Raw genomic sequence first — 55,857 nt, forward strand, 5'->3', positions numbered from 1 at the left:
CGCAAGCTGGTGCTGGAGATGGGCGTCGCGGTGAATGCCGGCGCCTGGTATATGGGCTCGGCCATCGACGACACGCGATTTGCCGTCTACGCCGTGCCGGCCGAGGGCGTGACCCTGGAGGCCCTGGAGGAGCACGTCGATCGCGTGCTGCGCCGCGCCCCCGAGGCACTCGACCCGGAGGCGATCGAGCGGGCCAAGACCCGCCTCGTGGCCGAGACGGTCTACTCGTCCGACTCGCAATCCTCGCTCGCCCGCATCTACGGCTCGGCGCTCGCCATTGGCGAGACGGTCGAGGAGGTCACCCGCTGGCCGATCGAGATCGAGGCCGTGACCCGCGACCGGCTCGTGGCGGTCGCCGCCCGCTACCTCGTGCCGGCCCGCTCCGTCACCGGCTACCTGACCAAGCCCCGGGACGCCGACGTCGCCGCCTGACGCTCGATTCTTCGCGCCGCCCGAGGCGGCGCCGTTTGCGAAAAGTCGCTTTGAGGAACTTCCGATGAATCTCGCCGAGACCGGCACCACGAGCTCGCCGACCCAGGCGCTGCCGCTCGCGGCCGCCCCCGGCATCGAGGCTTGGCACGTCGCCTCGCCGGTGGTGCCGATGATCGCGCTCTCCTTCGCCTTCGAGGGCGGCGCGGCGCAGGACGCGGAGGGCAAGGCGGGCACCGCGCAGATGATGGCGCGCCTGCTCGACGAAGGCGCGGGCGCACTCGATTCCGATGCCTTCCAGGAGGCGCTCGCCGCCCGCGCGATCGAGCTGAGCTTCCACACCAGCCCCGATTCCATCGGCGGCTCGCTCAAGACCCTGACCAAGCACGCCGACGAGGCGATCCGCCTGCTCGGCCTCGCGCTGGCCGAGCCGCGCTTCGATCCGCCGGCCATCGAGCGCGTGCGCGCGCAGATGATCGCGAGCCTGCGCTACCAGCAGAACGATCCTGGGGTAATGGCTTCCCGCCGCTACTTCCGCGAAGCCTTCCCCGGCCACGCCTACGGGCGTCCCTCGGCGGGCACGATCGAGACGGTGTCGGCGATCACCCGCGAAGACCTCGTGGCGATGCATCGCGCCCTGATCGGCCGCGGCGGCCTGAAGGTGGCGGCTGTGGGCGCCTTCGAGGAGGAGGCGATCATCGGGATGATCGCGCGGGCCTTCGGCGGCCTGCCCGAGGCGGGGCCGCTGAAGACGGTGCCGCCGACCGCCATCAAGGAGCTCGGCCAGCGCATCGTCGTCGATCTCGACGTGCCGCAATCGGTGATCCGCTTCGGCATGCCGGGCGTAGCCTGGCGCGACCCGGACTTCATCCCGGCCTACGTCCTGAACCACATCCTCGGCGGCGGCGCCTTCACCTCGCGCCTGTTCCAGGAGGTGCGCGAGAAGCGCGGATTGGCGTATTCGGTCGGCACCTCGCTGACCTCGCACCGCGCAGTGGCGATGACCTGGGGCTATACCGCCACCAAGAACGAGCGCGTGGTCGAGGCCCTCGACGTGATCGGCGAGGAAATCCACCGCCTCATCACCGACGGCCCCTCCGACGAGGAGTTGCAGAAGGCCAAGGACTACCTCACCGGCTCCTACGCGCTCGGGTTCGACACCTCGACCAAGATCGCCAACCAGCTGGTGCAGATCGCCTTCGAGGGGCTCGGCATGGACTACATCGCCCGCCGCAACGACCTCGTGGCGAGCGTGTCCCAGGCCGATATCCGGCGGGCCGGAGCGCGGACGCTCGGTGACGGCCGGATGCTGGTGGTCGCCGCAGGGCGCCCGACGGGGCTCTGATCGGATTTTTCCCCGCCGCGCTCCGTACGGATTCGATGTCCGTTCGTTGACCCTGGCGCCCCTATCGTCATCGCGAGCACCAGCGAAGCGATCCAGAGCGCGACCTCTCTCTCCGATGCGGAGCGCTGGATCGCTTCGGCTTCGCCTCGCGACGACGGAGGTTGGTCGAATGTAATGCAGTCGAGCGGAGACGGTCCCAGCGAGCCGGCCTGCAGGAATGCAGTGCCGGCTTTTTCGTGCTTGGCTTCGGGCGTTGGAGCCGAATGCCATCCACGCACGAAAAAGCCCCGACCTTTCGGCCGGGGCTCTTCGGTTTCAGGCCCTTGCAGCTTGGATGCTTAGCGGCGGTCGCCCAGCAGCTGCATCAGGAACTGGAACATGTTGATGAAGTCCAGGTACAGCGTCAGGGCGCCGTTGATGGACATCTTGGCAGCACCCTCGGCGTCGAGGCCGCTGTAGAGGAACATCTCCTTGAGCTTCTGCGTGTCGTAGGCGGTCAGGCCGGCGAAGATCAGCACGCCGAGCACCGAGATCGCGAACTGCAGCGCGGAAGAAGCCAGGAAGAGGTTCACCAGCGACGCGATGATGATGCCGATCAGGCCCATGATCAGGAACGAGCCCATGCCGGACAGGCTACGCTTGGTGGTGTAGCCGTAGAGGCTCAGCGCTCCGAAGGTCGCCGCCGTGATGAAGAACACCCGCACCACGCTGGCGCCCGTGAACACGAGCATCAGCGAGGACATCGAGGCGCCCATCACCGCCGCGAAAGCCCAGAACATCGTGCGCGCGGACGACGCCGACATGCGGTCCATCCGGAACGAGAACACGAAGATGAAGGCCAGCGGCGCCAGCATCAGCACCCACTTGAACGGACTGGCGTACAGGAACTGCCCGGTCGGCGTCAGGAGCGGCCTGGAGCCCTGATAGCCGGCGACGGCGATCGCGTTGAGGCCGAGCGCGACGAGACCCGAGATCCCGAGGCCGACCACCATGTTGTTGTAGACGCCCAGCATGAAGCTGCGCAGGCCCTGGTCGACTTCGACCTGAGAGCCGGCGTACCCCTGCGGCTGGGCGCCGTAGCGGAACGGGCTATTGTCGAATGCCATGAAAGTTTCCCTTGGAACCTCTCGGCGTGGGCTTGTGTCGAGGTCCACGCATGCCCCTGGCGCGTCAAACGCGCCTCACGGCCGAATATGTTCGCTGGAACTGCCATAAACAAGTGGGCCTTGACCTGACGGCCACGTTTTCAAGCTTTCCAGATGCCAAAGATTTTGATGATTTTTTAGGGATGAAAATCCGTCCTGAAACGTCAGCAACGCCACCTCAGAACTGGCGAAGATAGGAAGCCGGCTTCTGTCCGAGAATGCGCCAGGTGCCGGCGAGGCCGACCACCACCGCGAACACGACCGCGAAGGCCGCAACCCCGAGCGCCCCGGCGGGATCGGGTGAGAAATCGAGGCGCATGACGCGAGAGACGATCACCCAGGCCGCGAGCGAACCGGCGACGATGCCGAACAGTGCGGTGGCGAATCCGAGCGCGCCGTATTCGAGGGCGTAGGCCGCCAGCAGCCGCGCCCGCGTGGCGCCGAGCACCTTCAGCACCACCGCGTCGTAGAGCCGGGCCCGGTGACCGGCGGCGAGCGCCCCGGCCAGCACCAGCAGGCTCGCGACCACCGCCACGACGCTGGCGCCGCGAATCGCCAGGACGAGCTTGTGGACGAGGTCGTTGACCGCCTCCAGCGCGTCCCTCACCCGCACGCTGGTGACCGAGGGGAAGGCCTTGGCCGCGTCGCGCACCACCTCCGCCTCGAGCTTCGGATCGGGTCCGTTGGGCAGCGTCAGCGTGGCCAGATCCGCGTGCGGCGCGCCGCGGAAGGTTCCCGGCGAGAACACCATGACGAAGTTGATGCCGAGCGAGCGCCACTCGATCTTGCGCAGGTTGGCGATGCGGGCCGAGATCGAGCGCCCGAGCACGTTGACGGTGACGGTGCTGCCGACCTTGAGGCCGAGGCCGCGGGCCAGCTCGACGTCGAACGAGACCAGCGGCTGGCGGCCCTCCTCCGCGCTCCACCACGCGCCCTCGACGATCTTCGATCCGTCCGGCGGCGTCTCGGCGTAGGTGATGCCCCGGTCGCCATCGAGCACCCAGGCGGCGTCCTCCGGCGGCTTGATCTGCCCGGCCGGCACGCCGTCCAGCGCCGTGATGCGGCCGCGCATCATCGGCACGCGCTCGATCTTGGCGTCGGGGGCGTGCGCCCCGAGGAAGGCCGAAAAGGCGTCGGCGTCCCGTGAGGGGACGTCGAGGAAGAACAGGCTCGGGGCGCGGTCGGGCAGGGAGCTTTCCAGGGCGCGGGTGATGTTGGCGTCGATCGCGCTCAGGGTCACCAGCAGCGTGGTCCCGAGGCCGAGCGAGAGCACCACCGCGGGCGTCAGAGCGCCGGGCCGGTGGAGGTTGGCCAGCGCCATGCGCGGCACCATGGCCTTCGGCCGCTTGAGGCGGGCGGCCAGCGCCATCAGCCCCGACGCGATGAGCCGCAGGCCGCCGAAGGCCAGGGCGGCGGCGGCCATGAAGATCAGCGCCACCTTCCGGTCGAAAGCTGTGAAGAGAGCGAGGCCCGCCAGCGCCAGCAGCGCTCCGGCCAGCACGGCGAGGTAGCGCCAGCGCGGCCGGCGGCCGGAGGGATCGACCGTGTCGCGGAACAGGCCGGCCACCGGCACGTCGTGGGCGCGGCCGAGCGGCAGGATCGCGAAGGCCAGCGCCGTCAGCAGGCCGTAGGCGGCGGCGAGCGCAAGCCGGGCCGGCGCGATCTCGGGATTGAGCGGCAGGGGAAGCTGGTCGCGCAGGACGGCATCGAGCAGGAAGGGCAGCCCCGCGCCGATGGCGAGGCCGAGCACGGTGCTGACGGCCGCGATCAGCATGACCTGGATCAGGTAGAGCACGACCACCTGCGAGCCCGGGGCTCCGACGCTCTTGAGGGTGGCGATGGAATCATGCTTGCCGTCCACGAAGGCGCGCACGGCGTTGGCGACGCCCACGCCGCCGACGATGAGCGCGGTGAGCCCCACCAGCGTCAGGAACTGGGTGAAGCGCTCGATGCCCTTGGCAAAGCGTGGGTCGGCGTTGTCGCGCGAGCGCATCTCGAAGCCCGCCTCGGGCAAGGCCTTCTGGACCGCCGCGCTGACGGCGGCGAGGCGCGCGTCCTCGGCGCCGGGCAGTTGCAAGCGGTAGGTGAAGCGGTTCAGGCTTCCCGGCTGGATCAGCCCGGTGGCGCGCAGGGCGTCGAGCGAGACGAGCAGGCGCGGCCCGAAGCCGATGCCCGAGCCGATCCGGTCGGGCTCGGAGACGAGAGCCGCGCGGATCTCGACGGGAAAGCCGCCCAGCGTCACCCGGTCGCCGGGCTTGAGCCCGAGCCGGGTCAGCAGGGCCGGGTCCGCCACCGCACCGAAGATCCCGCCCCGCTCGGCGATCAGGTCCTGCACCGGGGCTTGCGGCTCGGTCTCCGCCGCGCCGACCGCGGGGTAGGAGCCATCGACGGCCTTCAACTCGACCAGGGCCGCCCCACCATCGCCCGCCACTGCCATGGCGCGCAGGCTCGCGACCTCGGAGACCGCCGCCTGTCCGTCGAGCACGGCCCGCTCGGCCGGTGTCGCCTCGCGGTTGATCAAGCTGCAGGTGATGTCGCCGCCGAGAATCCGCCGCCCCTCGCGCCCGAGCCCGCCGGAGAGCGAGGCGGCGATGGAGGTGACGCCGCTGATCGCCGCCACCCCGAGCGCGATGCAGGCGATGAACACCCGGAAGCCGGAGAGCCCGCCGCGCAATTCGCGCAAGGCAAGCCGGAGCGTGAGCGGCAGACGGGAGGCCGGGACCGGCCGGGAGGGCGGAGTATCCGCCCCGGGGAGCGTGCCGTGCATGTGCGCTCGTTCTTCTCGTCGCCGACCGGGTCGGCCCGGCTCAATCTGGGCATTGGCGCCCCCTGCGCAACGGTCCGCACCGCCGCACGAGGCTTCAGCCGTCGCATCGCCGGGCGTTCGGCGCGAAGTCGCCGCCGGAATCCATGCGAGACCGGCGGCCGCCGCGGCACGGCTCAGGTCTTGGAGCGGCGGGCGCGGGCGGCGCTCTCGCGCCGGAGTGGACGGCCGATGGGGCAGGCTTCCTGCACGAAGCCGTTGAGGGTGTTCACGAGGCTCTCCGGCACCTGCCGGTAGAACACGAACTGGCCGCGCTTCTCACTGGTGACGAGCCCGGCGGCCTCCAGCACCGAGAGATGCTGCGAGATGGAGGCGCGGGTCATGTCGAAGCGCGCGGCGATGTCCCCCGCGCTCATCTCGCCGTGGGCGAGGATGGCGAGGATGCGCCGCCGGGCGGCGGAGGCGAGAGCTTCGAAGATGCGCTGCATGTTGGGCCGAACGAGACGTAGCGAAGGCACGGGCGCTTGACCATCCGGTGCGTCGGTATTTAGGTTATTGCCTAAATACCGAAACGGAGGCGTCCCGTGACCAACCCAGTGAGCTGCCTTTCGACGGAACGGGTGATCGTGGTGCCGGGCGTCTCGGCGACCGCGGGGCGCGTGAGGTGGGCGCCGGCCCGCTCTCTCTGGATCGGCGGGATGACGCTGGCGGCCCTCGGCCTGGGGCCGGTCTTCGTGACGCCGGGCGCTGTGCTTCTGTTCCTCGCCATCAGCGCGGTGACGCTCTGCCTCGGCCACTCGATCGGCCTGCACCGGCTCCTGATCCACCGCAGCTTCGAAGCGCCGCTCTGGCTCGAACGGCTGCTGGTCTGGCTCGGTACCCTGGTCGGGATGGCGGGGCCGCTCGGCATGGTCCGCCTGCACGACATGCGCGACTGGGCACAGCGGCAGGCGGCCTGCCACGATCTGCATGCGCACCGGGCCCAGCCCCTGAAGGATGCGTGGTGGCAGATGCATTGCCGGCTGGAGCTGGATCGCCCGCCGCTCTTCGCCCCCGAGGCGCGGCTGCGGGACGATCCCTTCCTGCGTTGGCTGGAGGCGACCTGGATGCTGCAGCAGGTGCCGCTCGGCGTCGCGTTTGTCCTCGTCGGCGGGATGCCGTGGCTGGTCTGGGGCGTTGCGGTGCGGGTCGCGGTCTCGGTGACGGGGCACTGGCTGGTCGGGCACGTCACGCATCGCAGCGGTCCCCAGGGCTGGGCGATCGACGGGGTCGCGGTGCAGGGGCACGATCTGCCGGCGGCGGCGCTCATCACCTTCGGCGAGGCGTGGCACGGCAATCACCACGCTTGGCCGGGCTCGGCGCGGCTCGGCATCGAGCCGGGACAGGCCGATCCGGGTTGGTGGGTGCTGACAGGCCTGCGGCGGCTGGGATGGGTCTGGAATCTACGCGAGCCGCAGGATCTGGCCCCGCGTGCGGGACTGCGGCGGGTGTGAGCCCGCGCAGCGCCTGAGCGAAGCCCGAATCCACCATTCCGAAGCGACCGATCGGATTCGACATAAAACGGCGGTCGCCGGCGGGAGCCCGTCGGTCAGGTGCCCGGCACGAGCACGCCGTTCCCGTGCGGCGCGGGTGCCGGCAGGGTCAGGGGAAGCTCGATCGTCACCCGCGTGCCGACGTTCTCCTCGCTCTCGAGGGCGATCTGTCCGCCCAAGGTCGAGACCACGAGGTTGTAGACGATGTGCAGGCCGAGCCCGGTGCTGCCCTTGTCCCGTCCCGTGGTGAAGAACGGATCGAAGATGCGCTGGAGGTTCTCCCGCGGCACGCCCTTTCCGTCGTCCTGAAAGACGATCCTGACCCGCGCCTCCTCGACTTGCGTCACGTCGATGGCGAGACGCCCCGCGCGTCCCTCGGGAAAGGCATGGATCATGGCGTTGAGCGCGAGGTTGCTGACGACCTGCGCCAGAGCCCCCGGATACGAATCGAGGATGATGCCGTCGGCGCAATCGAGCCGGACCTCGTGTCCCTTGCGCCGCATGACCGGATCGAGCGTGCTCAGCAATTCGGCGAACCACGGCCGGAGTTCGAAGCGGCGGCGGTCCTCCGTCGCCTGATCGACCGCGACCTGTTTGAAGTTGTGAACGAGGTCGGCGGCGCGCTGCAAGTTCGCGACGATCAGGGTCGCGCCCTCGCCGAGCCGGTCGACGCTCTGCGTCAGTTGCGAGCGGCGGATCTGTCCCGAGGCGGCGCTGCGGCGCAGCTGCGCGAGGGTGTGGTCGAAGGCGGTCGAGGTCGTCAGCGCCAGTCCGATGGGCGTGTTAATCTCGTGCGCGACGCCCGCCACGAGCTGGCCCAAGGCGGCGAGCTTCTCGGCCTGGACCAGATGCGTCTGGGCGGAGCGCAGGTCCGACAAGGCCTTCTCCGAGCGCTCCTTCTCAGCCTGCAGCGCCCGGGCCGTCCGGAATTGCCGCCGCGCGCGGTATTCGCGGGCCCCCACCCCGTAGAGCGAGAGAGCGTAGGCCGCGCCGATCTCGGCATTGTTCACGAGGGCCAAGCCGGGATTCTCGTGCGTCGCGATCGTCTCGAACAGGGCAAAGCAGGTCCAGGTCAGGACGGCGAACACGGCGAACGAGGTCACCCGCAGGGGCAGGAGCGTGGAGACGAACAGGATCACGATGATCAGGCCCGCAGCGCCGTGATCGAAGCTCGGCCGCAGGAAGACGTAGATCAGGCTGAGCACGCAGCCCGGAACGACGCAGTAGACGAGATAGATCTGCTCCGCGAAAGGCCGGGCGCCCGGCCGCGTGAGCAGGAGGGTCGCCGGCAACAGGACCAGGAGGGCGACGGCGAGCCGGAGCGCGGTGGCCACGGCCCAGGCGTCCGGGCTGAGAATCCAGTCCATGCCCGAGAAGGAGCAGTAGACGAAGGCGCCCAGCACCATCGCGGCCTGCGTGCGGCCGAGATCGTGAAGCGTGAAGCTCCGGACGAAGGAGCGTTCCTCGTCCGGGTCGTCGAAGCGAAGGCCGAGCTGAATCAGCAGCTTGTGCATCGCGCGAACGCTACACGCCGAGTGGGATTCGGGCGATGTGAAACGCGCGCTTCCATCCCGCTCTCCACGCCTCTCGCGCTCGGGCCGGCCCGGACCCTTCTCCGGACCCTTCCAAGCTACCGCGACAGCCGCTAAACCGTCGGCCCTCCACTCGGCGAAGGATCGGAAGCAAGCCGTGTCGTCCATGCGCCTGGGCGTGAACATCGATCACGTCGCCACCGTCCGCAACGCCCGCGGCGGGCTCTCGCCCGATCCCGTGCGCGCTGCCCGCGAAGCCGTGGCCGCGGGCGCCGACGGCATCACCGCGCACCTGCGCGAGGACCGCCGCCACATCCGCGACGCCGACATCGCGGCGCTCCGGGAGTTGCCGGTGCCGCTCAATCTGGAGATGGCGGCGACCGACGAGATGGTCGCCATCGCGCTCGCCACCCGGCCCCACGCCGCCTGCCTCGTGCCGGAGAAGCGCGAGGAGCGCACCACCGAGGGCGGCCTCGACATCGTCACGGGCCGCGCGCATCTGGCGCCGCGCATCGCCACCCTGGCGGAGGCCGGCATCCGCGTCTCGCTGTTCGTCGAGCCCGACGAGGCGGTGATGGAGGCAGCACGGGCCCTGGGCGCGCCCGTGGTGGAGTTGCACACCGGCTCCTATTGCGAGGCGGTGATCGAGGGCGATCCGGCCCGGGTCGCGCACGAGCTCGGCCGGATCGTGCGGGCGGCCGCCCACGGGGCCGGGCTCGGCCTGGAGATCCATGCCGGCCACGGCCTCACCGTCGAGAGCGTCGGGCCGGTGGCGGCGCTGCCGCAGATCCGCGAACTCAATATCGGCCACGCTCTGATCGCCGAGGCGATCTTCGTCGGCCTGCGGCAGGCGGTGCACGACATGCGCGCGGCCATGGACCGGGCCCGGCGGCAGGCCGAACCATGATCCTCGGGATCGGCACCGACCTCTGCGACATCCGCCGCATCGAGTCCTCGCTGGCGCGATTCGGCGAGCGCTTCACCCATCGCGTCTTCACGGACGGGGAACGGGCCAAATGCGACCGGCGCGCCGCCCGAGCGCCGTCCTACGCCCGGCGATTCGCCGCCAAGGAGGCCTGCGCCAAGGCACTCGGCACCGGCATCGGCCGGGGCGTGTTCTGGCGGGACATGGAAGTGGTCAACCTGCCCGGCGGCCAACCCACCCTGCAGCTGAGCGGAGGTGCGCGGGAGCACCTGGCACGCATGGTCCCGGCGGGACACGAGGCCCGGCTCCACATCACGCTGACGGACGAACCCCCTCTGGCGCAGGCCTTCGTGATCATCGAGGCCGTGCCGGTTTCGAAGGCAGCATAGGTTTAAGCCAGCTCATCCTCCGCGTTGCGGGCGAGCCCGGCTTAGTCTAGACCCGCCGCCCAGCAGGACAGCCCACCAGCCAACAGGAAGCGGCTGCCGATACGGCGGGGCCGGAGGCTGCATCACTCATGGATACGGGGCACGCGCGCGTGGATCGCGAGGGCAAGACGGAGATCCGGCCAGTCGAGCCCGGGACCTGGGCCAGCATCCGGGAAACCGTGAAGGTCGGCGTCCAGGCGCTGCTGATCGCACTGGTGGTGCGCACGCTGCTGTTTCAGCCGTTCAACATTCCGTCGGGATCGCTGATTCCCACGCTGCTGATCGGCGATTACCTGTTCGTCTCGAAATACACCTACGGCTACTCGAAATATTCGCTGCCCCTCTCCGAGTACCTGCCCTTCCAGGCGAAGGGCCGGGTCTGGGCCGCCGAGCCGAAGCGCGGCGACATCGCCGTGTTCAAGCTGCCGAAGGACAACGCGACCGATTACATCAAGCGCGTGATCGGCCTGCCCGGTGACAAGATCCAGGTGATCGAGGGCGTGCTCAATATCAACGGCAAGCCGGTCAAGCGCGAGCGCATCGCCGATTACGAGACCCTCGACGCCTTCGACCAGACCGTGAAGGTCGCGCAGTACAACGAGACGCTGCCGGGCGGCGTGACGCACCGGGTGATCGAGCGCGACGGCGACCGCGGCTTCTGGGACAACACCGAGGTCTACACGGTGCCCGCGGGCCACTACTTCATGATGGGCGACAACCGCGACAATTCCACCGATTCGCGCGATCTCGCCAGCGTCGGCTACGTGCCCTTCGAGAACTTCGTCGGCCGCGCCGAGATGATCTTCTTCTCGATCGACGAGCGCACCCCCGCCTGGCAGATCTGGCGCTGGCCGGCGGACGTGCGCTGGAGCCGCATCTTCTCGACGATCCACTGATCCCTCGGACGGACGTGTCGGCGACAGGACGATCCGCCGCCGCCCCGTGGGGCGGTCGGCGATGAGCGAGGACGGCGAAGGCGCCGCGCGCTCCAGCCGTGCCCGGCGCGCGCACCGTCCTCGGCCGAGCCTCGAAGTGCTGGAGGCGCGCATCGGCCACAGTTTTGCCGATCCGGCCCTGCTGCCCCTGGCGCTGACCCATGTGAGCAAGGCCGGCGCCTCGGGCCGCGTCGGCAGCTACCAGCGACTGGAATTCCTGGGCGACCGTGTGCTCGGGCTCGCGGTGGCCGAGACGCTCTACCGGGCCATGCCGGGCGCGGAAGAGGGCGAGCTCTCCCGCCGGCTCGCCGGCCTCGTGCGGCGCGAGACCTGCGCGGCGGTGGCCGAGAGCTGGGAGGTCGGGCCCCATCTCAATCTCGGCCCCGGCGAGATCCAGACCGGCGGGCGACGCAACCAGACCATCCTGGCGGATGTCTGCGAGGCGATCCTCGGCGCGGTCTTCCTCGATGCCGGCTACGAGGCGACGCGCGCGATCGTGCAGCGCGCCTTCCGCCCCGGCGAGGAAACCGCCGCGCCGCGCGGGCGCGATGCGAAATCGGCCTTGCAGGAATGGGCGATGGCGCGCAGCCTCGCGATCCCGCTCTACGAGGTGGTGGAGCGCTCGGGCCCCGATCACGCCCCGGTCTTCCGGATCGCGGTGCGGGTCGAGGGCATCGACCCCGGCTACGGCGAGGGCGCCTCGAAGCGGGTGGCGGAGCAGGAAGCGGCGCGCGCCGTGCTGGCCCGCGAGGGCATCGGCGGAACGCAGGGACAGGATGGATCGATTGGTTGAGTCACATGGCTGAGCACGAGGACGGCGAGGGCGGCGCCCCGCACGAGGCACCGGCAGAAACGCGCGCGGGCTTCGTCGCGCTCATCGGCGTGCCGAATGCGGGCAAATCGACCCTCCTGAACGCGCTCGTCGGCGCCAAGGTCTCGATCGTCTCGCGCAAGGTGCAGACGACCCGGGCGCTGGTCCGCGGCATCGTCATGGAGGACGCGGCGCAGGTTGTGCTGGTGGACACGCCCGGCATCTTCGCCCCCAAGCGCCGCCTCGACCGGGCGATGGTGCATTCCGCCTGGAGCGGCGCCTCGGATGCCGACGCGGTCTGCCTGCTGGTCGATGCCCGAAAAGGGGCCGACGAGGAGGTCGAGACGATCCTGCGCCGCCTGCCGGACGTGAAGCGACCCAAGATCCTGATCCTCAACAAGATCGACCTCATCGCCCGCGAGCGTCTGCTCGAACTCGTGGCCAAGCTCAACGCCGCGGTGTCCTTCGAGGATACCTTCCTGATCTCGGCACTGAAGGGCGATGGCATCGCCGACCTGCGCAAGGCGCTGGCCCGGCGGATGCCGCCCGGCCCCTGGCTCTACCCGGAGGACCAGATCTCCGACGCGCCGCTGCGGATGCTCGCCGCCGAGATCACCCGGGAGAAGATCTACGACCGGCTGCACGAGGAGCTGCCCTACCGCTCCACCGTCGAGACCGATCAGTGGCAGGTGCGGCCCGACGGCTCCGTGCGCATCGAGCAGACGATCTTCGTGGAGCGCGAGAGCCAACGCTCGATCGTGCTGGGCAAGGGCGGCCAGACCATCAAGGCCATCGGCCATGCGGCCCGCATCGAAATCGCTGAAGCCGCCGAGTCCAAGGTGCACCTGTTCCTGCACGTGAAGGTGCGCGAGAACTGGGCCGACGATCCCGCCCGCTACCGCGAGATGGGCCTCGAATTCCCGACGGGCTGACCTCTCTTTCTCGCCATCCCATCCCCGACCTCATCCTGAGGTGCCGACGCGAAGCGGCGGCCTCGAAGAATCCTCCAGAGCCCGCGCGGTTGCTGGAACACCCTTCGAGGCCCGCTCACGCGGGCACCTCAGGATGAGGATCAGGATGGGATGAACCCCTTGCGGCGACGGCCACAGCCTGAACACCTAGCCCCATGCCCCACACCGTTCCCGATCTGCGGGCCATCCTCTACGGCCTTCCGCCGGCCGATCTCGCCGCCGTGCCCGAGGGCGCCGCCCAGGTCTCGCCGCTGATCCCCGGCTCGGCGCGGCTGGAGGATGCGGCGGAGGCGAGCCTGGAGGCCGCCGTGCTGCTGGCGCCGCCGGGCACGATGGAGCGGCGCTACGCCCTGGCCCTGGCGATCCGCGCCCTGCGGCCCGGGGCTCGGCTCGTGGCCCTGGCCCCGAAGGACAAGGGCGGCTCGCGGCTCGCCAAGGAATTGCGCGGCTTCGGTCTCGCGGTGAGTGACGAGGCGCGCCGCCACCACCGCATCTGCACGGCCACGCGGCCCGAAGCGCCCGAAGGCATCGAGCCCGCGATTTCGGGGGGCGCGCCGCGCCACATCGACAACCTCGCCCTCTGCACCCAGCCCGGCATCTTCTCCTGGGACCGGCTCGATCCGGGCAGCGCCCTGCTGCTGCGCCACCTGCCGACCCTGTCGGGACGCGGGGCCGATCTCGGCTGCGGCCTCGGCATCCTGGCGCGCGCAGTGCTGAAATCCGAGAAGGTCGCGGCGCTGGCGCTCGTCGACATCGACCGCCGCGCCATCGAGATGGCCCGGCGCAATGTCGGCGAGGCGCGGGCCAGCTTCCACTGGGCCGACCTGCGCGGGTCGGAGCCGGCCCTGTCGGGCCTCGACTTCGTCGTCACCAACCCGCCCTTCCACGACGGCGGCGCGGAGGATCAGTCCCTGGGCCGCACCTTCATCGCCCGCGCGGCGGCCGCCCTGCGGCCGGGCGGGACGCTGCACCTCGTGGCCAACGCCCACCTTCCCTACGAGGCGCCCCTGCGCGCGGCCTTCCGCACCGTCACGCCGACCGTCACGGAAGGGGGCTACAAGTTGTTCGAGGCGCGCAAGTGAAGGCGCTCCGTCTCGACAGGCTCCTGGCCAATCTCGGCTACGGCTCGCGCCGCGAGGTCGAGGGGCTGGCCCGGGCCGGCCTCGTGCGCCTCGATGGGCAGAGCCTGCGTGACGCCTCGCAGCGTGTCCCCCTCGACCCCGACCTGCCGGAGCGGATGACGGTGCAGGGAGAGGCGCTCGACCCGCTGCCGGGCGTCTGCCTGATGCTGCACAAGCCGCTCGGCGTGACCTGCTCCCACAAGGAGGCAGGGCCGCTGGTCTACGGGCTGCTGCCCGAGCGCTGGCGGCGGCGCGATCCGGCGCTCTCGACCGTCGGGCGCCTCGACAAGGAGACCTCGGGCCTCCTGCTCATGACCGACGACGGTGCTCTGCTGCACCGGATCATTTCGCCGAAGGCCAAGGTGTCCAAGCGCTACCGGGTGAGCCTGGCCCGCCCGCTCCAGGGCGACGAGGCGGCGATCCTAGCCTCCGGCGAGTTGATGCTGGAGGGCGAGGACAGGCCGCTCCTGCCCGTCGGGATGGAGACCGAGGATGCGACCCACTGCACCGTGATGCTGCACGAGGGCCGCTACCATCAGGTTCGGCGCATGTTCGCGGCGCTCGGCAACCACGTCGATGCGCTCCATCGCGACCGCGTCGGCGGCCTTGCCCTGCCGACGGATCTGGAGGCGGGCGGCTATCGGGTGCTCGGGCCCGGCGAGATCGCGAGCCTGTTCGCCGCCGGTTGATCAGGGCGCGCGGCACTCCATGGCCGCCGTCGCCTCGACCACGCTGAGGGCTCGGCGCCGAACCTCCAGGGAGACTTTTGGACTGTCGGCGACGGCCGCCGCCTCGCGTCTCAGGGCCGCGTCGCAGGCGCAGGAGTTGAAACCGCTGCTCTCGTAACAGGCATCGTGGCGCATGCAGGCCGCGTCGAGGGCGTCGATCGCGGGCAGCCCCTCCCCTCGCTGGCCCTTCCCGCAATAATTCCCGTGGAACAGATCCCGGCCGGCGAGGACCTTGCCGAGATCGCCGCGCGGCGGTGCCGGCGCCTCGGCTTGCCCGCCCGGGTTGAGATCGTTGGCGGGGCCTCCCGCTCTCGACCCCGACCCGCGCAGGGCCTTCGGAATGCCGGAGCTTCCCCCGGGCTCGTTCAGGGCCTCGCCCGCACGGGTATTCGGCTCGGACAAGTCCGGCATAGGGGGCGGCGGCCCCGGACGCGGCTCATCCGCCTCCATCGTCGCGGCCGGCGGCTCCTCTTCGGCACTCTGCGCCGACAGAGCCTGCGGATGGGCCAGAAAGATCAACCCGAGCAGCAAGGCGGGCAAGGGTTTCATCGTGTCCCCCCTGAAATGCGGACCGATCAACCTTGAGCTTGGACTTTTCGTTCCCGAGGCTTCGCCCCTCGATGACGCCTCTGACTGCGGGCTTCACCGCAGCACGCATTTCGGATGCAACGGTTGAAGACCGGACGACGTTCTGGCCTTCGACCCGGATCGACCGGGCGTTTTGGGAGCAGATCATGCTGGTACGTTTTGGGCTGGGCGCCGCACTGACCGTAATGGCCGGGAGTGCCGCGTTCGCCGCTCCCATGTCGGACGAGGACAAGGCCGTCCTCCAGCAGCAATGCGCCGGTGATTTCACGACCTTCTGCGCCGGCCTTCCGCCGGAGGACGGCCCGGAGACGCAGGCCTGCTTCCAGAAGAACATGTCGCAGCTGTCTCCCGGCTGCCAGAGCGCGATCAAGGCCTACAAGAAGAAGGGCTGACCGCCGGAGCGAAAGGCGGCTTCCGGCCCGCCCGAGCGATGGTCGGCGGGATCCGGTTCCTGCCGACCGAGCCTGCTGGACCCTTGGTTCCCTGGGCTCGCCGCGCCGCCGATCGCCCGCTACGAGCGGGCCGCGCGGCGGCGGGCTCCGACGGCCAGCAGGCGGTCGAGGGCCACCATCGCCCAGCCGACCGCGAGGAAGGCCACCGCAATCGGGCCGGCATAGGCCGCGACCGGTCCCCAGCCGATCCTGCCCACGTCGAGGAACGGGTAGGGATAGCGCGCGTCGTAGGCGCCCCGGATCAGGGTGTAGCCGAGATAGGCGAGCGGGTAGGCGGCGAAGAGCAGCGGGTCGCGCGGCGAGAGGCGGCCCTTCGGCACCAGGGCGAGCCAGAACAGCGGTACCAGCACCGGCAGGGCCTGATGCAGGAGGATGTCGCCGACGAGGTCGCCGCCGCGCAGTTCCCGCACCCGGTAGAGGAGCAGCCGCTGGACGAGGCCGACCAGCAGCGTCGCCAGGGCCGCTCCGGCGACGAGCCGGGGGCGGGCCAGCGCCGGCAGGCCCAGCGCGATCCCGCCGAACAGGATTGCGACGGCGATCCCGGTCAGATTCGTGAAGTAGGCGACCATGATCCAGGCCGCGAGCGGTGCCGAACCGGTGCGGCCGAACACGGCGGTGAAGCCGGCACCGACGCCGATGGCGGCGCAGAGCGCGATCAGGGCGGCGGCGAGGCGGACGAATCGAGCGTTCATCGCGAAGGGGCAGATTTCGGCAGCGGAGCGCTTCGTTTGGCGCGAAATCGCGACCATGGCGTGACGCGCCTTGACAGGCGTCGGCCCGTGCCGGAGGCCGGGCCGTGCTGCTCGACCTCCTTCATCTTCTGACCACGCCCGCACCGCGCGCCCAGCGCCGGCTCGGCTACCTGCGCGACAGCATCTGGCTGCTGTCGCGGGCACGCCGCTGCCGAGCCGCCTGGGCGCCGCATCTCGAAGCGAGCCGGGCGACCATGCGCGCGGCCATCGCGGCGACGGCAGTGCGCGACACCGCCGTGGTTCTGGGCTCTGGCAATCTCGACGATGTGCCCCTCGATTGTCTCGCGAAAGCCTTCCGGCGGGTGGTGCTGGTCGATGCCGTACATCTGCGGCCCGCCCTGCGCCGGATGCGGATCTACGCCAATGTCGAGCCGCTGACGGCGGATCTGAGCGGCGCGATGGCCCTGCTGACGGGACGGGCGGCCGACCTCGACCCGCGGCTTCCACCCATCTGCGCCGCACCCGAGACCGGCCTCGTGATCTCGGCCAACCTCCTCTCGCAGTTGCCGATCCGGCCGGTCGCACGCCTCGAGGCGTCGCGGCGACCCATCGGTCGGTGGACGCGAGAGGACGGCGACGCCTTCGGCCGGCGGATCGTGGAGGGGCATCTGGCGGCGCTCGCCGGGCTCTCGGCCCGGATCTGCCTCGTGACCGACCTCGACGAGACCGAGGAGGACCGGCAAGGCCGGGTGCATGCGCAGCACGACCTGCTCTACGGCGTCCGGCTGCGAACGCCCGAGCGGACCTGGACCTGGGAACTCGCGCCCTTCGGCGAAACCGCCCGCCAGCGCCGCCTGATCCACTGCGTCGCCGGGTTTTCGCACTGGCGGCCGTGAGGCGGTCGCCGTTTCAGGCGAGGCCTTCGGGGAAGCAAGTCTCAGCGGAAAATAAGGAAAAGAATGCAAGAGCCAGGCTGTCCGACAGGACGGGAAGTTTTATCTGACGTCATCACGCCGATCATCACCGTATTACGGGATGATTGTGAATGACGTTCAGTAAAAGCAGAAAACAAATCCGGGAGATTTTTGCACGATGCGCCGCCACTTCGCCCCGCTTCTCGTCGCACTCCTGCTGCCGGGGGCCGCGCAGGCCCTGTCGATGACGGATACGCTGGAGGCGTGGCGGCAGAGTTCGGCCATGGACCGGCTGCAGCTGGCGAGCCGCTTCGGCAAGTCCTTCGTCTTGGTCAACGAGAGCTTCACCGCGGGCTACTTCGTCAAATGCATCGATGAGGTGGCGGGCTACCCGAACGCGCAGAAGGCCAAGATCGAGGATGCGGTCCGCGAATGCGTCGCCTCGCAGCTGCGCGCGAGCGGGCAATCGGCGGAATAGGATCTCGCCGCCTCACGCCGCCAGGGCGTTCGCCCGCCGCAGATCCTCGACGAAGGCTTGGTAGGCCATCGCCTTGGCCTCCTCGTCGGGAAGGCGCAGCAGGTAGGAGGGGTGGACCGTGATGAAGCCCTCGAAGCCCTTGTGAAAATCGGCCGGGCCGCGGGCGCGTGTGATCGGGATCTGCTTGCCCGTGAGCGCCAGAACCGCGGTCGCGCCGAGGGCCACCACGAGCTTCGGGCCGACGAAATCGAGTTCCCGGTCGAGCCACCAGCGGTAATGGCTCACCTCGCCCGCCGTCGGCTTCTCGTGGATGCGGCGCTTGCCGCGAAGCGTGAACTTGAAATGCTTGACCGCATTCGTGAGGTAGGCCTCGCGCCGGTCGATGCCCGCCTCTTCCAGCGCCCGGGAGAGCAACTGTCCCGCCGGACCGACGAAGGGGCGGCCCTGCCGGTCCTCCTGATCGCCCGGCTGCTCGCCGACGAAGGCGATGCGCGCGCCGACCGGCCCCTCGCCGAGCACCGCCTGGGTCGCCCCCGGCACCAGCGGCTCGGAGCGGGCGATGACCGCGTTCAGGGCTTCGAGCGAATCCGGCTCGTCCTGGGCCATCTTCGCCACGGCGCGGACGGGATCGCGCTTCACCGGCATGGTCGGCTCCTTCTCGATCATCGCCTGCGCGCGGGCGCTCGCGGCCCGCACCAGGGCGGGAATCGCCGCCGTCTCGGGCATGTTCCGCCAGTACTTGCGGGGCATCTCGGCGCGCATGGCGTCGAGGTTGAGCCGGGCCGGATTGAAGGTGCTCTCGTAATAGTCGCGCCAGCCCGCCTCGAAGCCGTCGCCCTCGGGCACGTCCTCGCGCCGGCCCGGCGGGCCGAAGGTGAGCGCGCCGTTCCAATGCACCGACCCCTCCGGCGTGAGGATCGACCAGGTCAGCCCGCGGAAGCGATCCACGAAGAACGGCGCGGCCGCCCCCAGGATGTGATGGTCGGGCTCGAACCATGCCACGAAGCGCTCTGGCCCCTTGCCGGGCATCCGGCGGAAGCGCAGGAAGGCGTGCATCTTGTGCAGGTCGCGACCGATCGCCTTGCGCATCCGGTGGAGGCGGTGGACGAGCGGGTCGCTGGCGACCTCCATCAGCGCGCGCTCGCCCTGCACGACGCGCCAGATGAGGGCGTAGAGCAGGCCGTAGCGCTCGGGATCGCGGTGGGGCACCACCATCGTGATCATCTCGGTCACCGCGCGGGGCAGCGCCAGCGGCGGGGCTTCCGCGAGAGCCGTATCGGTCCCGAACAGGCTCGGGGCTTCCGTCTGCCAGACGACGGTTTCCGGAGGCGCGTTCGCGGCGATGAGACGGCGGGCCGCCGCGCGGAAGCCGGCGAGGTCCGCGCCGGGAGCGAGGCTGACGACGTGGATGCCACCACCGCCGAAATCCCCTCCCCCCTCGGCGGGAGAGGGTGGCCCCTGCGTCAGCAGGGGTCGGGAGCGGGGAGCGCCGGTTCCGGAGAGTGCGGAGCCGGCCCCTCTCCCGCCCGCTGGGCGGGCACCCTCCCCCGCGGAGGGGGGAGGGCCGAGGTGCGCGAGCGCCTTCATCAGAACAGACTCAACTGTTCCGCCGGCTCGGCGAGCTTCGCCCGCAGGTCGAGCCGGTCGGTCAGGGTAGTCGGCCGGAAATCCTCGGCGATCAGGAAGGGGCGCGCACGCTTGAGCCCGGAGGTCAGCCGGGCCACGTCGTCGAGGCGTAGGCGGCCGTGGCGGCGCGCCTTGACGATCGCATCGACCGCCCGCGCGCCCAACCCCGGCACCCGCAGCAGCATCTCCCGCTCGGCCCGGTTCACATCGACCGGGAAGCGGTGGCGGTTCTTCAGGGCCCAGGCGAGCTTGGGGTCGATGTCGAGGGAGAACATCCCGTCCTCGGCGGCCCCGGCCACGTCGTCGGGCGAGAACTCGTAGTACCGGATCAGCCAGTCGGCCTGATAAAGCCGATGCTCCCGGCGCAGGGGCGGCGCCTGCGGCGGCAGATTGGCGGAGGCGTCGGGGATCGGGCTGAAGGCGGAGTAGTAGACCCGCTTGAGGCCGTAGCTGCCGTAGAGCAGTGCAGACTTTCGGATCAGGGCCTCGTCGGTGGTGGCGTCCGCGCCCACGATCACCTGCGTCGATTGCCCCGCGGGCGAGAAGCGGCGGCGCTCCTCCTTGGCCTGGACGATGCGCTCGCCGATCTGGCCCATCGCGCTCTCGATGGCCGCGCCGTCCTTTTCCGGCGCGAGGCGGTTCAAACTCGCCTCGGTCGGCAGCTCGATGTTGATGGAGAGCCGGTCGGCGTAGAGACCCGCCTCCTCGATCAGCCAGGGGCTCGCCTCGGGAATCGACTTGAGATGGATGTAGCCGCGAAAGCCGTGCTCGCGCCGGAGCTTCTTAGCCACGCGGGTCAGCATCTCCATCGTGTAATCGGGCGAGCGGATGATGCCCGAGGAGAGGAACAATCCCTCGATGTAGTTGCGCTTGTAGAACTCGATTGTGAGCGTCACGACCTCTTCGACGGAGAAGCGCGCTCGGGCCACGTTCGAGGAGCGCCGGTTCACGCAATAGGCACAGTCGAACAGGCAGTAGTTGGTCAGCAGAATCTTCAGCAGCGAGACGCAGCGCCCGTCCGGCGTGTAGGCGTGGCAGATCCCCGCCCCCGTGGTCGAGCCGAGCCCGTCCGCCCCGGCCTTGCGCTTGGGCGCACCGGAGGACGCGCAGGAGGCGTCGTATTTGGCGGCATCCGCGAGGATGCGCAGCTTGCGCGCGAGCTTCTCGTCCATCGAACGGAAGATGAACACACCCGCGCCGGGATCAATGCGGCGCGTTGGCTTGCGCACCGGAAAGCGATGGTCCGGATGGCGGCTCCCCGCCCTTGCGAGGTGGAGCCTAAGCAATCCAGGGCGCCGTCTTCCCTGGACAGGGCGCGCCATCCGAATTGCTTCGCTTGCACGCGCAACGACGGCGGAGAATGGCTTGGAAGCCGGTCCTCCGCCGAAAACAAGGCGACCGGCCTCAGCCCTGGGCGAGCGTCTTGTCCAGGGTGATCTCGGCGTTGAGCACCTTTGAGATCGGGCAACCCTTCTCGGCGTTGCCGGCCAGCTCGTCGAACTTGGCCTGGTCGATCCCCGGGATCACGGCCTTCAGGGTGAGGGCCGACTTGGTCACCTTGAAGCCGTCGCCGTCCTGAACCAGCGTGACGACCGCCTTGGTGTCGAGGGAGGTCGCCTTGAGGCCGGCGGACTGGAGCTGGAAGGCCAGCGCCATGGTGAAACAGCTGGCATGGGCCGCCGCGATCAACTCTTCCGGGTTGGTGCCCGGCTCGTTCTCGAAGCGGGTGTTGAAGCCGTAGGGGTTGTTCGAGAGCACGCCCGACTGGGTCGTGATCTGGCCCTTGCCGGTCTTGCCGTCGCCTTCCCAGTGGGCGCTCGCGTGGCGGTCGGTCATGCCTGTCGTCCTCGTCCATCGTCGGCGGAGGATGCTCCGCGTCGGGCGCGAGTTGGGGCGACGGGCGAGCAAGTCGAGGGCTCGCCCTCAACTTTCGTCGGAGGATGTCTCGTCCGCGTCCGCCTCGCTCTCGATCACATTTTTGGCAAGGGCGTAGGAGAAGCCCGCCCGCGCCATGGCGGCGAGATCGCGCTCGCGGTGGAGGGGGCGAGCCTCGGTAAGGCGGTAGGGGCCCAGCCGACGGCGGCGGGCATAGGCCCAGGCCGCCTTCCGCTCGGTCTCGGCCGCGCCGTCCTCGGTCCCGGTCGCTTCCTCTTCCTCGTCGGCGAGCGCCGCCGCGATCGTGCCGGCATCGATCCCCTTGGCGGCGAGCCGCGCCTGGGCCTGCCGGGTCGAGGTGCCGCGCCGCCTCAGGCCGCGCAGGCGGGCGGCGGCGAAGCGGGCATCGTCGACGAGGCCGGCGCGCTGGGTGCGGGCGACCGTCTCCTCGATCAGCCCGGCATGCTCGGCCGGATCCTCCTCGCGCGAGCGGCAGCGGCGCTGGACGCGGCGGGCGAGCACCCGGCGCAGCATCTCGGACGAGGCGCCGTAGCGGTCGAGATAATGCACCGCCACCCGCTCCAGCCATGCGGCGGTGACGGGCGGTTCGGGCCTTGCTTCACGGGTGGGTGAACCGTTGCGCACAATCATCCGTTCTTCACGATCCGGACAGGTTTTCAATTCATGAATCTTGGATGGAGCACACGCGATTTCGAGGTCTTCGTCGCCGTTTGGCGACCGTCCTCATGAGGCGCGAATGGCTGTACGTGCTGATGGCCCTCGGCTTCGCGGCCGTGGCCGGACTCGTCGTCGCCCTGTCGCGCCCCTCTCTGCTGACCGTGGCGGTGGGTCCGCGCGACGGCGTGGAAGCGGCCCTGATCGAGACCTATGCCCGGGCATTGAACCGCAATCACGAGGATGTGCGGCTTCAGGTCGTGCCGTTTGACGACGTGCGCGACAGCGCCGCCGCGCTCGAACAGGGACGCGCGGATCTGGCCGTGGTGCGGCCCGATGTGAAGCTGCCGGATAACGGCCTGACGCTCGCCATCCTCCACGACGAGGCGCTGATCGTCGCGACCCCCGAGAGCACGGAGATCGAGAGCTTCTCCGATCTCTCGACCCGGCGCCTCGGCATCGTGGCGCGACACGACGCCGACCTGCCGGTGCTGACGAGCCTGCTCGACTTCTACGACTTTAAGGCGGCCTCCGAAGCGGAGGCGCTCGGCAGCGGCGCCCTCGCGGCCGGCCGCATCGGCCTCGTGCCGCTCAAGGCCAACGAGATCACCGCGGCGCTGGAGGGCAAGCGGGTCGATGCGGTGGCGATCATCGCCTCGCCCACCGCCAAGCCGGCTCAGGTGATGCTGCGGGCGGTCGAGGCCGCCTCGCCGGAGCGGAAGGTGACCCTCGTCAGCGTGCCGGACGGCAAGGCGATCGTGCAGCGCGTGCCGACGCTGCAGCCGGTCACGCTCGCGGCCGGCACCTTCGGCGGGCGGCCGAAGCGCCCGGAGGAGGATGTCGAGACGGTGGGCGTCTCCTACCGGCTGATGGCCCGGGGCGCGGTGAGCCGGGTCGCCGTGGCCTCGGTGGTGCAGCACCTGTTCGAGTGGCGCTCGCGGCTCGCCGCCGCCGCACCCGTGGCGCATCAGATGAAGCCGCCGGACTACGACACCACCGTCACCGCCACGAGCGCGCAGCTGCCCAACCATCCCGGCGCGGTGGACTATTTCGAGCGCGAGCAGCAGACCTTCCTCGACCGCTACGAGGACTGGATCTACCTGTTTGCCTTCTTCGGCGGCACGCTCGGCTCCGGCGTGGCCTGGCTCGGCCAGCGGCTCGCCCGCAAGCGGCGCGAGCGCATCGACGTCATCCTCGACCGCCTGCTCGACATCCTGGCGGAGGCCCGCGAGGCACCCTCGGCCGCCGCCCTCGACGCGCTCACCCGCGAGACCGACGGGCTGATCGCAGACGTGGTGCGCCACGCGCGCGAGCGCAGCATCGATTCGCGCATGATCAGCGCGCTGATCCTCGCCATCGACGCGGTGAGCGGCGCGCTCGACGACGGCCGACGGGCCTTCGAGCCGGGCGCCGACCCGGGCGCGGGCGGCCGGACCCGCACGGCGCGGCTGCTGTCGCTGAGCCTGCCCGCGGCGGAGTAGGCTAGCCCACTCCGACCGGATGCTTCACCACGTGCGGCGTGCGCAGGGTGACCAGCTCCTCGCCGAGCGTCGGATGCACGGCGATGGTGCGGTCGAAATCGGCCTTGGTGGCGCCCATGGTCACGGCGATGCCGACCGCCTGGATGATCTCGCCCGCATCCGCCCCGAGCACGTGGACGCCGACCACCCGATCGCTGCCGCGGTCCACCAGAAGCTTCATGATGACCCGCTCGTCGCGACCCGAGAGCGTGGCCTTCATCGGGCGGAAGCTCGCCTTGTAGACGTCGATGGCCTCGTAGCAACGCCGGGCCACGTCCTCGTTGTGGCCGATCACGCCGATCTCCGGCGTCGAGAACACGGCGGTCGCGATCAGGCGATGATCGACGCACCAGCGCTTGCTGCCGAACACCGTGTCGGCGAAGGCGTGGCCCTCGCGGATCGCGATGGGGGTGAGCGCCGCCCGGCCGTTCACGTCGCCGACCGCGTAGATCGAAGGCACCTTGGTGCGGGAATCCGCCTCGACGGGAATCGCCCCCCGGGCGTCGAGCTCGATGCCGACCCGCTCCAGTCCGAGACCGGCGACGTTGGGGCGCCGGCCGGTCGCCACCAGCACGCAATCGACGACGAGGCTCTCGCCGTCGTTCAGGGTTGCACGGATGGCGCTGCCCTCGCGCTCCAGGCGCTCGACGGTACGCTCCAGGCGCAGGTCCATGCGCTTGGCATAGGCCTCGCCCAAAGCCTCGGCGATCTCGGCGTCGAAGCCGCGCAGGAGGCTCCTTCCGCGGTGGAGCAGTGTCGTCTTCGAGCCGAGGCCGGCGAAGACGCCCGCGAATTCCACGGCGATGTAGCCGCCGCCGACCACGAGGATGCGCTCGGGCTGGCGCTCCAGCTCGAACACGCCGTTCGAATCGATGGCGAGTTCCGCACCGGGGATCAGCGGCTCGCGCACCGGCGTCGCGCCGGTGGCGATCAGGATGTACCGAGCCCGGACCGTGCGGTCGGCCTTCACGAGGCGAACCGTGTGCGGGTCCTCGATCACCGCGCGGTCGGCCACGACCTCGACGCCGGCTCCCGCGAGGTTGCGCCCGTAGATGCCCTCGAGCCGCGTCACCTCGGCGTCGCGGGCGCACTTCAGAGCCGCCCAGTCGAAGCGCGGGGGCTCCACGTGCCAGCCGAAGCCTTCAGCGTCCTCGAACTCGTCACGAAAGCGGCCGGCATAGACCATCAGCTTTTTCGGCACGCAGCCGCGGATCACGCAGGTGCCGCCGACCCGGTACTCCTCGGCGAGCATCACCCGAGCGCCGTGGCCGGCGGCGATGCGCGCCGCCCGTACCCCGCCCGAGCCGCCGCCGATCACGAACAGGTCGACGTCGAAGGGCTCGCTCATCGGTGTCTCGCTCATGTCTTGTCGCCGTGCGTCGGCGCGCGCGCGAAGGAGCCCGCCCGCAGCCATGTGATGGCGGCTCCGCAGCCCGCCGTCCACCATCCCTGCCACGCCCCGTGCTCGACGAACATCACCGCCACCGCCGCCCCGCCGAGCCCGAGGGACGCGGCGAACAGGAGCCGCGGCAGGGCCGCCGCGGCCCGCAGGGCGAGGAAGGCGACGAGGGCCGCCAGCACCGCGCCGACGAGGCCGAGTTCGGCCCAGATCTGGAGGAAGCTGTTGTGCGGGTGGCCGACGGCGAGCATCGCCCGCATCTCCGGTTCCAGCACCCGCGCCGCCGGCACCTCGGCGAAACGTGCCGAGACGCCGTAGCCGGAACCGATCCAGGGAGCCTGGGCCACCGCCCCCCCGAAGCTCTGGGCGATGGCGACGCGGGCCCGCGACGAACTCTGCGTCAGCCGGGCATGGGCCGCCTCCGGCATGAACCGGTCGAGCACGTCGCCCTCGACCGGTGCCAGGGCGAAGGCGAGGCCGAGGACGAGGGCCATCAGCCCCACGGCGGCCCGCCGGGGCAGCAGGCGCGCCGCGCCGAAGGCGACGACACCCGCGAGAAGCCCGAGAGTCGCGGCGCCGCTGATCGAGCGCAGGATCGCGAAGGCTGCGACCGCGAGAAGGGCGAGGGCCGCGAGCCGGTGCCCCCGCAATGCCAGGAGGGCGGCGAGCGGGCCGGCCAGCAGCAGCACGGTCAGCAGCGGGCGGTTGAACATGAACAGCGCCGCGCGCTGCCCGAGCCAGAGCTGCGGCGCGAGGCCGAGGGCGAGGCTCGTCGCCATGAAGAGGCAGGCAATTGCGAGCAGGATCGCGGCGAGCGGCAGAGCCCAGGGCGGGAGCCGCGACGGCGCGAGCCGGGCGAGGACGGCGGCGGCAACGAGCGTCGGCAGGAACTCGCCCAGAACGCGCGCGCCCAGGGCCGGGTACGGGCTCCAGGCGAGCGAGAGGGCAGACCATCCGAGGAAGGCCAGGGCCGCGAGGCCGAGCGGCGCGCGCAGGGGAGCGAGCAATTCGCTCAGGAGACGCTCGCGATGCCCGGCCAAGGCCCCGCCCAGGAACAGCAGGGCCGCGATGCCGACGAGGAGCGGGCTCGAGCGGTTGGCCAGCGCCATCGCCGGCGCCACCAGGGCGAGGGCGACGGCGCCGGCGGCGTTGAGGCGCGCCGCGGCGGCGCGGCCGGCGATCACTGGAGCTGGTGGCCGCGCTTGCCCATCTCGGCGCGGGTGCGGACCATGACGTATTCCGAGACCTCCTGGGTCCAGTCCTGCATCGCGCCGACCATCTCGTCGAGCATCTGCGGCTGGGTCTCGACGTAGCGCTTGCCCGCGGGCGAACGGAAGAAGGCGACGATGTCCTTCAACTCGGCCTCGGTCAGGCGCTTGGCGTAGATCCGCGCGGCGGTGTCGATGAGCCGCTGCTTCTGCAGGGCCATCTCCGGGTCGAGGCTCTTGAGCACCTCGTCCAGGTCCTTGGCGAGGTCGGGGCGCGTCACCGCGTTCTTGCGGATCTGCTCGGCCATGGTCGGGATGATCGAGTCGAAGGAGCGGGCGATGCCCGAACTCAGCATCACCTCCCGGGCGAGCGCGAGGTGGGAGGGGGTGACGTCCGGATCGGGCGACGCGGCGGGCGGCGGAGCCGTGCCGGGCTTGGCGGTGGGCTTGGCCGCGGCGGCCGGGGGCTTGGCGCCGGACGGCTGCTGGGCGGAGGCCATCGGCACGAGGACGGCCTGGGACAGCAATGCCGCGAGAACAGGGCCGCCCAGGGCGGCGAAACGGGGAAACATGCGGGAGAGGCTCCGGGGGATGAGGGGACCGGGAGGAAGATTCAAAGGTCGCCGAGGACGCTGACCACGGCCTCGGCGCCCGAGGCTTCGGCGAGGATGGCCGCGCTGGCGATGCCGAGGAACAGGCCGTGCTCGACCACGCCCGGCACCGCCCAGAGCCGGGCCGACAGCCCTTCCGGATCGGGGATGCGGCCGAGCCGCAGGTCGAGGATGGCGTGGCCGCCATCGGTGCGCAGCGCCTCGCCGGAGGCGTCGCGCCGCAGCACGACCTCGCCCGCGCAGCCCGCCCGCGCCACGGCCGCCTCGACGGCCAGCGTGGTGGCGCGCAGGCCGAACAGGTTCACCTCGACCGGCAGCGGGAAGGCGCCCAGCGTCTCGACCCGCTTGGCGGCGTCGGCGATCACCACCATGCGGCGGCTCGCCATGGCCACGATCTTCTCGCGCAGCAGCGCGGCACCGCCGCCCTTGATCAAGCGCAGGCTGCCGTCGACCTCGTCCGCCCCGTCGATGGTGAGGTCGAGTTCGGGCAGCTCGTCGAGCGTCGCGAGCCGGATGCCCTCGCGCTCGCAGGCGATGCGGGTCGCCTCGGAGGTCGGCACGCCGACCACGTCGAGCCCCGCGCGCACGCGTTCGCCCAGCAGGGCGATGAAGGCCGCCGCTGTGCTGCCCGTGCCGATGCCGAGACGCATTCCCGGCTCGACCAGGGTGAGCGCGCGTGAGGCCGCCGCCCGTCTCAGATCCGGCCCACTCACGAAACGACCTCACGAATCGGGTTCATCGGCTGCATCGCACCGTCGGATCTGGCTCGATGGGGGTGGGCAGGCCCTAGCACGGCTCCCCGCCGCGGCAAAAGCCGGCGGCGTGACGCCGCGACCGCGTCGTCGCCGCCCTTCGCGCCGGCCTCCGTCTCAGGGGCGGGTGCCCTGCGGCGGCGTGGCGCTCGGTCCGGCGCGGCCCGGCGCCGGTCCGGTGGCGGCGGCCCCCGCCCCGCTGGCGGTGCCGGCCGGAGGCGGCCCGGCCTGCTCGGTGCAGACCACCAGTTCCTGGCGGATCTGCACGTAGCAGGCGCTGGTCTCGCCGGTGCGGTAATTGACCCGGTAGATCCCCGATTCGCGGGCATGGCGCGAGGCGATCAGCCCGTACTCCCCGGCCGGCTGCGGCCCGGCGCCCTCCCCGGCGGCGAAGCAGAGGGTGACGCCGACGCTGTCGTCCCGAAGGCCGTACTGGCAGGAGGTGACTTCGCCTGTAGCGCGGTCGATCCGGTAGATCCGGTTCAGGTCGACCGCGGGCGCCGCCACGAATTCGTAGGAGCCGGCGGCACGGGCCGCCTGCGGCAGGCCGACCAATGCCGCGAGCGCCGCGCAGGCGGACAGACGCAGGAGGGAGGAAACCAGTAGGCGCGCGTTGAGGCTCATGGGGCGGCGTTTCGTCTCTTGCGGGGGAAGCAGGGCGCGAGGCGGTGTTCGAGCGACGATCAAGCACCCGCTCCGTGGCGGAGCTTGGGCGAGGAAGCAATCCGGGTAACAGGGCAACAGGTGGTGACCGACGCTAACCTGGAGTCAACCGCCGGGGTTGATCGTGGGGGAGACGAACGCTAGCCAGCTTGACAGTGGAACGCAGCCGGGATGCCGATGAACGCCCATAGCCCCCTTCCGCCCGGCGCTCCGTCCTCCGGCTCCATCGTTGTGTTCGATCTCGACGGGACGCTCGCCGAGACCGCGGGCGACCTGATCGGCACCCTCAACGTTATCCTCGCCCGCGAGGGCCACGCCGCCCTTCCGCTGGAGCAGGCCCGCGACCTCCTCGGCGCGGGCGCCCGCGCGCTGATCCAGCGCGGCTTCGCCGTGGCCGGCGCGAGCCTGACGCCGGAGCGGCTGGAGACGCTGTTCCAGGATTTCCTGGCCTATTACGGCGACCATCTCACCGACAATTCCACGCTCTTCCCCGGCGTGGTCGAGGCTCTCGACCGGCTGGAGTCGGAGGGCTTCCGCCTCGCGATCTGCACGAACAAGATGGAATCCCACGCGGTCGCCCTGCTCGACGCGCTCGGCATCGGCCACCGCTTCCGCACCATCGTCGGCAAGGACACCTTCGCCTTCTCGAAGCCCGACCCGCGCCACATCACCGCGACCGTCGAGCGCGCCGGGGGCGATCCGACCCAGGCCGTGATGGTGGGCGATTCGAAGGCCGACGTGGCCGCGGCCCAGGCGGCGGGCATTCCCGTGGTCGGCGTCACCTTCGGCTATACGCCCGTGCCGATGCGCGACCTCGCGCCCGATTGGGTGATCGAGCATTTCGACGAATTGCCCGGGGCGGTGGCCGCCCTCGTCCCGCTCGCGGCGGTGAAGCCCGCCGCCTGAGCACCAGCCAGGCTTGCACGAAGATCCGTGTCGCGCCACTGAGCGCGGCACGCGGGGGCCACGGCGGTCCCGGACCAAGCGGCGCGAGAGACAGACCGGCGACATGAGCGACACGGGGACCTTCGACCTCACGCTGGAGCGCATCGCGCTGATCCGGCGGATGGCGGTGGCGTGGAACGGCACCGAGGCCGGCGCGCCGATGATCCATCCGGACGCGCCCTACGGCAGCACCGACCGCGACGGCGACATCTTCAACGTCACCGGCGACGACGAGGGCGCGGACGAGGAGCACCGGGCCATGGGCGACGCGCTCGCGGTCTTCCTGCAGAACGCCGTGCTGAAGCCGGGCCGCTACCAGTACCACAACCCGCTGGCCAAGCTCGCTTCGGCGGATGTCTTCGACGTGTTCCGCGACGAGGACACGGGCGAGACGCCCGAGCACATCACCTTCGAGGTGACCGACGAGCACCTGCGGCTGCTGCCGCGTCTCAGCCTCGAATGGGACGACGAGGCCGACGTGCCGAGCGTCGATCCGAAGCGGCCCTACGGCGCCATGACCTGGTACACCGTCGAGATGGCCGTCCATCTCGGCGAGCCGCCCGAGAAGGATGCCGACGGCCGGGCGATCCTCTCGGACGAGCAGGAGAGCCGCCTGGAGCGGCTGCACCGGGAGATGCAGCCGGCGATGCAGATCTTCCTGCGCTACGGCGATCTCGGGCCGGGGCCGTTTCGCCGGCCCGAGGGCACGATCGGCTCACAGCCGGCCTGACGCCTGGGAGGAACAGGGATGGCATCGAAGCGCCGGCTGACGGCAACCTTGGGCCTCGTCGCCCTCGCGACGGCCGGGGCGCTGCCGGCCCGGGGCAACGACAGCGCCGCGGCGCTCGATGCCGGCGGCCTCGTGCTGGTGCGCGATCCCGAGATCGCCCTGGAGAGCGAGGATCTGCGCATCGGCCTCCGGCGCATCGATGTCGACTACGTCTTCCGTAATACCGGGCCGTCGGCGCGAACCGTGCGCGTCGCCTTCCCGCTGCCGCCCATCGACGGCGAGGAGCTCTCGCTCAGCGCGCTCTCGCTGCCCTTTCCCGACCGGGCGAACTTCGTCGGATTCACCGTGAGCGTGGACGGCCGCGCGATCGAGCCGGCGCTGGAGGAACGCGCCTTCCTCGGCACGCGCGAGGTCAGCGATACGCTGAAGCGCGACGGCCTGCCGCTCAACCCGCTGCGGCGGGACGACCTCGAAAAGGGTCTGAAGCGGCTCGCGCCCGCCGAGCTCGCGGCTTTGCACGGGGCCGGCCTGCTCTCCGAGGCGAGCGCGGACGCCGCCGCCCAGTGGCGCGGCGAGGCCAAGTTCCACTGGGAGCAGACCTTTCCCGCCGGGCAGGCGGTGCGCGTGTCCCACGGCTACGCGCCCGTGAAGGGCAACCACCTCGTCTCGGCCAAGGAAGCGGGCGAGCGGGGCTACCGCGAGCGCTACTGCCTGGACGATGCGGGGCTGGCCGGCATTCGGCGCCTCGGTGCGCGCAAGCCGGACGGCTACACCCGGGCGGTCGAGGTGCCCTACATCGTCACCACCGCCAGAAACTGGGCCGGCCGCATCGGCCGCTTCACCCTGACGGTGGACAAGGGCCGGCCCGACGCCCTCGTCAGCTTCTGCCGCACGGGCGTGCGCAAGACCGGGCCGACCACCTTCGTCTGGGAAGCGCGGGACTATCTGCCGGACGCCGACCTGCGGGTGCTCGTCGTCTCGAACGACGACGAGGCCCTCGACATCCGCTGAGCGGGACCGCGTCGGCGACCCCGCTCAGCGGATCGTGCCTTCAGCCCTCGCCCTTCTCGCTCGTCGAATGACATTAGCTGATAGCCAATAGCCAAGAACTCATGTCGAACGAGCCAAAAGGCGGCCTGAAGCGATTTCGCCGGATGATACAAGAATTTTTTCCAAGTGTTTCGGCCAAATTTACTGCTTTCGGTAATCGATATTACGATACGACCCAATTCAAGCCCGGAAAAATACATTTTCGATGATTGCATGCTCTTTCGATCATTGGATAGGCGGAACACCGCCCTTCCGCAATAATCCAGACGCAACCTGAAACAAATCTGGCACGTTTATACGTCCATCAGGTCGCTTTTCTGCCACTCCAATATTTAAAAGCGCCGTAATAAGACTCTCATATTCTGATCGATTATCCGTTCTGGTTCTATATAGTTCAACCGGTATCAAATAATCGTCTTTATTGGCAGCTTGTGCATCGAGTATTTTCTCAATGGTTTTTTTCTGCCTCCCGGCGCTCTATGAATGACTTAGCTTCATTGGGAGTTTGAAGATTTGCTAGAGGCTTGAGCACATCGTCAATCCATGCATAATCTTCTTTCAGCTGCTCAACTCGATTGAGGGAAGCTTGCTGAACACCCTTCTTGATTGCATCATACGCAAGTGGGGTCGATGATGAATTAGGAGTACTTCTAGCTGCCTCTCGAAGAGCAATAATAAAGCTTCGGAGGCTCACTCGGCCTCGAGCGTCAGCCAAATGCTTCGGGATCCAAGTGAATGGGTGGCCTTTTTTCGATCCAGCGCCCATCATATCGCCAGAGATCATTTCAAAGATTTTTTTCTGAAGATTTTCATCTTCCATAAAAGCGTCTGGAATCTTCACAAGTCGCTCACCCGATGCGATTGATATCCTTACATCGCTAACGCTGTGAGCCATTTTGGCAAAAGGCGCCCTAGTGTCAGAGCTATGCAGAAACCAATGCCAAACAAACCCGTATAAATCTCTGGACGACCACTGTAGCAGTGTAATATTTTGTCGCAGCTTCGACCCGTCGCGAATAGCCCAGATTTCACGATCGCCGTCCATGTCAGGCCGAAGAAATATATTCATTCCGAAGTTACTATAGCTGCGCATCTCAAGAGCAACTGATAACAGCGCCTTCACAAGGGCTCGGATAGTTGACCAATCCTGCCCAAGCCTATCCAAAGCATCAAATATAATTAGATGTCTTCTTTTTGAATTGACCAGATCTTGATGGGCCGAATTTAATACTTTTTCTTCTTCTTCAGAATTAGAAGTAATCCACTCAACCCGATTCCTCCAAGACAAATCAGACCATCCTGTTGGCAAATATTTATTGCCTACAGCATGCGCCAAAACTGCACGCCATATAAGTTCGGGCTGAATCCCTAAGTCGATCAGAGATTTGAGAGTGCGACTCGAAGGATACTCCGGACGACCGATATCTTCGGCAAAACCTAAAGAGACATCCCAAGTTTCAAGGTGCAACTCTGGATACATTTGTCGAATAGCAGTTCGGGAAGCATTATCCCGAAGCACGCTTGACCAAAAGCTTTTTCCTACACCACGATCGCCGACAACAAGTTCACGGGTAGGATCTATAGCACCAGCATGGCTTTTTGCTGTAAAAATTGATCGAAGGTCGGGCGTCGACGTTGCTGTCTGCGCTGCCACTTGGGGCAGCGTCTTAAGACCATCACGTATAAGCCCGACCGTCGCATTCATTGATGTCCCCACTCAACAACCTGGACGTTACTCATCGCACCATTTCGCTCGCTGCGCCAGGGTGCGCAGCCGCAGCGCGTTGAGCTTGATGAAGCCCGCCGCGTCCCGGTGATCGTAGGCGACGGCGCCCTCCTCGAAGGTGACGAGGTCCTGGTCGTAGAGCGAGTGGGGACTTGTCCGGCCGATGACGTGGACGCCGCCCTTGTAGAGCTTGAGCCGCACGCTGCCGGTGACCTTCTCCTGGCTCTTGTCGATCAGCGCCTGGAGCATCTCGCGTTCGGGCGAGAACCAGAAGCCGTTATAGATCAGCTCCGCGTATTGCGGCATGAGCTGGTCCTTGAGGTGGGCCGCGCCGCGATCGAGCGTGATCGACTCGATGGCACGGTGGGCCGGCAGCAGGATGGTGCCGCCGGGCGTCTCGTACATGCCGCGGCTCTTCATGCCGACGAAGCGGTTCTCGACGAGATCGAGCCGTCCGATGCCGTTGGCCCGGCCGAGTTCGTTCAGCTTGGCCAGCAGCGTGGCGGGCGAGAGCGCCTCGCCGTCGATCGAAACCGCATCGCCGCGCTCGAAGCCGATGGTGATGACGGTCGGCTGGTCCGGCGCTTCCTCGGGCGAGAGGGTGCGGGAATAGACGTAGTCCGGCACTTCCACGGCCGGATCCTCCAGCACCTTGCCCTCCGAGGAGGCGTGCAGGAGGTTGGCGTCGACCGAGAACGGGCTCTCGCCGCGCTTGTCCTTGGCGATCGGGATCTGATGCTGCTCGGCGAAGGCGATGAGTTGCTCGCGGGAACGCAGGTCCCACTCGCGCCAGGGGGCGATCACCGTCACGTCGGGCTTGAGGGCGTAGTAGCCGAGTTCGAACCGGACCTGATCGTTGCCCTTGCCGGTGGCGCCGTGGCAGACCGCGTCGGCCCCGACCCGTTCGGCGATCTCGATCTGCTTCTTGGCGATGAGCGGCCGGGCGATCGAGGTGCCGAGCAGGTAGACGCCCTCGTAGACGGCGTTGGCGCGGAACATCGGAAAGACGTAGTCGCGCACGAATTCCTCGCGCAGGTCCTCGATGTAGATGTTTTCCGGCTTGATGCCGAGCAGCTCGGCCTTCTTCCGGGCCGGCTCCAGCTCCTCGCCCTGGCCGAGATCGGCGGTGAACGTCACCACCTCGCAGCCGTAGGTGGTCTGGAGCCACTTCAGGATGATCGAGGTGTCGAGGCCGCCGGAATAGGCGAGGACGACCTTCTTGACGGGCTTGTTCGGGCTGGCGTCGGATTTCGCGTCGGACATGGCTTCGGGCCTGGAAAACGGGTGGGTGGGCCGGGCGGCCGGGCTGAGGCGGCTTAACAGCGAGGCCGCGCGCCGCGCAACCGCGACGCCACACGGAGGTTAGGAACCGCAGGCATGTCATCACGCGGCGCAGGGACGCCTTGCGACGGCGGCCGGCGCGACCCACGATGATCACACCCCATGCCGGAGAGTCGACGGATGCAGCGGCAGCCGACCCTGGAATTCTGGTACGAGTTCGCCTCGTCCTATTCCTACCTTGCCGCGATGCGGATCGAGGCGCTGGCGGCGGAGGCCGGCGTGGCCCTGCGCTGGCGGCCCTTCCTGCTCGGACCGATCTTCGCCGCGCAGGGCTGGAACAACTCCCCCTTCAACCTCTACCCGGCCAAGGGCCGCAACATGTGGCGCGACCTCGCGCGCGAGGCCGCCCGGCTCGGCCTTCCGGCGGTGACGCCTCCCAAGCCCTTTCCGCAGAACTCGCTGAGTGCCGCCCGCGTCGCGACCTACGGCGCCGACCAGGATTGGCTGATCCCCTTCACCAAGGCGGTGTTCGCGACGAGTTTCGCGAAGGGCGGCTCCATCGCCGAGCCCGCCGCGGTCGGTCGCATCCTCGATTCGCTCGGGCTCGACGGCACGCAGATCCTCAAGGCGGCGGCCTCCGAGACCAACAAGGGCCGCCTGAAGGTGGCCGGCGAGGAGGCACGCTCCCGCGGCATCTACGGTGCGCCGAGCTTCCTCACCGAGGACGGGGAGCTGTTCTGGGGCAACGACCGCCTGGAGCAGGCGCTGGCCTGGGCCGCCGGGGACCGGCCGGGCGGGGTGCGGTGAGAGGCTGACGCCGCGAGCCCGGGCTTTGTCCCAGCGAGGCCGAACCGTCATCGACTCGAGCCGGATGTGGGCGGGAGCCCGTCTCAGCCCGCGATCCGCACGAGCACGGGCCCCGTCCCGAGGCCGTCGAGCAGTTCCGTCATGGGCTGCGGCATGCCGATCAGGTAGCCCTGCACGTAGCGGCAGCCTTGGCGGCGCACGGCGTTCAGCTGCTCCGTGGTCTCGATCCCCTCGGCGATGCCGTCGAGCCCGAGGTTCTGGCAGAGATCGAGGATGGTGCTGACGACGCTGCGTCCGAGATCGGAATCGACGTCGGCCATGAAGCCGCGGTCGATCTTGATCCGGTCGAGCGGCAGGCGGTGGACGTAGTTGAGGCTCGAATAGCCCGTCCCGAAATCGTCCAGCGCGATCTTGATGCCGAGCGCACGAAGGAGCGTGATCGCCTGCCGCGCCCCTTCGAAGTCGCGCATCAGCGCCGTCTCCGTCAGTTCCAGCGTGATCCGCCGGGGATCGAGACGGCTCTGCCGCACGGCGGCGAGGATCGCGACGACGGTCTCGGACGAGGCGAGGTCGTGCGAGGAGAGGTTGAACGACAACCCGATCTCGGGCGGGAGCCGGGCCGCGTCGGCGAGCGCCTTGCGCAGGAGCAGCAACGTCACGGAGTGGATCATGCCGCAGCGCTCCGCCACGGCAATGAAGCGGTCGGGCGGAACGCGCCCGAGCTTCGGGCTCGTCCAGCGCGCCAGCGCCTCGACCGTGGTGATCCGATCCGTCACCGTGTCGAGGATCGGCTGGTAGTGCATCTCCATCTCGGCGGCGAGGTCCGCAGCCTGGAGCGCCGTCTCGACCGCGCGCTCGGCGCGGATCGCATCCTCGTGCTCCTGCGAGAACAGCGTCGTCGCCCCGCGCTTGCGCTCCTTCGAATGGTAGAGTGCGTAGTCGGCCCGGTCGAACAGCGCGTCCGCGGCGCGGCCCGCACTGGGATAGAGCGCGAGGCCCCCCGAGCATCCCGGCGCGACCTGCGTCTCGCCGAGTTGGATCGGCGCGTGCAGCGCCGAGCAGATCCGGCCGCAGAGTTCGGCCGCCTCGTCCGCAGAGGCAGCGGCGTGGATCAGCACGCCGAACTCGTCGCCGCCCAAGCGCGCGACCGTCACGCGGTCCGAGGCGAAGGTTCCGAGACGGCGCCCGGTCTCCTCCAGCACCCGGTCTCCGGCAGTGTGGCCGAACGTGTCGTTGATCGGCTTGAACCGGTCGAGATCGAAGATCGCGAGGGCGAAGGACGCGTCGGAGCCGGCCGAGGCGGCGATCAGCGCATCGAGGCGCTGGAAGAAGTAGCGCCGGTTGGGCAGCCCGGTCAGGCTATCGGTATGCGCCAGGCGTTGGTTTTCCTCGCCGAGCCGCTGCGCTTCGGCCTTCGACGCCACGAGCTGGAGAAAGGCCAGGAAGTTGTTGGTGAGGATGCGCACCATCACCACCGTGACGAAGGCCGTGTTGAGCGCGATCGCGATGAAGACGCTGTTTCCGCTGGTGAAGCAGTGGATCAGGAAGACGCCGATGACGATGACGGTCACGAGGAGTGCCGCGACCGGCAGGTGCGTCAGGCAGAAGATGCAGGCGACGACGGTGATCGCGACGAAGATCGCGACATGACCCTGCTCGAACGGACCGCCGAACGTCGTGAGGCTCAGCGCCCAGCCCACGAAGAGGACCGAGAACAGGATGGTGAGAAGGCTGGTCGCACGCAGGCGGTTGAAGGCCTCCGCTGCGGACATCGCCTGGGGCCGCAGATGCCACCAATGGACGGCGCGCACCGCGCACAGGCCGACCATCGCGGCCGGAAATCCGACCGTCAGCCAAGCCGGCGCGAGCGCGAAATGGGTGAACGCCAGGGCCAGGGCATTGACGGAAAGCAGCGCGTAGAGCGACGGGATCTGCTTCTGCAACTCAGCGAACTGACGGATGCACGCTTCGGGATCCGTGCAACTCGGGACAATCCCGCTCAAGAGTTCTCGGCGCACGTGAAAGGCTGTCATTTTCGTCTTACCAAACGCCGAAGCGCCAGCACGTCGCGCGTGCGCCCCCTCTTCGGCGCGATACTGAATGGCGGTTTCTCCTAAGGATTCATTGCCTCGTAACAACGCGCTCCGAAAACCGGAGTACTGCCGCCCCTTCGGGCAGATTCGTGAAACCGGCCGAACTCTTCCTCACGCACGCCGGCGCTGGATCCCGCTTCGCGCCTCGTCTCGGATGAAGGATTCATGGTCCATCGTCTCGGCCTTTGCCCCGCTCCGTCATCGCGAGGCGGAGCCGAAGCGACCCGGAGCGCGACCTGTCCGGACAATGCGGCGCCCTGGATTGCCACGGCTTCGCCTCGCAAGGACGGAGGGAGAGGCCGAAGCGATCAATCGGAAACCGGACCAGATCGGAGCGCGTCGCCCGGCCGGCGCCGGCCTGTCATCCTCGCTGGGGACGCGGTGGGGAAGGCGCCTCCTCCGCGTGGAGGTTGCGCCCCCGCGTCTCCGGCAGCAGCAGGGCGGCGAGCGTGCCGACCAAGCTGAAGGCGGCCAGATAATAGGCCGGGGCCATCCGGTCGCCGGTGGTCGCGATCAGCCAGTTCACCACGTAGTTCGTGCTGCCGCCGAAGATCGAGACCGAGAGCGCGTAGACGATCGACAGCCCGGCGCTGCGCACCGCCCGCGGCAGGGATTCGGGGATGCCGACGATGATGGCCGCCGCGTTGATCGAGGAGAGCGCCGAGAGCAGGAATGTGACGGCGTAGACGCTCAGCGCCCCCGGCGCGTGCAGGAGCCAGAGGAAGGCCGGCACCGCGAGGACGAGGATCAGGGCGCGCGGCCAGATCATCACCGGGCGCCGCCCGTACCGGTCGGCGAGCCAGCCGCCGAGCAACGGGAACCCGATCGAGGCGAGGCCCAGCGCGATCGGCACGGCGTTGGCCGCCATTTCCGAGAGCCCGAGGGTGGCCCCGGCATAGACCGACATGTTGGTGCCGACCGCGTTCGAGACGGTCGAGGCGGCGATGACGAGGAAGGTCAGTCCCAGCATCCGGCCGTGCTCACGCAGCAGCCGGCTCAGCACCGCCCCCGTCGAGGCGGCGGCGAAGGGATCGTGCCCGGCGCCCCCCGTCTCGGGCAGGTGGCTGCGGATCACGAGGCCGACGGGCACGACGAGGAGGCCGAGGCCGAACATCAGCCGCCAGCCCCAATCGGCCATGGCCGCTTCACCGAGAAGCAGCGTCAGGCCCGTGGCGAAGAGGCCCGCGAACAGGGCGGCGCAGCCCTGGCTCGCGATCTGCCAGCTTGCGACGAAACCGCGCCGCGGGCCGGGCGCCGCCTCGATCAGGTAGGCGGTGGAGGGGCCGACCTCGCCGCCGAGCGCCAGTCCCTGGATCAGCCGCCCGACGATCACGATCGCTTGCGCCCAGCCCCCGATCACCGCGGTGCCGGGACAGGCCGCCAGCATCAGCATGCCGACGGCCATCAGCGCGATGGTGACGAGCATGGCGGGCTTGCGGCCCGCCCGATCGGCGAAGGCGCCGATCACGATGCCGCCCACGGGGCGCATGACGTAGCCGATCCCGAACAGGGCGAGCGAGGCCAGCAGGCTGTCGGTCGGGCTGTCCGAGGGGAAGAAGGTCGCGCCGATGGACTTGGCGAAAAAGGCGTAGATCGTGAAGTCGTAGAATTCGAGGGCGTTGCCGAGCACGACCGCACCCACGGCCTTGCGGTCGAGACGCTGCGGAACGGCGGCGTTTTGGGGATCGGCCATCGTGGTCCTTGCCATGGGATCGGCATGAGATCAGCATGAGATCGGCATGAGATTTCGGAGGGCGCGCGGCGACGGGGCCGGCTTCGGGCAAGGGCCGAGTTAGGTCGCGGGACCGATCCCGCAACCGGGCGGAAGGGCGCGGGCGGTCCTCACCAGTGCTGCCGCCCCGGCGCGGGTTTGCCGACGCGGTTTTCTTGCGCTCCCGGCTCCCGGTCGCGGGGCCGGCCGTGCTATCGGGCGGTCGCTCCTTCGTCCGGGACCCGTTCAACTCCCTCGGTACCGCCCCTTGCGCCTCCTCGTCGTCGCCGTCGGTCGCCTGAAGCACGGGCCGGAGCGGGATCTCGCTGCCCGCTACCGCGAGCGCGCCGCCGCGCTCGGGCGGGGGCTCGGCGTCATGAGCTGCGATCTCACCGAGATACCGGAGTCTCGAGCCCGACGGGCCGCCGACCGCGTCGCGGAGGAGGCCGAGGCGATTCTGGCGCTCGTGCCGGCGGATGCGGCGCTGATGGCCTGCGACGAGCGCGGCCGCTCGGACTGGCCGAGCGAGCGCATCGCGGGCAAGGTCGGCGAGTGGCGCGATGCGGGCCGCAGCGCCCTCGTTCTCGTCATCGGCGGTGCGGACGGGCTTCACGAGCGCGTGCGGACCCGGGCCGACCATATTCTCGCCTTCGGAGCAGCGACACTGCCGCACGGTCTGGTGCGCGTGCTCGCCCTCGAGCAAGCCTACCGGTCCCTGACGATCCTGGCAGGCCATCCCTATCACCGGGGCGATCCCGAGGCATGAGACGACCGGAGACGGCCCATCCCCGGCCCGCGACGATCCTGTCGGCCGCGCTCGTCCTGGCCTGCCTCGCGGGCGCCGTCGGGGTCGGCGCGCTCATGCCCGCGCGGGCGCAGGAAGCCGCCGACCCGGAGACGACGCGCCGCACGCAGGAGGAGCGCGACCGGCGCGCCCAGAACCTGCGCCAGATCGAGGAGGCGCTCGCTGCCAGCGCCGGCAGCCGGGCGGCCCTGGAGGCCGAGATCGCCGCGATCGGCTCGGACCGGACCAAACTCAGCACCGCCCTGCTCGATGCCGGGCGCCAAGCGCAGGCGACCGAGGACCGCCTCAGCCGTCTGGAGGAGCGCCTGCGCGCGCTCACCGACAGCGACGCCGCCATCCGCAAATCGCTGGAAGCGCGCCGCGCCGTCATCGCCGAGATCCTGGCCGCGCTCCAGCGCATGGGCCGGCGCCCGCCCCCGGCCGTGCTGGTGCGGCCCGAGGATGTCCTCTCCGCGATCCGCACCTCGATGCTGCTCGGCGCCGTGGTGCCGGAACTGCGCGGCGAGGCGGAGACGCTGGCGGGCGACCTCACGGAACTGGTGCGCGTGCGCGGCCTCATCGCCGCCGACCGGGAATCCTTGCGCAAGGATCTCGCCGGCTGGGCCTCCGAGCGGCAGCGCCTCGACGCGCTGATCGCGGCCCGCCGCAGCCGGCAGGCGCAGATCGAATCGGATCTCACCGCCGAGCGCCAGAAGAGCGCCGAACTCGGCAATCAGGCCAAGAGCCTCAAGGATCTCGTGGACCGGATGGAGAGCGAGCTGTCGAGCGCCCGCCGGGCCGCCGACGCCGTTCGCGCCGCCGCCGAGCGGGAGCAGCGCGCCGTGCAGGAGAAATTCGCAGCGGCCGGCGCCCGCGATCCGGCCAAGCTGGCGCCGAAGGTGAAGTTCGCCGAGGCCCGCGGCGATCTGCCCAGGCCCGTGAGCGGCCCCCTCCTGCGCGGCTTCAACCAACCCGACGGCCAGGGCGGCACCACCCGCGGCATCTCGCTGCGGACGCGGGCCAGGGCGATCGTCTCGGCGCCGGCGGACGGCTGGGTCTCCTTCGCCGGACCGTTTCGCTCCTATGGCCGTCTCTTGATCATCAATGCGGGCGACGGCTACTATCTCTTGCTCGCGGGGATGGAACAGATCAACGTCGAGGTTGGTCAGTTCGTGCTGGCGGGTGAACCGGTGGCCGTGATGGGCGAGGGCAGCGGCCCCCCGGTGAACGCGCCGCAGGCTGCGTCACAGAGGGACGATGATCGCGTTGATCCCGTCCTGTACGTCGAGTTCAGAAAAGACGGCGGCTCCATCGATCCGGAGCCGTGGTGGGCGAAAAGTTCCAGCGAGAAGGTTCGCGGATAATGCGCAAAGTGTCCCTCGTGTTGCTCGGCGCCGCCCTCGGCATCGGTGCCTCGGCCCTGTCGACTCAAACCCAACTCCTCTCCGGCACCAGCGCCATCGCGGCCTCGGCGGAGACCTACCGGCAGCTGAGCCTGTTCGGCGACGTGTTCGAGAAGGTGCGCACCGACTACGTCGAGAAGCCCGAGGAATCGAAGCTGATCGAGTCGGCCGTCAACGGCATGCTGACCTCCCTCGATCCGCATTCGAGCTACATGGACGCGAAAGCCTTCCGCGACATGCAGACGACGACGCGGGGCGAGTTCGGCGGGCTCGGCATCGAGGTCACCATGGAGGACGGCCTGATCAAGGTCGTCTCGCCGATCGACGACACGCCCGCCTCGAAGGCCGGCCTGCTCGCCAACGACATCATCACCCAGATCGACGACGAGCAGGTCCAGGGCCTGACCCTGAACCAGGCCGTCGACAAGATGCGCGGTCCGGTCAACTCCGCGGTGAAGCTGAAGATCAGCCGCAAGGAGGCCAAGGACCCGATCGACGTCTCGCTGACCCGCGACATCATCAAGATTCGTCCGGTCCGCTCGAAGGTGGAGAGCGGCGATGTCGGCTACGTGCGCCTGACCCAGTTCAACGAGCAGACCTTCGACGGCCTCAAGACCGCGATCGACAAGCTCCAGACCGAGATCGGCGGCGACAAGCTCAAGGGCTACGTCCTCGACCTGCGCAACAACCCCGGCGGCCTGCTCGATCAGGCGGTGATGGTCTCCGACGCCTTCCTCGACCGCGGCGAGATCGTCTCGACCCGCGGCCGCAACCCGGACGAGACGCAGCGCTTCTCGGCCAAGGCCGGTGATCTGGCCAAGGGCAAGCCCATCGTGGTGCTGGTGAACGGCGGCGCGGCCTCGGCCTCGGAGATCGTGGCCGGCGCCCTGCAGGATCACAAGCGCGCGACCATCATGGGCACGCGCTCCTTCGGCAAGGGCTCGGTCCAGTCGATCATCCCGCTCGGCGGCCAGGGCGCCCTGCGGCTCACCACGGCCCGCTACTACACCCCGTCCGGCCGCTCGATCCAGGCGAAGGGCATCGAGCCGGATCAGGAGGTGCTGCAGGAGGTGCCCGACGACCTGAAGGGCAAGGACGAGACCAAGGGCGAGGCCGGGCTGAAGGGCCACTTGAAGCAGAAGGACACCGAGGAGCGCGGTGGTTCCTCGGCCTACATCCCGCCGGACCCGGCCAAGGACAAGCAGCTCATCGCCGCAGTCGACTTCCTGCACGGCATCCAGAAGGGTGCGGCCAACGTGACGAAGCCCGCCACGCAGAATTGATCTTCGACCGCCCCGCGGCCACCCAGTGGTCGCGGAGTTAGGGGAAGATTAACCATGACGGCCCGCAATGCCGGTTCAGACCGGAATGCGGGCCGTTTCTCGTTGACGCTCCCGCCGGCCGGTCATCCCATGCGCCAACGGGGCGGGACGGCGGGTGAGCGACGCGGCCGACGACATCCTGACGAAGCCTCTCGGAGTCGGGGGCAAGGCGGCGCGCCTGCGCGCCGGCCTGCGTCCGACCACCGCGATCGCGGGCGTATCGGCGCTGGCTCTGGGCCTGCTGGCCGGCACCGTCGCGCTCACCGGCGACCCTCGCGGCGGCGAGCCGCGGGCGAGCGCCACGATCGAGATCCGCGAGGCGTCCGCACCCGCCCCCACCGCCCGGGTCGCGGAAGTCGCCCCCGCCGGGCCTTCCCGCTCCGCGCGGGAGGTCGAGCAGGCCTCGGGCGTCAGCGTGTTCCGCCCCGACGGCTCGACGGCGCCCGACGCGCCCGTCATCATCCGCGTGCCCAACACCGCCCAGGTCAAGCTCGCCCCCGCCCCCGACCCGCGCCTGACCGAGCGCGGGCGCCACGGCCCCCTCCCCCGCATCGGCGAAGGACGCCTGCGGCCCCTCGACGTCTATGCCCGCCCGGAGGAGCCCGGCACGGGTCCGCGCATCGCGGTGCTCGTCTCTGGCCTCGGCATCGGCGAAGCGGCGACCATGGGTGCCATCGCCCGGCTGCCCGCCGCGGTCAGCCTCGCGCTCTCGCCCTACGGCGGCGATCTCGAGAAGACCGCTGCCCGCGCCCGCGAGGCCGGGCACGAGATCCTGCTGCAGTTGCCGATGGAGCCGTTCGACTATCCCGACAGCGATCCCGGGCCGCAGACGCTGCTGGCCTCCGGCCGCCCGGGCGAGAATCTCGACCGGGTCGCCTGGGCGATGAGCCGGTTTCCCGGCTTCGTCGCCGCGGTGAACTTCATGGGCGCCAAGCTCATGAGCGAGGCTGCCGCCCTGGAGCCGATCCTGAAGGAACTGTCCGCCCGCGGCCTCGGCTTCGTCGACGACGGCACCGCGCCCCGCTCCGGGGTCGCCGGGCTGGCGCCGAAGGTGAAGCTGGCGAGCGCCCGCGCCGAGGCCGTGATCGATGCGGTGGCCCGGCCGGACGCGATCGACGCCGAACTCGCCCGCCTTGAGACGCTCGCCCGACAGAAGGGGTTCGTGCTGGCCTCGGCCAGTGCCTCACCGCTGACGATCGACCGTCTCTCGCGCTGGTCGCGCGATCTGGAGGCTCGCGGTGTCCGGTTGGTGCCGGTCAGCGTCGTTCTGCGTCAGAATGCGGGCGTGGCGAAGGTGTCGAGCGCCACACCTTAACAATTGATCGTTTTATTGAAGTCGACACGAACTCGAACGGCCTTTCATCCGCATTCCCACAGGCAATCGGGAAGAAGAGTAGGCGATCCGGTAACGATTGTTTGACCAGGATCCTCCGCCCCGCCCGAAAGCGGCCGGGTACGACGATTTCGTCCGGAGTCTCCCGTGTCGTTCCAATCCATTCCCATCCGCAGCAAGCTGATCGCATCCTTCACGGTGCTGACACTCTTCCTCGTCGGCCTCGGGCTTCTCGGGCTGATGGGTGCGCAGGCCATTCGCCAGCAGACGCTAGAGATCGAGGGCAATTGGCTGCCCAGCGTACGACTGCTGGGCGAGATCGACACGGCGGCGGCGCGCAGCAACAGCGTGATGCTGCGCCACAGCCAGGCCACCGAGCCGCAGATGCTCGTGGCCATGGAGAAGGATTTCGAGCGCTTCGGCAAGCTGGTGAGCGACAAGCGGGCGGCCTACGAGGCGCTGATCACCTCGGCCGAGGAGCGTGCGCTCTACGACACCTACGTACAGGCGGCCGGCGTCTTCGAGGCCGAGCGCCGGGGCGTGATGGACCTGTCGCGCCAGGGCCGGAAGGCGGAGGCCTTCACTACCTACGAGTCGAAGGGACTTGCGCCGCGCCGGGCGATGTCGAGCGCCCTCGAGAAGCTCATCGCCTTCAACAACGAGGGCGCTGCCCGCGCCACGGCGCAGGGGGAACAGGTGTTCCAGTGGGTGCGGACGATGGCGCTCGCGGTGATCGCCGTCGGGCTGATCGTCTCGATCGTGCTCGCGGTGCTCATCATCCGCAGCGTGTCCGGCGGCATCGCCTCGGTGGTCGAGCCCATGCAGGCTCTGGCTGCCGGCGATCTCACGGTGGCGATCCCCCACCAGGGCCAGCGCACCGAGATCGGCCGCATCGCCGACGCGGTGCAGATCTTCAAGGACGGGCTGGTCCGCATGCGCACCCTTGAGGAGGAGACCGCCGCGGCCCGGGCCGGGGCGGAGGCGCAGCGCAAGACGGCGATGCGCGAGATGGCCGAGCGGTTCGAGCGCGCCGTCGGCGGCGTCGTCAGCCTCGTCTCGTCCTCCGCGACGCAGCTGCAGGCCTCGGCGCAGGGCATGTCGGGTGCCGCGACCCGCACGGCCGGCCAGTCGGTGAGCGTGGCCGCGGCAGCGGAAGAGGCTGCCACGAACGTCAACACCGTCGCCGCGGCGGCCGAGGAACTCGGCTCCTCCGTGCAGGAGATCGGCCGTCAGGTCAGCGGCTCGTCGATGTTGGCGCAGTCGGCCGTCGGCGAGGCGGCGCAGACCGCCGCCCATGTCCGCGAGCTGAGCGCGGCGGTCGCCAAGATCGGCGACGTCGTGACGATGATCACGACCATCGCCGGTCAGACCAACCTTCTGGCCTTGAACGCCACCATCGAGGCGGCGCGCGCGGGCGAAGCGGGCCGCGGCTTCGCCGTGGTCGCGGCGGAGGTCAAGGAACTCGCCAACCAGACCGCCCGGGCCACCGAGGAGATCTCGGGCCAGATCGGACGCATCCAGCAGACCACGGGTCAGGCGGTCTCGTCGATCGGCAGCATCACCGGCCGCATCGAGGAGATCAGCGCCGTGGCCGCCTCCATCGCCGCGGCGGTCGAGCAGCAGGGCGCAGCAACGCAGGAGATCGTGCGCAACGTGGCCCAGGCCGCCATGGGTGCGGGTGAGGTGACGAGCAACATCGCCGGCGTGGCCCAGGCCGCGGAGGAAGCGGGCGACGCCGCCGCACAGGTGCTCACCGCCGCCTCCGAACTGTCGCGCCAGTCCGAGCACCTGAGCGGCGAAGTCGGGCGCTTCCTGACGAACGTGCGCGCGGCGTAACCGGGTTCGAGATCGCGAGGAGACGCGGGCGCAGCCTCTGGCCGTCGCCCGCGTCTCCGCATGTCGAGATTGCGGGCCGTGCGGCGTTGCCCGTGCCGCGCCGGCCGTCCTATGGTCCCGCGGCCAGCACGAGCCCGCGATGACCCGCCCCGACGACGACCTCCTGCGCCTGCCCGAGGGCAGCGCGTTGCCCTACCGCCCCTGCGTGGGCGTGACCCTGTTCAACCGCGACGGCCGCGTCTTCATCGGACGGCGCAAGCGCTCGGCCGGCCCCGAGCATGTCGACGGCGAGCGGGCGTGGCAGATGCCCCAGGGCGGGATCGACGCGGGCGAAGCGCCCCTCGACGCGGCCCTGCGCGAACTCCACGAGGAAACCAACGTGCCCGCCGACGCGGTCACGCTGCTCGGCGAGAGCCGCGATTGGCTCGCCTACGACCTGCCGCCCGAGGTCATGAAGCAGGCCTGGAAGGGGCGCTACCGCGGCCAGCGGCAGAAGTGGTTCGCCTTCGGCCTGACCGGCAGCGAGGCGGTGATCGACGTGGACGCCCCCGGCGGCGGTGCTCACAAGGCCGAGTTCGAGGCGTGGCGCTGGGAGCGCCTTGAGGCGCTGCCGGACCTGATCATTCCCTTCAAGCGGCCGGTCTACGAGGGCGTCGTCGCCGCCTTTTCCGGGCTGAGCGGCTGGCACGGGGCCGATGGCGAGACGCAGGGTCGGGACCCGGCATGAAGCCTGCGCACGGTCGCGGCTGATCCGATGCGGTGGTGGCTCCCTCCCCTTCTCGCCGTTCTGGCGTGGTTCGCCTACACGCTGACGCCGTTCTGGTCGCTCTACGGCTTCGCGGCCGCAGTCCAGGCCGGCGACACGGCCGCGGTGGAGCGGCGCGTGAACTTCCGAACCCTGCGCCTGTCGCTCGCCCGGCAGATCAGCGCGGCGGTCAAGGCCGACAGCACCTCGCTCGATCCGCGCGAGCGGCAGCGCATCGCCGATGCGGCGGCGGCCTTCGCCCTGCCGGTGATGGAATCGGCCCTCACGCCGAAGGCCGTCATCGATCTGCTCGACGACGGCTGGCCGCAGGAATCCGATCTCGGCGCCCCGACCAACCGGCACGAGCGGCGCGACGGCCTGCGCATCCCCGATCTCGGACGGCTCCTGCGCTACTATTTCGCCTCCGACATGCGCGGCTTCCGCTCGGTGGTGGTCGCCGTCCCGCCGGACCGTCCGCGCCGGGAGCAGTTCCGCCTGCGCCTGCGCCTGCGCGACTGGGGCTGGCGCCTGGTCGATATCGAACTGTCCGAGGATCTGCGCTCCCGCATCGCCGAGAAGGCCGCCGCCGGAGCCGCGCGCCTGCGTGACAACCGCTCGGGCCCGGACAAGACGGTGCCCTGACGATCGTCTCCTGCACGCACGGAAGAGCCCCTGGACAGCGGGGGCGCGCTCCATAGGTAGGCCGCCACGATCGGCCCCGTCCGGAGCGCAGCCTTGAGCCAGTCCGCCGCCCACGATCCCGTTCCGGATGCGGGGCGGCGCCTCGGCGCGGCGACCCTTCTGGGCACACTCGGCATCGTCTACGGCGATATCGGCACGAGCCCGCTCTACGCCTTCAAGGAGGCGGTGCGGGCCGCGAGCCAGGGCGGTGCGCCGACCCCCGTCGCGGTCACCGGGGCGGTCTCCCTGATCCTGTGGTCGCTGATCCTCGTCGTCTCGCTGAAATACGCGGTGCTGATCCTGCGCGCCGACAATCGCGGCGAGGGCGGCATCGTGGCGATGCTGGCGCTGCTCGGCGCCCGCCACGCCCGGCCCGGTTCCCGGCAGGCGCTGCTGCTGGTGGTCGGCCTCGTCGGCGCCGCCTTGCTCTACGGGGACGGGACGATCACGCCCGCGATCTCCGTGCTGTCGGCGGTCGAGGGCCTGAAGGTGGACGCCCCGGCCCTCGACCGCTTCGTCGTGCCGATCGCCCTCGTGATCCTGGTCGGGCTGTTCTTCGTGCAGAGCCGGGGCGTGGCCTTCATCGGCCGGATCTTCGGGCCGGTGATGCTGCTCTGGTTCGTCGTGCTGGCGGCGCTCGGCATCGGCGGCATCCTGCAGGCGCCGCAGATCCTGACCGCTGTCAATCCGCTGCGCGCCGTCGAGTTCACCGCCCATGCGGGTCTTCATGTCGGCTTCGCCATGCTCGGCGCGGCCTTCCTGGCGGTGACGGGCGGCGAGGCGATGTATGCCGATCTCGGCCATTTCGGCGCGCGGGCGATCCGGATCGCGTGGTTCGCCGTGGTGCTGCCCGCGCTCGTGATCCACTATTTCGGGCAGGGCGCGATCCTGCTCGTCGATCCGGGCGCGGCCGAGAACCCGTTCTACCGCCTCGCGCCGGCCTGGGGCCATTATCCGCTGATCGGGCTGGCGACGCTGGCCGCGGTCATCGCCTCGCAGGCGGTGATCTCCGGCGTGTTCTCGCTGACGCGGCAATCGATCCAGCTCGGCTTCCTGCCGCCGCTGCGCATCGTCCACACGGCGCCCGACGAGCAGGGCCAGATCTACGTTCCCCTGGTGAACTGGCTGCTGGCCGCCGCCACGCTCTCGGCGGTGCTGATCTTCCGCTCTTCCGATGCCCTGGCCGGGGCCTACGGCATCGCGGTGTCGCTGCTCATGGCGATCACGACCCTGCTCGCCGGCCTCGTCGCACGCAAATGGGGCTACGCCCTCCCCCTCGTACTGGCGGTGAACGGCCTCTTCCTGGCGGTCGATCTCACCTTCCTCGCCGCCAACAGCGTGAAGCTGTTCGAGGGCGGCTGGTTTCCCCTGGTGCTCGCGGGCGTCGTCGCCTTCCTGATGCTGACCTGGCGCAAGGGCAATGCCTGTCTGGAAGAGGCACGGATCGCGATTCGCCCGCCGGAGTCCCGTTTCCTCGAAAGCCTGCGCGAGGCGCCGCCGACGATGCTGCCGGGCAACGCGGCGTTCCTGTCCTCGGCTACCGAAGGCATCCCGCTGCCGCTGATGCGCTTCGTGGAGCGGCTCGGGGCGCGGCACGCCCGCATCCTGATCGTCACCGCCCTGTTCGAGGATCGCCCGACCGTCCCGGCGGAGAAGCGCGCCGCGGTGAGCGAGATCGCCCCCGACATCCGCCGCGTCGTCCTGCGCTACGGCTTCATGCAATCGGCTTCCGTGCCCGAGGGACTGGCCTGCGCCGTCCGGGCCGGGCTGCTGCCGGAGGCCTTCACGGAGGACCTCACCGTCTTCGTCGGCCACGAGACGATCATTCCCGTCTCGGACCGGCGCGGCATGTCGGACTGGCGCGAGGCCGTCTTCGCCGTGATGAAGAACAACGCCGAGCGCACCGGCGCCCATTTCTGCGTCCCCGCCCGGCAGGTCATCGAGATCGGCACCGAAATCGAGATCTGATCCGGCTCGGGCCGCGGAGATGCAGCGTCCGAAAACGACCTCAGGCGGCGAGGCGCAGGCGGTCGGCCCGGTAGCTGAGCACCAGATCCTCCGGGATCATCCCGGCGGCGACCGCCACCGCGATCTCGCGCGGTCGCGCCGCGCGGCGCGGCTCGGGTCGAATCTCGATCTCCGCCGCGGCGGCGGGCGGCGGGGCGGCGCGGCTGGCGAGGAAGCTCGCCCTCAGGTCGTCCGCGAGGCTGGCGAGCACGGTTTCCGCGAAATCCGGCGCGAGCGTCGCTGCGGCCTCGGAGATGGTGACGGAAGCGCCGATGCGCTCCTCGGCCCGGGGCGCGGTCGGCCAAGACGCAGGCCAAGATGCATCGGAGACGTGCGGCGCCGGAGCGGCCGGCTCCGGCGGGAGCACGACGACCGCGGGGATTGGCGATGGAGCGGCCTCGACCAGCGCGGCCTCGGGCGCGGCGAGCAGGACCGCCTGGGGCGGCTCCTGCGGCGTCGTCTCGGCCTGAGCCTGCGCGTGGGCGTGGATGCGGGCCTCGTCCCGGGCGGCCTCCGCCTCGAAGCGGGCGAGCAGCGCCATCAGCCCGCGCGCCTCGGCAAACGGCATCGTCTCGCAGGCGGTGAGCGCGGCCTCGATCATCGAGCGAGCGAGCCGCGGCCCGTCGAGACCGCTGCGGCCGTTGTTGGCCTCGCGCCACACGCTCAAAGCCGCCTGGATCGCCGGCAGCAACAGGCCGGGCAGACCCGCCCGGCGGTGGAGCGCGGCGAAGCCCGCTCCCTGGGCTTCGAGCATCAGGCCGGCGACGCGGGCACGGCTGAGGCCGCTGAGCTCGGCCAGGGCCACCTCGGCGAAGGGCAGGCGCAGGGACAGGATCGCGCGCAGGATCAGCCCGGCGGTGAGTTGCTCCTGCACCCGCAGATGAGCCACGAGGCGGGCAAGACCGGCCTCCCCGGCCTCGTCGCTGAGGGCGAGCGCGGCGGCATCGCGCGCCTCGCGGGCCACCCGCGTGCCGCGCTCCGAGCTGATCCAGCCGGCATCCTGGCCGAAGCGCGAGAGCTGCTCGGCCACCAGAGCGACGACGGCGTGGCGCACCTCGATCGCGAGGTCGGGGCGCGCCAGCAGGGCTTGGCGCAGGGCCGCGTCGTCGCCGTGGCGCTCCACCATCCGCAGCAGCGCGGCGGTGCCGATGCTGGCGCGGGGGTTTTTGGCCAGTGCGATGAGCGAGGGCGCGCCGCCGACCTCCGCCAGCGCGGCGGCCACCGGCCGCGAGAGGTCGGCCCGGCCCGCCACCGCCGAGCGGGTCTCCTCGCAGCCCATGGCGACGCAATCGACGAGGTCGGCATCCATCAGGACGGGCGAGCGCGCGAGCACGAGGCAGGCGATGTCCGGCTGGTCGGAGGCGAGCGCCACGATGAGCGGGCGCGGAGCCTGATCCGAGGCGGCGCAGGCCTGGGCCAGCGCCCGCCGTACCGCGGCCGCGGGATCGTCGAGCAGGGCGAGCAAGGCCGTCTTGGCCTCCCAGGCCGCGTCGGGCCCGAGCGTGCCCTGGAGGTAGGTGCGCGCCAGCGCGCCAGCGGCCTCGGCCCGCCGCTCGGTGGAGGCGCTCTGAGTCAGGGAGAGGAACTGGCGGAGGATCATGAGCCGTTCCGAAGCCGGTAGGAGGAGGAATCGAAGAGCGAGCTTTTGGCCTGACCCGCCGTCGCATTCGGCCGGTCCAGGGTCGGGCCGGCCGCGAGGCTCGTCAGCGGCGCGGCGACCGTCCCACCCAGCCCGGCGGGCCGGCGCGGCGGCAGCGGCACCACGATCGCCGCCGCGGCGGGTGCGTCGGGAGTGATCGCGGCGGGGACCGGAACCGAGGTCGCGGCGGGGGCGGGGGCATCGGACTCGCCGGCCGCGTCGGAGCGCGGGAAGTAGGTCGGGGCGGATCGGGAGGCGGCGTTGGCGGCGGCGCGGTTCTGCCAGATCTTGGCCACGCCGTCGGAGATCGCCCCCTGGCGCCGGTCGGTCTGGAACAGCGAGCGGAGCCCGCCCTCCAGGGAGGCGTAGGCGGTCGGCAGTTCGGACGAGGACGCCGCGGTCGCGATGGGACTCGCGCCACCGCTGGACGCGGCAGGATCGGTGGCGCGGCTCAGGAGCGCGTAGAGTTCGGAGGTGCTGCGGGGCCGTCCGGCCCGGTCGTAGAAGAGGTTGCGGTTGGCGGCGGCGGCTTCCGGCAGGTCGAGGGCGGCGGCGCGGGACGGGTTGGCCTGCGCCGAGGCGATCAGCGCGCTCGCGCCCTTCGCGCCGAGCACGTGGGCGGCGTAGAGGTCGCCCGCCGTCGGGTCGCGGCCGAGCGCCGTGCTCAGGGCCTCGCCGTTGCGCTGCGTGAGGGCGCCCGCCATCGTCGCCGCGATCTTCGGGTCGCGGCGCAGGTCGAGGATGGCCTGCCGGGCCGCCGGATCGGCCACCGTGTAGCTGCCGTCGGCCCGCGCGGTGATGGCGTCGGCGTAGGACGAGAGACCGAGCTTGGGGCCGGTGCTCTTCATCACGCCGAGCCAGGTCTGCTCGATGAACTGGAACAGGCCGGTCGCGGTGGAGGTGCTCGCCTTGGCATCCGGGTTGAGGCTCGATTCCCGCTGCGCCGTGGCGAGGAGGTAATCGAAGCCGACGCCGCTGGTCTGCGCGCCCTCGCGGATCGCGTCGACCACCGGGCCGCCCGCCACCGCGGCGCGCGCGGGCGCGGCGGTCTCGCGGGGGCTGGCCGGAGCATTGGTGAACAGGAACATGACGCGTCCCGCCGGGACCGTCATTCGGCCCCGTGAGGCCCGACCTTCCTGCAGCTATGGTAAAGGAAGTTTGAATGAGAGCCGCACCGCCCCGTCCCGAACCGGCCGCGCCGCGCCGCGCCGTCCTCGTGGCGGACACCGCGGCGGCGCAGGCTGCCCTCACCGGCGGCGCGCAGGCGCTGGTTCTCGGCGGACCGCTTCCGCCAGGTCTGGTCGCCGGCCTGCGGGCGGGCCGCACCGACCTCGCGATCTACGCCGCCCTCGGCGCCCCGGACGATCCCGCCCTCGACGCGCTCGTCGCGCAGGCGCCCGACGGGGTACTGCTGCGCGATGCCCGCTCCGGCCGCGATGTCGCCGCCCTCGGGGGGCGGCTCGCCGTGTGCGAGGCGGAAGGGGATCGGCCCGACGGAAGCCTTTCGATCCTCGCCGCGATCCGCCATCCGCTCGGCTTGCTCGACGCGGCCGGCTTCGTCGGCGCCAGCCCGCGGCTTCGCGGCCTCGGCCTCGACGCGCCGGCGCTGGCCGCCCTCCTGGGCGAGGGCGAGGCGCTCGCGCAGGCCCGCGGGACGATCCGGATCGCCGCGGCGGCGGCGGGCGTGGCGGCCTTCGCCTGGCTCGCCGAGGAGTCCGCGAGCCGGCCGGACGATGCCGCGGCGCGGTGGGGCGGGTTCGACTTCCTGGTGGTGTGAGGCGCGGCCTCAGGCGGTGCCCGCCGTCTGCGGGTCGAGCGTCAGCCGGTCACCGACCGCGACGGCGCCGTCGCAGAGCACTTCGAGATAGAGCCCCAGATCGACATGGCCGAAATGCCGCTTCAGGGCCTTGGGCAGGTTGGTGTCGCGCTCGGCCGTCTCGGGGTTCACGTCGACGGCGGCGCAGCGCGGCGTCCGGGCGAGGCCGCGCAGCCGCAGATCCCCGATGCTCACCGCGCGATCGACCCAGTCCAGTTCCTCCCAGGCCTCCAGCCCGTCGACGACGATGTTGGCGCGGAAGCGCAAGGGGTGGATCGCCTGCCCCGTCCGCGCTTCGAGGGCGCGCACCGAGGCGAGGTTGACGAGCGAGACCGCCCGCATGAAGGCCGGCGAGATCACGCTGCCATCGGTGAACTTGTGCCCCTCGGCCCGCACGAGGCGCGGCCGGCCCTTGGCCGCCGGGCCGACATACGCCTCGAAGAAGCGCTCGACAGCCTCCCGTCCCGCCGCGCTCGACAGGTCCGCCTCGACCAGCGTTTGGCCGCCGCGTCCGATCGCGAGGCGTCCCGTCTCGGGATCGAACCGCGTCGTGAGGGCCGCCAGAACCGCGTTGCTGCGCAGCATCAGGAAGAAGCCCTTGTCGAGGGGCTTGGGCTGCTCCGGATCGAAGGCCGTGCTCCCGAGCGCCAGGGCGTATTCGCGATCGAAGGCCAGACCGCTCCCGCGCCGCAGGCTCAGCGCCGGAAGCGATTCGGCCGAGAGCCCTTTGACGGGATAGCGGTAGAGTGCGGTGATCGCGGCCATGCGTCGTCATCCTCCTGCCCGCGGCAGGCTGGCCGAGCCCCGGCACGGAGACCATGCGCAATTCTTCGTAGGGCCCGCGCGTGGCGGGAGTGCTCCGTTGCCAAGCAGGGGCACTCGCCGTAGCGAGGCGGGATGAGCCAGAGCCCTGCCCTCCGCATCGCCGCCCTCTACCGCTACCCCGTCAAGGGGCTCTCGCCCGAAGCGGTGGAGACGGCGGAGCTGGAGACCAGCGGCTACTTCCCGGGCGACCGGCTCTACGCCATCGAGAACGGACCCTCGGGCTTCAACGAGAGCGCCCCGCGCCACCTGCCCAAGGTCGCCTACCTGATGCTGATGCGCGACGAGGCGCTGGCGCGGCTGCGCACCCGCTTCGACGACGCCACGCATCGCCTCACGGTCGAGGAGAACGGGACCACGGCGCTGGACGCCGACCTGAGCACGACCGAGGGGCGTGCGGCGCTGGCGGACTTCATGCAGGGATTCGTGCCGGGCACGCTGCGCGGTCCGCCGCGGGTGCTTGCCGCACCGCCCGGCTACCGCTTCACCGATTCGCGCACGGGCTACGTCTCGCTCATCAACCGGGCGAGCGTGGCGGCGACCGAGGATCTCGTCGGCGCCCCCGTCGATCCCCTGCGCTTTCGCGGCAATCTCTATCTGGACGGGCTGGAGCCGTTCGCCGAACTCGACATGGTCGGCCGGGTGCTGGAGGCGGAGGACGGGCTGCGGCTGAAGATCACCAGCCGCACGGTGCGGTGCGCGGCCACCAACGTCGATCCGCAGACGGGTCTGCGCGACCTCGCGATCCCGAAGGCCCTGATGAACGGTCTCGGCCACGCCGATTGCGGCGTCTACGCCGAGGTTCTGGCCGGGGGCCGCCTGCGGGCGGGCGAGAGCCTGCGCGCGGTCGGCTGACCGGTCCTCAGCGGGCCCGGTTTTGGGTGCGGGCCGTAAGCCAGAGCGGCTCGGGCTCGGCGCAGGGCAGGAGTGCGGCGACCGCATCGAGATCGACCGCGTAGCTCTCGGTGAGCCGACGCCAGACTTCGGCCGAGGAGCCGGCGCCCTGGCCGAAGCGCTCGACCACCCGGGCGATCAGGCCGGGATTCGTCAGGGACGGGCGCGGCGTCAGTGCATCGTCGTTCAGCATTCTCGCCCCCCCTGGCTCAACCAGGAGATGATTGAGAAACGCGGTTAACGGCCAGTTAAGCGGCCGGGAAACTCTGCATCGGCGCAGGGTCCGCTCTCCGAAACGTGTCGTTCCGGTCGCGTTGGGAGGAGTTGTGCCGCATCGGCATCCGAGCGGCCGGTCTTCAGGCCCCGCTCCGGCCCGGCGGCGAAAGCCTCGCGGCCCGGCGCGGACGGTCCGGCGGCCCTCACGACAATCCCTGAGGCGGCTCACTGTCGTGGCGGTGCGGGAGGCGGGTCCGATAACCTCCATTCGACCGCTTCGCGTCGCGGAAAGCCTGCGCTAGAAGCCCTGCCGAATCCGTCGCCAACCCAGCGAGACAGGACGACCGCGATGACCGATCCGCTGCCGAACGTGCATGTGCGCGCCGAGATCCTGACCCAGGCGCTGCCGCACATGCAGCGCTACGATCAGGAGATCGTCGTCATCAAGTATGGCGGCCACGCCATGGGCGACCCGGCGGCGGCGGAGGATTTCGCCGAGGACATCGTGCTGCTGGAGCAGTCCGGCCTGAAGCCGATCGTCGTGCACGGCGGCGGGCCGCAGATCGGCCGGATGCTGGCGCGGCTCGGCATCGAATCGGAGTTCCGCGGCGGCCTGCGCGTCACCGACGAGGCCACCGTCGAGGTGGTCGAGATGGTTCTGGCCGGCTCGATCAACAAGCAGATCGTCGGCTGGATCGCTGCCGAGGGCGGCCGGGCGATCGGCCTGTGCGGCAAGGACGGAAACATGGTCCGCGCCAAGCGGGCGATGCGCACGGTCAAGGACCCCGACAGCAACATCGAGCAGGCGATCGACCTCGGGCTCGTCGGCGAGCCCGAGCATGTCGAGCGCGGCGTGCTCGACGCGGTGCTGAAGGCCGAGCTGATCCCGGTGCTCGCCCCCGTGGCCTACGGCGAGGACGGCAAGACCTACAACGTCAACGCCGACACCTTCGCGGGCGCCATCGCCGGCGCGCTGCGGGCCAAGCGCCTCCTGCTGCTCACCGACGTGCCCGGCGTGCTCGACAAGGACAAGAACCTGATCCAGGAGCTCTCGGTCGAGGATTGCCGGCGGCTGATCGCCGACGGCACCATCACGGGCGGGATGATCCCCAAGGTCGAGACCTGCATCTACGCCATCGAGCAGGGTGTGGAGGCCGTGGTCATCCTCAACGGCAAGGTCGCGCACGCCGCCCTTCTGGAGCTGTTCACCGATTTCGGCGCGGGCACCCTGATCCGGCGCACCTGAGGCGGCGCTTCCCTGCGCGCTGCGCCTCCCTACATAGGGGAGACGGGGCAGTCCCGTCCCGTTTCCCCCTCACAAGCGTCACCCTTCCTTGCTTCTTCCCGGCGAGAGCCATTTCACCACCCCCGACGCCCGCGGCTTTTCCCGCGTCGATACCTGGGTGTTCGATCTCGACAACACGCTCTACCCGAGCGACGCGCGGGTCTGGCCGCAGGTGGACGAGCGCATCACGCTCTACGTCATGCGCCTCTACGGGCTCGACGCGATCTCGGCCCGGGCCCTGCAGAAGCATTTCTACCACCATTACGGCACCACCCTGAAGGCGCTGATGGTGGAGGAAGGGGTCGATCCGCACGACTTCCTCGACTTCGCCCACGACATCGACCACTCGACGATCAAGCTCGACGAATCCCTGGGCGACGCGATCGAGCGGCTGCCGGGGCGCAAGCTGATCCTCACCAACGGCTCGCGCCGCCACGCCGAGCGCGTCGCGGAGAAGCTCGGCATCCTCAACCATTTCGAGGACGTGTTCGACATCGCGGCGGCCGACTTCATTCCGAAGCCCGACCGCGGCACCTACGAGCGCTTCCTCCTTCGCCACGGCGTCGATCCCAGGCGCTCGGCCCTGTTCGAGGACATCGCCCGCAACCTCGT

54 protein-coding genes (2 of these 54 cut by a window edge) are annotated in these 55,857 nt (G+C 70.0%); 31 read left to right on the forward strand and 23 right to left on the reverse strand.

What is annotated here, in order from left to right; genetic code table 11:
• Both BY998_RS09310 and BY998_RS09315 read left to right on the forward strand, forming a co-directional pair.
• Window positions 1–432: the final stretch of a pitrilysin family protein gene (locus tag BY998_RS09310; RefSeq protein ID WP_110351353.1), read on the forward strand. The gene continues 948 nt to the left of window position 1, outside the view; 432 of the gene's 1,380 nt are visible here — the last part of the coding sequence; its start codon lies off the left edge, out of view; its stop codon occupies window positions 430–432.
• 64 nt (window positions 433–496) lie between these two features.
• Window positions 497–1,774 carry a pitrilysin family protein gene (locus BY998_RS09315; RefSeq protein WP_110351354.1) on the forward strand — a complete coding sequence of 426 codons (1,278 nt, stop codon included), beginning with the start codon at window positions 497–499 and terminating at the stop codon, window positions 1,772–1,774.
• Between the two features lie 338 nt (window positions 1,775–2,112).
• Here the strand turns inward: BY998_RS09315 and BY998_RS09320 are convergent, their stop codons facing one another.
• Complete coding sequence (locus BY998_RS09320; RefSeq protein ID WP_110351355.1) at window positions 2,113–2,880, reverse strand: Bax inhibitor-1/YccA family protein; 768 nt, start codon at window positions 2,878–2,880, stop codon at window positions 2,113–2,115.
• A gap of 50 nt (window positions 2,881–2,930) precedes the next feature.
• Between BY998_RS09320 and BY998_RS23935 the strand changes: the two genes are divergently transcribed.
• Window positions 2,931–3,116: a hypothetical protein gene (locus tag BY998_RS23935; protein WP_146221760.1), complete on the forward strand. Its 186-nt coding sequence runs from the start codon at window positions 2,931–2,933 to the stop codon at window positions 3,114–3,116.
• On the opposite strand, the gene BY998_RS09325 is transcribed toward BY998_RS23935, so the two are convergent.
• Together BY998_RS09325 and BY998_RS09330 are read right to left on the reverse strand one after the other, a co-directional pair.
• Window positions 3,098–5,686, reverse strand: coding sequence for an FtsX-like permease family protein (locus BY998_RS09325; RefSeq protein ID WP_110351356.1), 2,589 nt, complete (start codon window positions 5,684–5,686; stop codon window positions 3,098–3,100). The two genes, BY998_RS23935 and BY998_RS09325, sit on opposite strands and share 19 nt — an antisense overlap.
• A 173-nt stretch (window positions 5,687–5,859) precedes the next feature.
• The gene (locus BY998_RS09330) at window positions 5,860–6,171 is read right to left on the reverse strand and encodes a metalloregulator ArsR/SmtB family transcription factor (RefSeq protein ID WP_110351357.1); all 312 of its coding nucleotides are present in this window, start codon (window positions 6,169–6,171) and stop codon (window positions 5,860–5,862) included.
• 108 nt (window positions 6,172–6,279) lie between these two features.
• Between BY998_RS09330 and BY998_RS09335 the strand changes: the two genes are divergently transcribed.
• Window positions 6,280–7,176 carry an acyl-CoA desaturase gene (locus BY998_RS09335; RefSeq protein WP_110351358.1) on the forward strand — a complete coding sequence of 299 codons (897 nt, stop codon included), beginning with the start codon at window positions 6,280–6,282 and terminating at the stop codon, window positions 7,174–7,176.
• A 95-nt stretch (window positions 7,177–7,271) separates the two neighbouring features.
• On the opposite strand, the gene BY998_RS09340 is transcribed toward BY998_RS09335, so the two are convergent.
• On the reverse strand, window positions 7,272–8,729 hold the full coding sequence (locus tag BY998_RS09340) for a HAMP domain-containing sensor histidine kinase (RefSeq protein WP_110351359.1): 1,458 nt from the start codon (window positions 8,727–8,729) through the stop codon (window positions 7,272–7,274).
• Window positions 8,730–8,904: 175 nt separating this feature from the next.
• On the opposite strand from BY998_RS09340, the gene BY998_RS09345 reads away from it, so the two are divergent.
• From BY998_RS09345 to BY998_RS09375, 7 genes are all read left to right on the forward strand, one after another.
• Entirely contained in the window at window positions 8,905–9,654 is a 750-nt protein-coding gene (locus tag BY998_RS09345) for a pyridoxine 5'-phosphate synthase (protein WP_110351360.1), read from the forward strand.
• Window positions 9,651–10,061: a holo-ACP synthase gene (gene acpS / locus BY998_RS09350; RefSeq protein WP_110351361.1), complete on the forward strand. Its 411-nt coding sequence runs from the start codon at window positions 9,651–9,653 to the stop codon at window positions 10,059–10,061. Before BY998_RS09345 ends, acpS begins: the two co-directional genes overlap by 4 nt.
• A 128-nt stretch (window positions 10,062–10,189) precedes the next feature.
• Window positions 10,190–10,996, forward strand: a complete 807-nt coding sequence (gene lepB, locus BY998_RS09355) for a signal peptidase I (RefSeq protein ID WP_110351362.1) — start codon at window positions 10,190–10,192, stop codon at window positions 10,994–10,996.
• Window positions 10,997–11,057: 61 nt separating this feature from the next.
• The gene (rnc, locus tag BY998_RS09360) at window positions 11,058–11,828 is read left to right on the forward strand and encodes a ribonuclease III (RefSeq protein ID WP_110351363.1); all 771 of its coding nucleotides are present in this window, start codon (window positions 11,058–11,060) and stop codon (window positions 11,826–11,828) included.
• Window positions 11,829–11,833: 5 nt separating this feature from the next.
• Window positions 11,834–12,778: a GTPase Era gene (gene era, locus BY998_RS09365; RefSeq protein ID WP_110351364.1), complete on the forward strand. Its 945-nt coding sequence runs from the start codon at window positions 11,834–11,836 to the stop codon at window positions 12,776–12,778.
• 194 nt (window positions 12,779–12,972) lie between these two features.
• A complete protein-coding gene (locus BY998_RS09370) occupies window positions 12,973–13,899 on the forward strand; it encodes a methyltransferase (protein ID WP_110351365.1) in 927 nt (308 codons plus the stop codon).
• Window positions 13,896–14,627 (forward strand): pseudouridine synthase, encoded by a 732-nt coding sequence (locus BY998_RS09375; protein WP_110351366.1) that lies wholly within the window; start codon window positions 13,896–13,898, stop codon window positions 14,625–14,627. Before BY998_RS09370 ends, BY998_RS09375 begins: the two co-directional genes overlap by 4 nt.
• Here the strand turns inward: BY998_RS09375 and BY998_RS09380 are convergent, their stop codons facing one another.
• Complete coding sequence (locus BY998_RS09380; protein WP_110351500.1) at window positions 14,628–15,215, reverse strand: hypothetical protein; 588 nt, start codon at window positions 15,213–15,215, stop codon at window positions 14,628–14,630.
• A gap of 71 nt (window positions 15,216–15,286) precedes the next feature.
• Between BY998_RS09380 and BY998_RS09385 the strand changes: the two genes are divergently transcribed.
• A complete protein-coding gene (locus tag BY998_RS09385; RefSeq protein ID WP_245421541.1) occupies window positions 15,287–15,646 on the forward strand; it encodes a hypothetical protein in 360 nt (119 codons plus the stop codon).
• Between the two features lie 119 nt (window positions 15,647–15,765).
• Here BY998_RS09385 and BY998_RS09390 read toward each other — a convergent pair whose 3' ends face one another.
• Window positions 15,766–16,398, reverse strand: a complete 633-nt coding sequence (locus BY998_RS09390) for a Pr6Pr family membrane protein (RefSeq protein ID WP_110351502.1) — start codon at window positions 16,396–16,398, stop codon at window positions 15,766–15,768.
• 104 nt (window positions 16,399–16,502) lie between these two features.
• On the opposite strand from BY998_RS09390, the gene BY998_RS09395 reads away from it, so the two are divergent.
• Both BY998_RS09395 and BY998_RS09400 read left to right on the forward strand, forming a co-directional pair.
• Window positions 16,503–17,294 (forward strand): hypothetical protein, encoded by a 792-nt coding sequence (locus BY998_RS09395; protein WP_110351367.1) that lies wholly within the window; start codon window positions 16,503–16,505, stop codon window positions 17,292–17,294.
• A 196-nt stretch (window positions 17,295–17,490) separates the two neighbouring features.
• On the forward strand, window positions 17,491–17,790 hold the full coding sequence (locus BY998_RS09400; RefSeq protein ID WP_110351368.1) for a hypothetical protein: 300 nt from the start codon (window positions 17,491–17,493) through the stop codon (window positions 17,788–17,790).
• 12 nt (window positions 17,791–17,802) lie between these two features.
• Here BY998_RS09400 and BY998_RS09405 read toward each other — a convergent pair whose 3' ends face one another.
• The 4 genes from BY998_RS09405 to BY998_RS09420 form a co-directional block, all read right to left on the reverse strand.
• Entirely contained in the window at window positions 17,803–19,200 is a 1,398-nt protein-coding gene (locus tag BY998_RS09405) for a UdgX family uracil-DNA binding protein (RefSeq protein WP_245421545.1), read from the reverse strand.
• A 176-nt stretch (window positions 19,201–19,376) separates the two neighbouring features.
• Window positions 19,377–20,588: a putative DNA modification/repair radical SAM protein gene (locus BY998_RS09410; RefSeq protein ID WP_110351504.1), complete on the reverse strand. Its 1,212-nt coding sequence runs from the start codon at window positions 20,586–20,588 to the stop codon at window positions 19,377–19,379.
• A gap of 232 nt (window positions 20,589–20,820) precedes the next feature.
• Window positions 20,821–21,252, reverse strand: a complete 432-nt coding sequence (locus BY998_RS09415; RefSeq protein ID WP_110351369.1) for an OsmC family protein — start codon at window positions 21,250–21,252, stop codon at window positions 20,821–20,823.
• An 87-nt stretch (window positions 21,253–21,339) separates the two neighbouring features.
• Complete coding sequence (locus BY998_RS09420; protein WP_110351505.1) at window positions 21,340–21,825, reverse strand: RecX family transcriptional regulator; 486 nt, start codon at window positions 21,823–21,825, stop codon at window positions 21,340–21,342.
• 212 nt (window positions 21,826–22,037) lie between these two features.
• Here BY998_RS09420 and BY998_RS09425 point away from each other — a divergent pair, with 212 nt between their 5' ends.
• The gene (locus BY998_RS09425; protein ID WP_110351506.1) at window positions 22,038–23,447 is read left to right on the forward strand and encodes a TAXI family TRAP transporter solute-binding subunit; all 1,410 of its coding nucleotides are present in this window, start codon (window positions 22,038–22,040) and stop codon (window positions 23,445–23,447) included.
• 1 nt (window position 23,448) lies between these two features.
• Here BY998_RS09425 and gorA read toward each other — a convergent pair whose 3' ends face one another.
• The 5 genes from gorA to BY998_RS09450 all read right to left on the reverse strand — a co-directional run bounded on the left by gorA (window position 23,449) and on the right by BY998_RS09450 (window position 28,080).
• A complete protein-coding gene (gene gorA / locus BY998_RS09430; RefSeq protein WP_110351370.1) occupies window positions 23,449–24,849 on the reverse strand; it encodes a glutathione-disulfide reductase in 1,401 nt (466 codons plus the stop codon).
• Window positions 24,846–26,069 (reverse strand): O-antigen ligase family protein, encoded by a 1,224-nt coding sequence (locus tag BY998_RS09435; protein ID WP_181425470.1) that lies wholly within the window; start codon window positions 26,067–26,069, stop codon window positions 24,846–24,848. The genes gorA and BY998_RS09435 overlap by 4 nt, the downstream gene beginning before the upstream one ends.
• Window positions 26,066–26,665, reverse strand: coding sequence for a DUF2059 domain-containing protein (locus BY998_RS09440; RefSeq protein ID WP_110351371.1), 600 nt, complete (start codon window positions 26,663–26,665; stop codon window positions 26,066–26,068). The genes BY998_RS09435 and BY998_RS09440 overlap by 4 nt, the downstream gene beginning before the upstream one ends.
• A gap of 41 nt (window positions 26,666–26,706) precedes the next feature.
• On the reverse strand, window positions 26,707–27,417 hold the full coding sequence (gene rpiA / locus BY998_RS09445; protein ID WP_110351372.1) for a ribose-5-phosphate isomerase RpiA: 711 nt from the start codon (window positions 27,415–27,417) through the stop codon (window positions 26,707–26,709).
• 156 nt (window positions 27,418–27,573) lie between these two features.
• Entirely contained in the window at window positions 27,574–28,080 is a 507-nt protein-coding gene (locus BY998_RS09450) for a hypothetical protein (protein WP_110351373.1), read from the reverse strand.
• Between the two features lie 216 nt (window positions 28,081–28,296).
• On the opposite strand from BY998_RS09450, the gene gph reads away from it, so the two are divergent.
• The 3 genes from gph to BY998_RS09465 all read left to right on the forward strand — a co-directional run bounded on the left by gph (window position 28,297) and on the right by BY998_RS09465 (window position 30,805).
• The gene (gene gph / locus BY998_RS09455; protein ID WP_110351508.1) at window positions 28,297–29,025 is read left to right on the forward strand and encodes a phosphoglycolate phosphatase; all 729 of its coding nucleotides are present in this window, start codon (window positions 28,297–28,299) and stop codon (window positions 29,023–29,025) included.
• Between the two features lie 103 nt (window positions 29,026–29,128).
• Window positions 29,129–29,794 carry a hypothetical protein gene (locus BY998_RS09460; protein WP_110351374.1) on the forward strand — a complete coding sequence of 222 codons (666 nt, stop codon included), beginning with the start codon at window positions 29,129–29,131 and terminating at the stop codon, window positions 29,792–29,794.
• A gap of 18 nt (window positions 29,795–29,812) precedes the next feature.
• Entirely contained in the window at window positions 29,813–30,805 is a 993-nt protein-coding gene (locus BY998_RS09465; protein WP_110351375.1) for a DUF4424 family protein, read from the forward strand.
• Between the two features lie 487 nt (window positions 30,806–31,292).
• Here BY998_RS09465 and BY998_RS23940 read toward each other — a convergent pair whose 3' ends face one another.
• Together BY998_RS23940 and BY998_RS09470 are read right to left on the reverse strand one after the other, a co-directional pair.
• Complete coding sequence (locus BY998_RS23940) at window positions 31,293–32,549, reverse strand: hypothetical protein (protein WP_146221761.1); 1,257 nt, start codon at window positions 32,547–32,549, stop codon at window positions 31,293–31,295.
• Between the two features lie 27 nt (window positions 32,550–32,576).
• Window positions 32,577–33,833 carry an argininosuccinate synthase gene (locus BY998_RS09470; protein ID WP_110351376.1) on the reverse strand — a complete coding sequence of 419 codons (1,257 nt, stop codon included), beginning with the start codon at window positions 33,831–33,833 and terminating at the stop codon, window positions 32,577–32,579.
• Between the two features lie 198 nt (window positions 33,834–34,031).
• Here BY998_RS09470 and BY998_RS09475 point away from each other — a divergent pair, with 198 nt between their 5' ends.
• Complete coding sequence (locus BY998_RS09475; RefSeq protein ID WP_110351377.1) at window positions 34,032–34,658, forward strand: 2-hydroxychromene-2-carboxylate isomerase; 627 nt, start codon at window positions 34,032–34,034, stop codon at window positions 34,656–34,658.
• Between the two features lie 83 nt (window positions 34,659–34,741).
• On the opposite strand, the gene BY998_RS09480 is transcribed toward BY998_RS09475, so the two are convergent.
• Complete coding sequence (locus BY998_RS09480) at window positions 34,742–36,691, reverse strand: EAL domain-containing protein (protein ID WP_110351378.1); 1,950 nt, start codon at window positions 36,689–36,691, stop codon at window positions 34,742–34,744.
• 421 nt (window positions 36,692–37,112) lie between these two features.
• A complete protein-coding gene (locus BY998_RS09485) occupies window positions 37,113–38,444 on the reverse strand; it encodes an MFS transporter (RefSeq protein WP_110351379.1) in 1,332 nt (443 codons plus the stop codon).
• 286 nt (window positions 38,445–38,730) lie between these two features.
• Between BY998_RS09485 and rlmH the strand changes: the two genes are divergently transcribed.
• The 8 genes from rlmH (at window position 38,731) to BY998_RS09525 (ending at window position 48,534) form a co-directional block, all read left to right on the forward strand.
• On the forward strand, window positions 38,731–39,228 hold the full coding sequence (gene rlmH / locus BY998_RS09490) for a 23S rRNA (pseudouridine(1915)-N(3))-methyltransferase RlmH (RefSeq protein ID WP_110351380.1): 498 nt from the start codon (window positions 38,731–38,733) through the stop codon (window positions 39,226–39,228).
• Window positions 39,225–40,610: a peptidoglycan DD-metalloendopeptidase family protein gene (locus tag BY998_RS09495; protein WP_110351381.1), complete on the forward strand. Its 1,386-nt coding sequence runs from the start codon at window positions 39,225–39,227 to the stop codon at window positions 40,608–40,610. The genes rlmH and BY998_RS09495 overlap by 4 nt, the downstream gene beginning before the upstream one ends.
• Window positions 40,610–41,932: a S41 family peptidase gene (locus BY998_RS09500; protein ID WP_110351382.1), complete on the forward strand. Its 1,323-nt coding sequence runs from the start codon at window positions 40,610–40,612 to the stop codon at window positions 41,930–41,932. The genes BY998_RS09495 and BY998_RS09500 overlap by 1 nt, the downstream gene beginning before the upstream one ends.
• A gap of 154 nt (window positions 41,933–42,086) precedes the next feature.
• Window positions 42,087–43,286, forward strand: coding sequence for a divergent polysaccharide deacetylase family protein (locus BY998_RS09505; protein ID WP_110351383.1), 1,200 nt, complete (start codon window positions 42,087–42,089; stop codon window positions 43,284–43,286).
• 165 nt (window positions 43,287–43,451) lie between these two features.
• Window positions 43,452–45,140 carry a methyl-accepting chemotaxis protein gene (locus tag BY998_RS09510; protein WP_110351384.1) on the forward strand — a complete coding sequence of 563 codons (1,689 nt, stop codon included), beginning with the start codon at window positions 43,452–43,454 and terminating at the stop codon, window positions 45,138–45,140.
• Between the two features lie 139 nt (window positions 45,141–45,279).
• A complete protein-coding gene (locus tag BY998_RS09515; RefSeq protein ID WP_110351385.1) occupies window positions 45,280–45,867 on the forward strand; it encodes an RNA pyrophosphohydrolase in 588 nt (195 codons plus the stop codon).
• A gap of 27 nt (window positions 45,868–45,894) precedes the next feature.
• Window positions 45,895–46,527 carry a DUF2939 domain-containing protein gene (locus tag BY998_RS09520; RefSeq protein WP_110351386.1) on the forward strand — a complete coding sequence of 211 codons (633 nt, stop codon included), beginning with the start codon at window positions 45,895–45,897 and terminating at the stop codon, window positions 46,525–46,527.
• A 93-nt stretch (window positions 46,528–46,620) separates the two neighbouring features.
• Complete coding sequence (locus tag BY998_RS09525; RefSeq protein ID WP_110351387.1) at window positions 46,621–48,534, forward strand: KUP/HAK/KT family potassium transporter; 1,914 nt, start codon at window positions 46,621–46,623, stop codon at window positions 48,532–48,534.
• 40 nt (window positions 48,535–48,574) lie between these two features.
• Here the strand turns inward: BY998_RS09525 and BY998_RS09530 are convergent, their stop codons facing one another.
• Both BY998_RS09530 and BY998_RS09535 read right to left on the reverse strand, forming a co-directional pair.
• Window positions 48,575–50,173 (reverse strand): DUF2336 domain-containing protein, encoded by a 1,599-nt coding sequence (locus tag BY998_RS09530; protein WP_110351388.1) that lies wholly within the window; start codon window positions 50,171–50,173, stop codon window positions 48,575–48,577.
• Window positions 50,170–51,300 carry a transglycosylase SLT domain-containing protein gene (locus tag BY998_RS09535; protein WP_110351509.1) on the reverse strand — a complete coding sequence of 377 codons (1,131 nt, stop codon included), beginning with the start codon at window positions 51,298–51,300 and terminating at the stop codon, window positions 50,170–50,172. The genes BY998_RS09530 and BY998_RS09535 overlap by 4 nt, the downstream gene beginning before the upstream one ends.
• A gap of 74 nt (window positions 51,301–51,374) precedes the next feature.
• Between BY998_RS09535 and BY998_RS09540 the strand changes: the two genes are divergently transcribed.
• On the forward strand, window positions 51,375–51,989 hold the full coding sequence (locus BY998_RS09540; RefSeq protein ID WP_110351389.1) for an aldolase: 615 nt from the start codon (window positions 51,375–51,377) through the stop codon (window positions 51,987–51,989).
• A 9-nt stretch (window positions 51,990–51,998) separates the two neighbouring features.
• Here the strand turns inward: BY998_RS09540 and BY998_RS09545 are convergent, their stop codons facing one another.
• Window positions 51,999–52,793: an MOSC domain-containing protein gene (locus tag BY998_RS09545; protein ID WP_110351390.1), complete on the reverse strand. Its 795-nt coding sequence runs from the start codon at window positions 52,791–52,793 to the stop codon at window positions 51,999–52,001.
• A 132-nt stretch (window positions 52,794–52,925) separates the two neighbouring features.
• Here BY998_RS09545 and BY998_RS09550 point away from each other — a divergent pair, with 132 nt between their 5' ends.
• Entirely contained in the window at window positions 52,926–53,705 is a 780-nt protein-coding gene (locus tag BY998_RS09550; RefSeq protein ID WP_110351391.1) for an MOSC N-terminal beta barrel domain-containing protein, read from the forward strand.
• A gap of 7 nt (window positions 53,706–53,712) precedes the next feature.
• On the opposite strand, the gene BY998_RS09555 is transcribed toward BY998_RS09550, so the two are convergent.
• Window positions 53,713–53,937, reverse strand: a complete 225-nt coding sequence (locus BY998_RS09555; protein ID WP_110351392.1) for a hypothetical protein — start codon at window positions 53,935–53,937, stop codon at window positions 53,713–53,715.
• 372 nt (window positions 53,938–54,309) lie between these two features.
• On the opposite strand from BY998_RS09555, the gene argB reads away from it, so the two are divergent.
• Together argB and BY998_RS09565 are read left to right on the forward strand one after the other, a co-directional pair.
• Window positions 54,310–55,206, forward strand: coding sequence for an acetylglutamate kinase (gene argB / locus BY998_RS09560; protein WP_110351393.1), 897 nt, complete (start codon window positions 54,310–54,312; stop codon window positions 55,204–55,206).
• An 88-nt stretch (window positions 55,207–55,294) separates the two neighbouring features.
• Window positions 55,295–55,857, forward strand: partial view of a pyrimidine 5'-nucleotidase gene (locus BY998_RS09565; RefSeq protein ID WP_110351394.1) — the 5' portion only. The gene runs 184 nt beyond the window's last position; 563 of the gene's 747 nt are visible here — the first part of the coding sequence; it begins with the start codon at window positions 55,295–55,297; the stop codon falls past the right edge of the window.

Origin of the sequence: Methylobacterium sp. B4 (assembly GCF_003201865.1) — a bacterium.
Taxonomy (GTDB): domain Bacteria; phylum Pseudomonadota; class Alphaproteobacteria; order Rhizobiales; family Beijerinckiaceae; genus Methylobacterium.

Coding starts and splice junctions, on each gene's coding strand:
- BY998_RS09315 (WP_110351354.1), top strand. CDS start 497: ATGAATCTCGCCGAGACCGGCACCACGAGCTCGCCGACCCAGGCGCTG.
- BY998_RS09320 (WP_110351355.1), bottom strand. CDS start 2,880: ATGGCATTCGACAATAGCCCGTTCCGCTACGGCGCCCAGCCGCAGGGG.
- BY998_RS23935 (WP_146221760.1), top strand. CDS start 2,931: ATGCCCCTGGCGCGTCAAACGCGCCTCACGGCCGAATATGTTCGCTGG.
- BY998_RS09325 (WP_110351356.1), bottom strand. CDS start 5,686: ATGCACGGCACGCTCCCCGGGGCGGATACTCCGCCCTCCCGGCCGGTC.
- BY998_RS09330 (WP_110351357.1), bottom strand. CDS start 6,171: ATGCAGCGCATCTTCGAAGCTCTCGCCTCCGCCGCCCGGCGGCGCATC.
- BY998_RS09340 (WP_110351359.1), bottom strand. CDS start 8,729: ATGCACAAGCTGCTGATTCAGCTCGGCCTTCGCTTCGACGACCCGGAC.
- acpS (WP_110351361.1), top strand. CDS start 9,651: ATGATCCTCGGGATCGGCACCGACCTCTGCGACATCCGCCGCATCGAG.
- lepB (WP_110351362.1), top strand. CDS start 10,190: ATGGATACGGGGCACGCGCGCGTGGATCGCGAGGGCAAGACGGAGATC.
- rnc (WP_110351363.1), top strand. CDS start 11,058: ATGAGCGAGGACGGCGAAGGCGCCGCGCGCTCCAGCCGTGCCCGGCGC.
- era (WP_110351364.1), top strand. CDS start 11,834: ATGGCTGAGCACGAGGACGGCGAGGGCGGCGCCCCGCACGAGGCACCG.
- BY998_RS09370 (WP_110351365.1), top strand. CDS start 12,973: ATGCCCCACACCGTTCCCGATCTGCGGGCCATCCTCTACGGCCTTCCG.
- BY998_RS09380 (WP_110351500.1), bottom strand. CDS start 15,215: ATGAAACCCTTGCCCGCCTTGCTGCTCGGGTTGATCTTTCTGGCCCAT.
- BY998_RS09385 (WP_245421541.1), top strand. CDS start 15,287: ATGACGCCTCTGACTGCGGGCTTCACCGCAGCACGCATTTCGGATGCA.
- BY998_RS09390 (WP_110351502.1), bottom strand. CDS start 16,398: ATGAACGCTCGATTCGTCCGCCTCGCCGCCGCCCTGATCGCGCTCTGC.
- BY998_RS09400 (WP_110351368.1), top strand. CDS start 17,491: ATGCGCCGCCACTTCGCCCCGCTTCTCGTCGCACTCCTGCTGCCGGGG.
- BY998_RS09410 (WP_110351504.1), bottom strand. CDS start 20,588: ATGGACGAGAAGCTCGCGCGCAAGCTGCGCATCCTCGCGGATGCCGCC.
- BY998_RS09415 (WP_110351369.1), bottom strand. CDS start 21,252: ATGACCGACCGCCACGCGAGCGCCCACTGGGAAGGCGACGGCAAGACC.
- BY998_RS09420 (WP_110351505.1), bottom strand. CDS start 21,825: ATGCTGCGCCGGGTGCTCGCCCGCCGCGTCCAGCGCCGCTGCCGCTCG.
- BY998_RS09425 (WP_110351506.1), top strand. CDS start 22,038: ATGAGGCGCGAATGGCTGTACGTGCTGATGGCCCTCGGCTTCGCGGCC.
- gorA (WP_110351370.1), bottom strand. CDS start 24,849: ATGAGCGAGACACCGATGAGCGAGCCCTTCGACGTCGACCTGTTCGTG.
- BY998_RS09440 (WP_110351371.1), bottom strand. CDS start 26,665: ATGTTTCCCCGTTTCGCCGCCCTGGGCGGCCCTGTTCTCGCGGCATTG.
- BY998_RS09450 (WP_110351373.1), bottom strand. CDS start 28,080: ATGAGCCTCAACGCGCGCCTACTGGTTTCCTCCCTCCTGCGTCTGTCC.
- gph (WP_110351508.1), top strand. CDS start 28,297: ATGAACGCCCATAGCCCCCTTCCGCCCGGCGCTCCGTCCTCCGGCTCC.
- BY998_RS09460 (WP_110351374.1), top strand. CDS start 29,129: ATGAGCGACACGGGGACCTTCGACCTCACGCTGGAGCGCATCGCGCTG.
- BY998_RS09465 (WP_110351375.1), top strand. CDS start 29,813: ATGGCATCGAAGCGCCGGCTGACGGCAACCTTGGGCCTCGTCGCCCTC.
- BY998_RS23940 (WP_146221761.1), bottom strand. CDS start 32,549: ATGAATGCGACGGTCGGGCTTATACGTGATGGTCTTAAGACGCTGCCC.
- BY998_RS09470 (WP_110351376.1), bottom strand. CDS start 33,833: ATGTCCGACGCGAAATCCGACGCCAGCCCGAACAAGCCCGTCAAGAAG.
- BY998_RS09475 (WP_110351377.1), top strand. CDS start 34,032: ATGCAGCGGCAGCCGACCCTGGAATTCTGGTACGAGTTCGCCTCGTCC.
- BY998_RS09480 (WP_110351378.1), bottom strand. CDS start 36,691: ATGACAGCCTTTCACGTGCGCCGAGAACTCTTGAGCGGGATTGTCCCG.
- BY998_RS09485 (WP_110351379.1), bottom strand. CDS start 38,444: ATGGCCGATCCCCAAAACGCCGCCGTTCCGCAGCGTCTCGACCGCAAG.
- BY998_RS09495 (WP_110351381.1), top strand. CDS start 39,225: ATGAGACGACCGGAGACGGCCCATCCCCGGCCCGCGACGATCCTGTCG.
- BY998_RS09500 (WP_110351382.1), top strand. CDS start 40,610: ATGCGCAAAGTGTCCCTCGTGTTGCTCGGCGCCGCCCTCGGCATCGGT.
- BY998_RS09515 (WP_110351385.1), top strand. CDS start 45,280: ATGACCCGCCCCGACGACGACCTCCTGCGCCTGCCCGAGGGCAGCGCG.
- BY998_RS09520 (WP_110351386.1), top strand. CDS start 45,895: ATGCGGTGGTGGCTCCCTCCCCTTCTCGCCGTTCTGGCGTGGTTCGCC.
- BY998_RS09530 (WP_110351388.1), bottom strand. CDS start 50,173: ATGATCCTCCGCCAGTTCCTCTCCCTGACTCAGAGCGCCTCCACCGAG.
- BY998_RS09535 (WP_110351509.1), bottom strand. CDS start 51,300: ATGTTCCTGTTCACCAATGCTCCGGCCAGCCCCCGCGAGACCGCCGCG.
- BY998_RS09540 (WP_110351389.1), top strand. CDS start 51,375: ATGAGAGCCGCACCGCCCCGTCCCGAACCGGCCGCGCCGCGCCGCGCC.
- BY998_RS09545 (WP_110351390.1), bottom strand. CDS start 52,793: ATGGCCGCGATCACCGCACTCTACCGCTATCCCGTCAAAGGGCTCTCG.
- BY998_RS09550 (WP_110351391.1), top strand. CDS start 52,926: ATGAGCCAGAGCCCTGCCCTCCGCATCGCCGCCCTCTACCGCTACCCC.
- BY998_RS09555 (WP_110351392.1), bottom strand. CDS start 53,937: ATGCTGAACGACGATGCACTGACGCCGCGCCCGTCCCTGACGAATCCC.
- argB (WP_110351393.1), top strand. CDS start 54,310: ATGACCGATCCGCTGCCGAACGTGCATGTGCGCGCCGAGATCCTGACC.